Source organism: Ruminococcus sp. (assembly GCF_024684275.1).
The window spans coordinates 1-57671 of the sequence record NZ_JAIKXF010000049.1 but is presented as its reverse complement, the minus strand read 5'-3'; the positions used below and the strand labels follow the sequence as shown (position 1 = coordinate 57671).

Below are 57671 nucleotides of genomic sequence, written 5' to 3'. Positions count from 1 at the left end.
ACTGTTGCGATATATTCTGTATCCTTACCAACAGCGGTGTCAGGCTTCGCAACGCTTAAAGTACCGCCTGCAACGCTCATAAAATGATATATCGCTATCCCAAGATCGACTTTCTGAACGTCCCAGGCTGCACCGCTGTCTGCAAGAGTCTTTTTCTCATAGAAATGATATGAATTTCCGCACTTTACTATACGCCACGGCTGCTTATTGACTGCTGAGGGAGCAAACCTGACCGCTTCAAGAGCATTCTGTACTGTAACATCATCGCTGTGCAGGGGAGTGCTGAAATCATTTTCATAGAACAGCTCCTCGTTTTTTATGCGCTTATCTGCTCTTATGGCAGCTCTCATACCGATCTCTTTAATGGAGCGTTTCTTTGCAGGATAACCGAGAGGACTCACACAGGGCATTATCTCTCTGTCATTTACCCCTGCTTCCTGTTCAAACAGCTCATGCTTCATTGTACCGCCGATCCATGTTGTACCGATCCCAATTGACCATGCATACAGCACAAGTTTCTCAAAGGAATATCCGAATGCTTCTGCACAGTGATCTGTCAGCGGCACCTTTCCGGCAATATAGAGATGTTCTCCCTGAATTACAGGACTGGAAAGTCCGTGTTCATCGGCATCAAGCAGAACAAATTCCACGGGGATACCATACGGGTTTGTGATGGTACTGATATATTCCCTAAGCTTCTTTATATCGGTTTCTGTCACAGCTTTGCCGTCAAAAGTGCGGACGCTTTTTCTTGTCCTGATGATATTCATCATATCCATAGTTAGCACCTCTAATTTTATTTTTTACGTGAGACAGACCATATTCGCGGTCTTATTATGATTGACCGGAAGTAAGCTCCAGCAGTTCATAAAGCAGGTCATAGAGCAGTTTTGCTTTTTCAGGCGCAATATTAACGCATTTGCCGACCTGAAGCGGAATATACTTAGCTTTTTCCTGAAGCGCTCTGCCTTTTTCGGTCAGCGTGATGATAAATGATCGTTCATCGGCAGTGCTCTGGCTCTTTTCGATATATCCCTGCTGACGCAGCTTTTTTAAGACAGGAGATAATGTTCCGCTGTCAAGCATAAGCCTCTTGCAGATCTCCCCGACGGTCAGACCGTCTTTCTCCCACAGCACAAGAAAGAGGATATACTGGGTATAGGTGAGACCGATCGATTTAAGATACGGTGTATAAGCTGAGGTCACAGAGCGTGCAGCCGCATAGATAGGAAAACATAGCTGGTTGTCAAGCTTCATCGCCTCTTTATAGTCATACTCCAAGTGAACGCACCTCCACGCAAATGTTTGTTGCAACTATATTGTATCAAATATAAATGAGTTTGTCAAGAGGTAAATAGAATTTTTTAAGTGCAATGCATATAGGTCTGAACTTCGGGATTTAATTGACACATCAATAAAGCCTCCCGAGGGAGGCTTTAGCTATTGTTCTATCCGAAATAATTATGGTATCTTAGCCCTGAACAGCGTTAAAGTTATCGCCGTCAGCTTCATATGAATCAGGAACACCGTCGAACTTCTTGAAGGAACGCTTTACAAGATCGTCTGTATCTGTATTCTCATTTATCAGACCGATTGCTTTAAGCTCATTAGCAACGTTTACAAGTGCATCGTATCCGCCCTGAACGCTTGGTCTGAACTCATATGTTTTGAGTATCTCGGCATTATCGTCTGCATTGCCGCTGACGTATTCCTTCTCGACCTGTATCTTAGCGGCTTCCTCAGGATTAGCTGCAACCCATGCAGAGGCTTTGAGGCAGGCATCAGTAAATTTAGCAGCAACGTCAGGGTGCTTTTCTGCAAGCTCTGTAGATACGAATGTTACACAGCAGTATTCGGAAGCATATGGCTCTGTTTTAGCTGTATCCATAAGCGGAAGAAGGTCATATTCTTTTTCTGCCTGTGTAGCAACAGGATCCATAGTGCAGATAGCGTCTACAGCGCCATTCTGGAGAGCTATAGGCTGGTCTGCTGTTGAGTATACAAGGAACTCTATATCAGAGCTGTCTGCGCTGATGTCAAATCCGTTTGAGAAGAGCAGACGCTTTGCTGTTACGGCTTCCGAGCCTGCGAGAGAGGATACACCTATCTTTTTTCCCTTGAGGTCGCTCACTGACTTGATACCGGAATCCTTTTTTACAAGGAGCTTTGTACAGCCTGTATGCATTCCTGCGGTAATTACCATATTCAGACCATTGTCAATAGGCTGAATGAATTTTCCTACAAGACCGAATCCGCAGTCGATAGTGCCTGCGCCGAGAGCTGCCTGTATATCAGCCTTTCCGAAATCAACTCTTTCCCACTTTATTCCTTCATTATCAAGGAAGCCCTTTTCCATAGCGATCTGGAGAGGTGCATGACAGAGAGCGCCCTGAGCCTCACCTATTTTAAGTACATACTCACCGTTTCCGCTTTTTTCAGCTGATTGGCTTCCGCAGCCTGATGTTCCTGCTGTGAGCATTACAGCAGCTAACAGACCTGCAAAGAATTTTTTCTTCATAATAAATAACTCCATTCTATTATATATTGTACTCAACATCGCGTTCTTTTCCTGCAAAATCAAGTATCTTTAAAATTTTGCTTCTGAGTCTTATAAACTCAGGATTGTTTCTGTCACGGGGCTGTGAAAGTCTTACGTCGATGACATCTTCGATCTTGGCAGGTCTTGGTGTCATTACAACTATCTTATCTGCAAGGTATACTGCCTCATCAACATCGTGTGTGACCATTATCATCGTCATTTTCTTTTCGCTTTTTATCCTCAGCAGCTCATCCTGCATATTCATTCTTGTGAACGCATCAAGAGCACCGAGAGGTTCGTCGAGAAGCAATGCCTTCGGGTGACCGATCAAAGCTCTTGCAAGGGAAGCTCTCTGGCACATTCCGCCGGAAAGCTGATGGGGGAACGATTTTTCAAAGCCTTTAAGTCCCACAAGCTCTATAAATTCGTCAACGTCGTTTTTTCTTTCCTTAAACAGCTTTCTCACCTTTAGTCCAAAGGAAATATTATCATAGATATTCAGCCACGGGAAAAGATTGGGATCCTGGAATACCAGTCCTCTGTCATGGTCAGGGCGTGTTACTTTGCTGCCGTCTATATATATGCTTCCCTCGGTTGGGACATCAAGCCCTGCAAGCAGACGCAGCATGGTGGATTTTCCGCAGCCCGACGGACCTATCAGACATACGAAATCTCCCTTTTCAATTTCAAGATCAACGCCGTTGAGAGCATTTACGGTCTCGCCGTCGATGGTGGTGAAGGACTTCCTGACCCCTTCAAATATTATTCCGTCTACCATTTTATCACACCTTTCTGCCAGCCGAGAACTTTGTCACGTACCTTGAACAGGATAGTGATGATGAGATAAAACAGTGCTGCGATAACTATCAGACCTGCATACACGTTTGAATATGCCATCATTTCCTTCTGCCAGTTTACATACCAGCCTATGCCGTATTTTGCACCGATCATCTCTGCTGTCATCAGCGCAACGAATGAACCGCATATACCATTGAATAATCCGAGGAAAATGCTTGGCATTGCAGCAGGCACACCTATCCTGAATATCTTGTGAAGGGTGTTGGCTCCCAGTGTAGAGGATACCTCAAAATATGAATTCTTTACGTTGGATATACCGCTGGAGGTAAGCACAACAGTAGGGAACCATACCGATATGCCTATAATGAATGCACTTGCACTGCTTGCCTTTGTGAATACAACGAGGAGTATCGGTATCCACGCTGTAGATGGGATAGGTCCCAGTATCCTGATAAGTGGATTTATCCAGTATGCCGCAGCCTTGCTGAAACCAACTGCTATTCCCATAAAGAAGCCTATGATAAGTCCGCCGAATACTCCCTTGAACAGCAGCTTCATTGAAAATACTATACATTTCCATATGAGAACTCTGTCTTCAACAAGAGTGCCGAATACGCGGTCAAGGGCAGGAAAGTACAGTACAGGCAGTATAGCTGTCTTGACTGTAAATATATTAAGGATATTGAAGAAGAGTATCACGCCTGCAAGAAATAATGCACGGTAAAACACGGGATGCTCTGCTTTGGTTTTCTGCTTTTTTCTTATCATAGCCGAAATAAAAGCGCCTGCGTAGTATACTACAGTTACTATTATCAGCATATAAGCAAAATATGGGTGAGCTGATCTCTGATGCAGCGGTGAATCGGGCACCGCTAATGCAACTATCACTGCTGCCGCCGCTGAAAGCAGAGGAAGCAGCGCATTTAGTATCTTCATTGTCTGTTACTCCTTATCGTCTGTATCTGCTCCGGGGGAAAGCTTTGATCTGTCGATCTCTGCGCCTACAGGAGCGTGGAGAAGCTTCTTATAATATGCCCTTGCCTGATAAAGTGCGCCGGCAGGATTATGAGCGAGCATTCTGTCCTTTGTTATAAGTGTGGTAGTAAGTCCCTTAGCGTACTTGTAGAAAAGACTGTCATGACCTACACAAAGACCTACTACGACATTAAGGTCTACCTTTGCCTTTGCAAGGAGCTTTGCCTGCATTATGGGATTGCACATAACAGGACCTGTTATGCAGGTATATTCTTCTTTTACGCCGATGTCGGTCTTGTTTACCGAGCCCACCTTACAGCTGATGCCGTATACCTCAAATCCGTTGAGTCTGAGGATACGTGCAAATATCCTGCTCTCCTCAATAAGACCTACGCAGGTAGCGATACCGATCTTTTTTGCGCCTATGCGTCTTGCAAATTCGATTATCTCCTCTACTCTGGTATATTTTCCATAGAATTCGCCCTCGATCTCAGCTGAGACAACTGCGACCTTTTTGTTTACTCTGCTGTTTGTATAGAGTGCAACGACCTCGTTGATCTCATCTTCTGTCAGCTCTGCTGTGGGGCAGAATTCGGGATATTTTCCGTTTCTGTTAAGACAGTTCATTACTCCGCAGTCTGCGCAGCTCATACATACTTTTTCCTTTGACATGATACATTCTCCTTTATATTATAGATGTACCAACTAAATCTCCTTCGGCTGAACTTCAGGATCTAATTGTCACATCAATAGTTTATACTTTTTAGGCGGAAGCCTTGACTTATCCGACGGCGATCACTCTGTCAGCGCTGTCAAGCAGCAGCTGATCATGTGATGCAGCTAATACCGTAACGCCATTTTTATTGGCTTCCGTCAGAATATCTCTGACTATGACAGCGCTTTCTCTGTCAAGGTTTGAAGTGGGTTCATCAGCCACTATAACGGGGGTATCCAGCAGAAGTATCCTTGCCAGCATTCCCCGTCTGTACTCGCCGCCCGAAAGCTGCGACGGATAAGAGCCGAGCTGCTTTGTAAGTGAAAGCTTTTCTGCTATTTCCTCCGCGTCTTTTTCGGTGGGGTGCTTTTTTGCTATGTATGCAGGGAATATGATGTTCTGCATAACTGTCAATTCGGGCAGAAGTGCATTTTTCTGCATCATATAGCCAATGACGTTTCCTCTGAGAGCTGTCCGCTTTTTTTCAGAGAGCTTTGATATATCAACTCCGCCGATAAGTATAGTTCCGCTGTCGGGGCGAAGCATACCCGTCAGTATATTCAGCAGCGTTGACTTGCCGCAGCCAGAAGATCCCGAAAGTCCTGCCATTTCACCCTTTTTGACTTTTATATCCATGCTTTTCAGACCAGTTTCACCGAAAAGCTTTGTAATATTTCTTCCATCTATCATACCTGTTCCTCCATGAGCATAGCAGGTTCTGTTTTCAGAATACCGAAAAAAGTGAAGGAAACAGCCAGCGCAAGCATTGCAAGGTCTATGGCAAGAGTCCTTATCACAAGTCTGACCGCATCATTCAATGAAATGAGCTTATACGGCATTTCAAGGGCGTTTTTTACTTCACTGTGAAGAGGTATAAGAAAAATACATATAAGCGCCATGCCGGCAGCAGCTCCTGCGGCAAACAGAGCAAGATACTCTGCTGAGAAGTATTTCAGGACCTTTCCTCGTGGACAGCCTGCCGAGAGCATACTTCCGGCTATCCTCCGCCGCTGATGAAAGGTCAGCGTTACCATTGCGAATAACGCAACAGCAGCGATGATGACTGCACAGGCAGAAACGATCCCTACCATATTCGTCATAAGTCTTATATGGCTCCTCAGATCAGAGGAAAGCTGCTCGATAGGGTAGACCTTAGTCTCGCTTCCCTCAAGGACACTGCTGATGTTATTGTATACATCGGTTATATCAGCGCCGTGAACAGTTTTTATGAGCACCATAGAAACGAGACCTGTTTTTTGTCCGAACATGAACTTGTACTGATCTGAGCCTGTGATCTCATCAGCAGCTTCGCGCGTTATAAATATGCTGTTATCGTATCCCATGCCTGTTTCCTCAAGCACATCTGCTATGGTGAATTCACGGTCAAATATCGTTATTTTATCGCCCTTTACAAGATTCCCCCCCCGAACCTGCCAGAGCTTCATCGGCGGAAATATCGTGTGAAACATCTGTCCACTGAGATACTGCAAAATCATTTTCGGGATCAAAGGCGACGATCTGCACACCCTCATCTGAACAGCAGCTCAGCGCCAGCGTTTCAAGATAAAGCTGAGGTGATGCAGCTTCGACTCCGTTTATATCCTTTATTTTTGTCATAACATCATCTTTGAAAATGATCGAGCAGGCTTTTCCCTTGAAAAGCATATCCTTTGTGGTATCAAGGTACGAATCGGGAACAGCTATCATATCGGCATAGGTCCTGCCGTATATCTTTTGTGAACCGTTTTTCAGGTTTTCAGTAAAAAGACCTGTTCCGAAGAGACAGGCGGTCGTAACAAAAAACAGCAGGAAAATAATGGTGCTTCTGAATCGGCTCCTTGATATTACCTGTAAAACATACTTACCTGTTTTCATTGTTGTTCACTTCTTTTTTGAGGAAAACAGCGATAAGTGATACGGCAGCGATAAGGAATATAATTGCTCCGCCAATACGGATAGCAGACATTGTGTGTCTGTTGCACATCATTGATGCCGAGGGGCAGCTTCCGACGAACGGGACAAGAATAAGTACGATGCCGAGTAAAGCTGATATGATGCCGCAAGCCTTTATTGCTTTTGCTTTTTTAAATAAGCAGGTCAGCAGGCTTATCGCCAATGAAAGTGAGAATACTACCGTTGCAATGTCAGTTGTAGTACGGCATTTCATTCTCATCATGCCCGAACATGGCTTGAGAAACGAGTTTATTGCGATAATAAAAAAAGACAGACCGCTGCTGTTAATAAAGAGGTGATCTTTTTTTTCATAATGATCTCTCCTTGATGATTAGGGATAACAGGTCATTTTTAGTAAAATATATATAACCTATTTGAATAATATGATTATATCATAATAGCGTATGCCAGTCAATTGTAGAAACGAACAAAATTATTCCTACTTACTTCATAGGTTTTTATGAAAAAATTTACTGGTTTAAAGCAGTGGCTTTTGTGCAGCAGCGTCGTGAGTCACGTCGGGTTCAGATGCGGAGAACATCAGCATTGATCATATAGAATGAATAAGCTTCATGTGTGTAAAGCACATATAGATTTGTAATACGATATATATATTTATTGATTTTAGGGCAATGCTGTGGTATACTATTGATGTGACAATTAAATCTTGAAGTTCAGACGAAGGCAAAATGGGATTTGCTATGGATACTAAAAAACAAAATTTATAAAGGAGTGAAATTATGAAAAAACCAGACATTATAAAAAGCTTTATTAAGCGTTCTGCCGCAGCTGTGTGCAGTGCTGCACTGATACTGACTATCGGCAGCTTTAAAGGGAACGTAACAGACTGCACAAAAGCTGCATCGGTGACGGTATCGGATGAAATAGGACTTGTCGGAAATCTTTTCTGCATTGCTGACGAAAAAAACGCAGACCATGCAGAGCTGCAATGGGCTACTACTCTTTCTGCCGACAGTTTTGCGCTGTACCGTTCGACTGAGCCTGATAACAACTTTGTCAAGATATATGAGGGCAGCGGCAATTCCTATGAAGATGATGATATGGCTGAGGGAACGACTTACTATTATCAGCTTAAAGTCACTTCAAAGGGCAGAGAGCTGTATTCCTCTGTGAAATCCCTTACTCCATGCGCTCTGCCGTCAGGACTGAGCACCTATGATAATCAGAAGGGAAGCAATCTTGTCTATGACACCAATGGCTACAAAGTCGGAAACACCTATTACAGCTATTCGCTGAAAAAGCATAACGGTAAGGACGATATCTATCTTGAAGAGACATCATCAAGTGACGGAAGGTATTTCGGCAATGCGAAGAATGTGGCTGACAGCTCGCAGAACTCCGCACTTGCAAGCTGCAAGATAGAATCAGTTCACATCGACTATATCCCCGAAAAGAACAAGGTAGTCGTGTGGGCTCACTGGGAAAAGCCCAGCGGCTACAGTGACGGTAAGGCACTTGTTATCACTGGAACTCCAGGCGGACAGTTCACTGTACATCATGTGTACAATCCACTTGGGATACAGGTCCGTGATATGGCTATATTCTTTGATGACGACGGAACGGGCTACCTTATCGCTGCTGCAAATAAAGAGGGACAGGGCGCCAATGCTACCATGTATATCTTCAGAATGAACGATGATTACAGTGATGTTACCGAGGTAGTGACCACTCTTTTTGAGGACCAGTACCGTGAATTTCCTAATCTCATCAAGAAAGACGGGTATTATTTCCTTTTCACCTCACAGGCGGCAGGCTGGTATCCGAGCAGCGGAGCCTACAGCGTAACAAAGGACCTCGGCGGCAAATGGAGCGAGCTCAGGGATATAGGCAATACCTCCACCTTTTCGTCGCAGTCGGGCTGGATAGTGAATATGCAGGATAAAAATTACTTAATGCACGCATATCGCTGGCTGAGGGCTTCATCTACCAGCGGAACTACTCTTTGTCCGCTGTATTTCGACAATGGCTTTGCATTCTATGACTATTGCCCATACTTCAAATACAATACATCAACAGGTGACCTTTTCCCTGTTCAGCAGGGACAGCTTCTCTCACAGGACAGACCTGCTTCGTCATCGCTGGCGGCTAAGAGCGGAAATGCTCCTGAAAAAGCCTTTGACGGCTCATATCAGAGCTCATTTGCTGCAATAGGAGACTACAAAAAATGGCCGTTCTATTTGCAGGTAGACCTCGAAAGGGTATGTGAGCTTGCAAATGTTCAGACCTCATGGTATATCTGCAAGGGCTCAGAGGGCTACTACACCTATACTGTAGAGGGAAGTCTTGACGGCGTGAACTGGACAAAGCTTCTTGACCATACCGACAAGAGCAGCGATGTTGTCACCAATACCTACGGCTTCAACAGTGATATGCTCAGCGGAAAGGCACGTTATGTCAGACTTAATGTTCAGAACGCGACACTTCATAATAATCCCAATAATAACTGGTATACTCCCACGGTCTATGAGTTCAAGGTATTCGGTACGCCCATTAGCTCCGCGGAAAAACCAAAGCCGTATATAGATATTGACTTTGAGGACGGAACAGGAAATCTCAGCCTTAACGGCGGAGCTTCCGTAAAACAGGATGCTCAGAAAGGCAATGTGCTTTATCTTGACGGCAGCGATGGTTCATACGGAGAATTTCCGACGGGTATGCTGGACGGACTTCGTGACTATACTGTGAGCATGGATATAAAGTCTGAATCAGAGGGCAATTTCTTTACCTTTGCAGCAGGAAAAAATGATGAAAAGTACATATTTTACAGAGTTGCAAAGGAGCTCTTCCGCTTTGCTGCCACTACCGACTCATGGCGCGATGAGACCGAACTGAAATGTGACCTTGACGGTACACAGTGGCATAATTATACCCTTGTTGTGAACGGTGCGGATACAAGATTATACATTGACAGCAGGGAAGCTCTGCATACAACAGAAACTCACGGTCAGGTGGCTGATATGGGTTCGGGAACGAGCTGTTATATCGGAAAGTCATATTATTCCGACGACAGCTATTTCAAGGGGAGCGTCGATAATATCAGGATATACAGGTGCGCTCTGACTCAGGGAGAGATAGGCGGAAAAGCCGAAGTAAAGGGTGACGTCAACGGCGACAGTCAGCTCTCTGTGGCTGACCTTTTGGCTATGCAGAAATTCATTCTGGGAAGCGGCGAGCTTGCCGACTGGCAGAATGGTGATCTCTGTCAGGATAACAGGATAGATGTTTTTGATCTGTGCCTTATGCGAAGGCTGTTGATCAGCAGCACTGAATGAATAAATACTATGCTTTCAGCACGGCTCACTTCGGTGAGCCGTTTTTGGGGCTTTTTCCAAAAGATCATGAATGACAAAGCATGATACTCTTATCGGAAAGATAGCTGAAGCGGTGTTCAAAAGTTGCGAATATCCGTGAAAAAAGCAATAAATTGCGGATTTTTGTTATTGTTGAACAGAATTGTTCATGATTTATTGACTTTTTATTACTGTGATGATATACTTTAATCATAAATATTGTTTAATGTCTGCCGTTTTGCCCTACAGGACAGTAACTGCCTTAGGGCGTTTGCTGCGGACACATTATTTGCGGCGAAAGGAGCTTTTGTAATGAAATATAACAGAACAGTTTCAAAACTTATTGCAGGTTCTCTCGGAATGCTTCTTGCAGTAGGTATTTTTCCCGACAGCAGTGTTTTCAATTCAATGACTGCTTCTGCCGAAACTGTCAGCGCATACGGTACGATCGGCTATGATACCGACGATAAAATGTATGTGTATACTCTTTCCGACTATATTTTTGACCATTCCGATGTATACAACGGCACCCCCTGTATCACCATTCAGGACAGTGATAAAAGTCATTTTGACGGAGTGGGTGACGAACTCAATATATTCGATACTGACGAAAACACCCTCAGACAGCTGAAAAAACTCCAAAGCGGAGTACATTATGATATTACTTTTGAATCAAAGGTGTTCTACGACTTCCTGAATAGTGAAAAGAGCAGATCTTTTGATGAACTTACACAGGAGGAGCTTAATAAGATGTTCAGCGGAGAGCCGGGGACAGGAACTCCTTTAAATCCCGATCTTGGCTTTGATCCCTTTGAGGATCGTGATCCGGGCTATATAAGTGATAGCGGAAATTATAACTCATGGAATACATGGGATAGCTGGGGCGGATACAGTACAAAGTATTACTCTTTCCGCGCTGATAAGCTTATATCCATTAAACGCCATAACTTCTATTACTACGGAGATATAAACAGTGACGAGGTAGTTGATTCCTTTGACAGGCTTGAATACGGCAAATACATCAACGGCTGTCTCGGCAGAGAGCTTACAAAGGACGAGTTCCTAAATGCTGACATCAACAAGGATAAAAAGATAGATGAGGAGGATTTTCAGCAGGTAACTGATTTTATCCTCGGAAAAGCCGCTGAGTTCAACAGCGTCAAGGAAATAGGCAGTATCCGACTGGATGAAAGTATCGACGTTCAGCGCTCTGAAGGCAAAAAAACTGATGAGGAATTTGCAGAAGCTCAGATGAAGTTCGGCGTTGATCTGCTGAAGCAGTGCTATGATCCTGAGAAAAAGGAAAAAAATATCCTTATCTCACCATTTTCTGTTTCTTCAGCTCTTTCCATGATGGCTAACGGTGCTGACAATAATACTCTCAAGGAAATGGAAGATGTACTGGGCGGATCAAAGCTCTCAATAGATGACATCAACGAATATATGTCATATTTCCTCAGCAAAACGCCGGACACTGATGGAAAACGTCTTATTGTTTCCAATTCCTTATGGTGCAAGGACGCTGATTATTTCAAGCCCCTTGACAGCTTCCTCGAAACAGATAAGAAGTATTACAATGCCGAGGTTTACAAGACAAACTTCGATAACGAAACAGTAAATGATATCAACAGCTGGGTAAACAAGAACACCAACGGAATGATACCAACTGCTGTACGCAAATCTGATTTTAACGAGTTTACCCGAATGGCTCTTATCAATACCCTGTACTTCGATATGGAGTGGGAGAAGAAGTACGAAAAGACTACCGACGGAAAATTCACTGATATTGACGGAAATCTCCACAGTATCAAGGAAATGAGAAGTCAGGAATACTATTATTATGAGCTTGAAGACGCAGATGCTTTCAAGAAGCCTTATCTGAACAGCGAATATTTCTTTGTAGGTATCATGCCGAGGGATAAGGATATAGTTCAGTATGTAAATGACCTTGATGCCGAGAAGCTTTCTGACGCTCTCACAAAGCCTTATGAGTCCGCAGAGATTCCCCTTGATCTTCACGTAATGATACCAGAGTTTGAATACGACTATTCGACCAGTCTTCCCGAAACTCTCAAGGAACTGGGAATCAATGACGCTTTTAACATGGATAAAGCTGATTTTTCAAGACTTTACGATTCCGGTGTTACGGGCGCTGAACCTATATATCTTGGTGATGTTATCCACAAGACAAGAATAGAGGTCAGCAAGGAGGGTACAAAGGCAGCTGCATTCACTATGGCTTCGGCAATGGGAGGCGGTATGATTACTAAAACGAAGACTGTCAGTATCAGACTTGATAAGCCTTTCGTATACATGATAGTGGACGCGAACAATGTCCCGCTGTTTGTAGGCGCTGCTTCAAAGCTCGGAGATTGAGCGAAACAGTAATAAACTAAACAATGACCAGCAAAGCTCCGCGTAATGCGGAGCTTTCTGTTTTATGATAAATATGTTATAAGCGGCGAGCCACAGCAGCCTTTTTCACGTAAAAGTACTGCATAACAGTAAGTCTTATGCCGCGCAGCTTGCTATTCCAAAGCTTATATGTTATACTATTGATGTGACAATTAAATCCTGAAGTTCAGACGAAGTATCAGATCAAGAAGAATTATCGGAGAAAACTACAATGAATATTATTATAAGGAAGCTTATACAATTTTCCATGAGGGATTTTACAAGGCTCAGCAAGCTTGATAATCCCGAATTCAGTGAGGGACTTGCAGAGCTGAAGAAAAAACTGCCGCAGGACTCTGCGCCGCCGAAACGAGTAAAAAAAGAAATGGATATTAAAAGGTGCAGGGTAAAGGACGGGATATATTACATTGCCCGGGACAAGCACAATAGGAGCGGCAAAAAGGTACTGTTTATCCACGGAGGCGGATTCTTCCTTGAAGCAATGCCTCTGCACTGGAGACTTTGTCAGCGTCTTGCAAGAGATACAGGCTGCGAGATCATATTCCCTCAATATCCGATGGTACCCGAAAGCAGCGCAAGAGAGTGCCACATTATGCTTATGGAGGTCTACAGGGAATTCATAAAAAACAGCCGTCCCGAGGACCTGACTATTATAGGCGACTCGGCAGGCGGAACTCTCTCATTGTCGTTATCTATGTTGGCTATAGAAATTGGACTGCCTGTGGCAAATGAGATAATCCTCATTTCTCCCGGCTTTATAATAGGAAAAATGTCTGAAAAAGAGCAGAAAAGAGCTGACTTCATAAGACAGCAGGACTGAATAATAGGGCATTTCCCTGTAGAAAAGATAAGTGAGCTGTGGCTCGGGGACCTTGATGTGAACAACTACAGAGCCGACGCCACAAAGGGCAATATAGACGGACTTCCCCATATAACCATGTTTTCGGGAACTCACGACATAATGAACATTCCTGCAAGGCGATTTGCGGCAAAAATAAAAAAAGAGCATCACCCTTTCTCGTATTACGAGAAAAAAGGAGGCCCCCATGATTATGCCCTGTTAAAAAAGAGCCGAAAGGAATATAATATCATCATATCAAGGGTATCAGGCTCTGCAATGTGACTATTATAGATTTATAGCTTTGCAGGGAAAGGTGTAACGGAATATTAAAGCAGACATTAATAAAGAAAAACTAAGGAGCAGGTCATGTCAATAGAAAACGGTGAATGGATAATGCGGGGGCTTGAGTGGAACGCCCCCTACAGGATACGCAGTCCGAAAGAGCTTGTGGACTGGATAGACGAGGTAGGATTTCTGCCCTTGTTTGGCAATGGAGTCAGGGGCTTTTCAGCAGAAGAGCACGTTTCGGCAGATTTCTGGTGGACAGGGGACAGAGAGCAGGACCCCTGGGAGTGGCGTGAGATAATAGCCGCAGGTCATGAAGCAGCATACGGCAAGTTTTTCGATAAGAAAGCAGGCTTTATCAGCCTGAAATGGCTGCCCTACTTTGCTAATTGCAGACGTGACGGCTATGACTTCGATTCGGCATGGGAGGACAGTAAGATAAGTCTCCGCGAAAAGCTTATAATGGACGTCCTTACCGATAAGGACGATGAAGGTGATATTATCTGGACTGACAAGCAGATACTGTCAACTGAGCTGAAACAGCTTGCAGGCTTCGGAAAGGGCGGAGAAAAAAACTTTCCCGGAATAACAACAGAATTGATGATGAAAACGTATCTTGTTACCGCCGGCTTTCACAGGCGCAGGAATAAAAAAGGCGCAGAATACGGTATGGCGGTGTCGGTCCTGCTGCCGCCTGAGGCTGTATGGGGATATGATAGGATCACCTCAGCATACAGCGAAGCTCCGCAGGATTCGTGGCAGCGCATAATAAACAGAGTTAAAGAGCTGTATCCCGACGCGGAGGAAGCCGAGATCATAAAGCTTATCGGTAAAATGCCAAAGTAAAGCTGCCCTGATGTGAATTTAGTTTAATAAGCGCAAATTCTTTATATAATAGAGGATTTGCGCATTATATTTTTCTAAAGAAAAAATTTTCAGAATTTGTGTTACACTTATGTGAAGTGAAGCAAGTGTATTGTATGAAAGCACTTAACGGCGCGCAGGCTTTTGAAAAATAAAAAAGGGGTGGTCCTATGACAGATACTGAATACAAAAAATTATATGATAAAGATCCTGGTTCAGCACAAACGGCATTGTTTGACGAATATCTCAGCTATGTTTACGCTATAGTTTACAATAAGCTGCGGAGCTGCGGAAGCCGCGAGGATATAGAGGAATGTGTGGGAGATGTTTTTTCTGCTGTATTTATAAGCTATGACAGAAATGGCTGCTTTGACGGCGATATGAAAGGCTTTATCGGTATTATAGCAAGCCGTACCGCCATTCAGATGTACCGCAGGCTCGTCCGCCGCGGCGATACGGTATATATCGAGGAGGAAACGTCAGAGATAGCGGATACAGAGCAGGTTGAGCATATTACTGAGCGCAGCGAAATGCGCAATACGCTTCTGCGGCTCATAAAAAGTCTTGGTGAGCCAGATTCTGATATTATAATACAGAAATACTACTACAACATGAATTCTAACGAAATAGCAGCCAAACATTCGATGAGCCCGACTTCGGTGAGAATGAGATGCAGCAGAGCTCTCAAAAAGCTTAAAGAGCTCCTTACCAGAGAGGGATATGATATGAAGGAGGGAAATATATGAGCGAGAATAAAAAAATAGGCTTCGATATCCTTGAAAATTCGGATATAAACACAGTTGAAGAAATAGGAACGGAGAAAATGGATATAGATAAAAAAGCCAGAGACAGAATGATTAAAATAACAATGAAGAAATATGCAGAGGAGAAAAAGCTTCTTGGCAGCGAGAGCAATGATACTCATTCGGCAGATGAATATGCTGATTCCGTATCAGGTGTCGATAATTATAAGCAGAACAGGATAACCCATTTCATATATGCTGCGCTTTGTACGGCGGCAGCTGTGGCATTAGCCGCAGGAAGCATATTCATGCTCAAACATAACAGCAGAACACCGAGCCCCAAGGTATCTGATCCAATAATCGAAGCAACAACAGTTACAACAGACACTTCTCATACAACCGATAAAAATGTGACAACAAATACTACAGTCAGCACAACGTCAGCAAATACTGCCAAGTCATCAGTAAAAACCACGGTAAATGCTTCTGAGACATCATCAGCAAATGGAACAGCCAATTCAACAGTAAAGGCTGATAATGCTTCTTCCGCAATTACGACAGCTTCAAATGTCCACGAGCTTGAAGGCAGCGAGGCTGCTGCTCACGCAAATCCACGTACAGACCGCAAAGATATTACTCAGGAGGAGCTTGATGCAGCAGCTGTGAAAGCAGTAAAAGCAGTCGTAAGCGAACATAATGAATTTGTGAATTCTAATGGCAGTCAGCCTGACCCAGTCTTTGATTTTGTTGTTAAATATGCGTTTTATGACGTAAACGAGGATTCTGTGCCCGAGCTGTTTATCAGCAGCAGTTATATCCTCGCAAAGAAATATATGTATGTGTATGACGGAAAGGATTATGTTATAGCCCGTTTCAACGGACATGATATGGACGGCAGAGAAAAAGAACATGAGGTGATACTCGATAATATTGATGTGTTTGCAGAAAATCACACAATAGGTATGATGGGTCATCAGGGCGGAAGTCAGTCATTTATTCTTTCAATGGGAGCTGATAACAGCATTACTCCGCTGGACGAATACACATTGTACAGATACTATAAGAACGGCAGATTGACAGAAGAGTATCAGGATTCTTACAGTATGAAAAAGTTCCAGTATTTCTGCGATGAATATATGTCCCATGAGTTAAGGGAGCTGGACTGGACTGTTTATACGGAAACAAACAGCGCCGAATAAAAATGGGTTGCTTTTTGAATGAAACCGGTATAAAGCCTGAATAGTAAGATAACACCCTGTGCTTTTTCAGCGCAGGGTGTTATTGTTCTTTTTTAGGTAAAACTCATGTACCAGACTTCTGAGACCTAAGCTGCGGATCTCCTCATATCTTACATTGAAACGCGATTTGGTGCGTTTTCCGCTGACAAGAAACCGAACGCAGTCCTGAGCATAGTTGTCGATACATCTGAGGCTTATATCAGTATTAATAACCGAAAAAAACCATTTATTCCATGTAAGATCGCTGTTTTCGGAACATTCAAAGAGCTTGCTGTTGAATATGCGTATAAATGCAAGGGCAGCCTTTTCACCGCTGAGCTCATTTCGCTGCCTCCAGCGCTGTAAGGCTCTTGTCTTGCGGCGCATTTTGTTCTTCATCTTCTCCACCGAAGCAGGAGCAATATCAATTATTCCGTTTTTATACGAAAAACCGAGAAATATCCAGCCCTCACCGGGGGCGCAGAAGCTTTCCTTATTCGGGTTTATGTCCAGTCCGCGGTCAGCAATGAAGCTGCGGAGAAGCTCTGCGTATCCTCTGCATTTTTCCGCCGAATCCGCAAAGAGTATCACATCGTCTGAGTACCGTCCGTAGGGGATATTCTTTTCGGTGAAGCAGCGGTCAAGCTCCATAAGGTAAAGGTCGGCGTAAAAGGCTGAAAGGGGAGTGCCTGCCATTATGCCCTTTTCTTCGATGATGATATTGTTTTCTTCTATAACCCGAGGCTCTGAGAGCAGACTGCTGAGGAAAGCATACAGCTCCTCATCATCTGAAAGTACATTGTTCAGCATGGGCAGCAGCCTTTCAACAGGTACTGAATTGAAGTAGTTGCTTATATCCGCTTTATAGGAATACATTTCATTGATATGCGGAGCTCTGGTCAGCTGTCGGACAGCGTCCTTTGCCGTTATGTTGGGGCGGAACGAGTAAAGCCCGGTACTGAAAATACCGTCGTATTTTCTCAGGAGCAGATAGGTCAGCAGCTTCAGGACCATGTTTTCGGTTTCAGGATAGGTATAGACCACGCGCTTTTTTTGAGTGTCCTGCTTGCTTATGACGGATTTACTAGGCAGTGGGAAGGCTTCTCCGTTCATTATCCTTTGGCATACGGGGATATATTTTTCGCTGTCGATGAAACGGCGGAGCTCCTTTACAATTTGAGTTCCTCCTGTAAGAGAGGATTTGTATTTATAAAAGCTCTCCCAGCATTCACGCTGAGAAAGCTTATCCAATAATGACATGATTATCTCCTTGAAATATAGAAAAACAGAAAGAGAAATCGTTAAATCCAAGAAAATTCTTGGAAGTACAAGACCGTACACGATTCGGCTGCCTGCGAAGCTCTGTGCTGAACCGTGCCTGATCCGCCGCAGGCGCAAAGCGTTCTCTTTCTGTTTTTTTCATTTTATAGCCCGAGGGCTTTGCGTGTACGATATTTTACGTACTCTCTGGTGTTCCACCAGCCGTCATAATCGTAGTAAAAGCGAAGATATGCTATGCCCTCGGCCTTGCAGTCGGCGCGGAGCTTGTATACTGAGCTCTTTCTTGAGAGAAGCTCTGTCACCAGTACCTTTTTATCGCCGCTCCAGAAGGTAAACACAGTAGCTCTGCCGTTGTTTACATCAACTGATTCTATGTGATACTCAGGAAAATCGCTTCTGAACACATGGTCAAAGTATTCCTTGTAGGTGCCGCTGAAGTTGTACTGATTCTCCTCATGAGGCATGAAAGGTCCCCATGAAAAGCCGGAAGGACCTATTTCACGGTCAGTTTCTATGATCTCCACATTGTCATTCCCATAGGTGGTCTCGGTCTTGGTTTCTTCGTTCTCATGCAGATTTACAGACTCCTGCTTGATCGCGTTGGCAACGTCCTTGATAAGTCCTCCAAGCTCGGAATTTTCACCGAGAAGCTTTGAAAACAGTCCCATAGTATAGTCCTCCTTTGGCATTAAACTAAAGGGCATCTCTGAATATACCCTTATTTTAACATATAGGAGCAAAGCCTTCAATCTGCATTTTTACTAAAATTATTATAGGTTCATTGTGCAGCTCCTACAAATGAGAGCCGCAAAAGGGACGGCAAGGTGAGCCCCCTCCGGCGGAACGCAGGTTATATTTACGAGACTGAAATTTCAGGCTCGGTAACCCTGTTTTTCCGTTAAGGTGAGCAGACTATTGCCGTCCCTTTATATATCTTTCTTTGTCCGTGTTTATTTGTTTATTTGTCAGTGCAGAAGCTTCCGTGATATAAGCTGTTCTGCCGATGTTAAAGCAGTTTTAACACCAGTAAGCTAATATCTTGCCGTCGCAGCCGCGGATATAAAAGTACGGAACAGTACCGGGTGTACCTACACGCAATTTACCGTCTTCTGATGAGCCTTGGAATAATGTAGGATGGAAAAACCATATGTCATAATCCTCATAATAGTTTGCAATATAACAAGGATTGTCTCTTATTATCCTTGTGCCGTCAGGGCGTTCTATATATTCTCTGTCACGGTTATCGATATACTCCTGACCCATGAGCTTGAGCAGTGCCTCTCTGCCTTTTGCAATAGCATCCTCTTCATCTGCGATCGTACCGAGTACCCTGTCAAATGGAATCATCTCAGCTTTATGAAGCATATAGTTTATTTCATTCTTGTAGTCGATCCAATTTCCATTTTCATCATATCCCTCGTAAGTGCCATTGAAGGAACCGTCATTACCGTTATGCATCTCCAGGTAAAACGCTCTGACAATATCTTCATCAGTCGGCTCTTTTTCCTCGGGTTCTTCCGCGGGAGGCAGAGCCTGTTCAGCAGCTTCAGTAGTTTCAGCTGTAGTTTCAGCTGTAGTTGCAGATGTTGTTACAGATGTAGTTACAGCGGTTGTGGTTGTCTTGACCTCAGAGGAATATTTAGTATCATATTTGCCGCTTAAAATGTCATTGAGAACAGTCTCAAACTCTGCGGTATCGATATAGTAATTCCAAGTACCTGTAGGGATCTCGTCTTTATCGGTCAGATCATAGGAACAGAGGTTGACAAATCCGCTGGTGTAAATGAAGAAGCTCTCTCTGCATACAGTTGTATCGCTGGTCTTAAAGCAGCGAACCACCATATACATTAATTCATTTGCTGAATCGCTGTCTGAACCGGACTTTTTAAGCATGGTCAGGAAATCCTTTTCGAGGAATTTACTGAGAGCGTTCTTTGTTTCAGCCTTTTCCGGGATTATCTGCTCACTTCCAGTACCCATTTCATAATACAGCTCAGCTTCCTGGAATTTGCCCTCAGAAAGTCTTTTTATCTCCATCTGACTGAGAGAATTGCCTGTTTCAGGCTTATTCTGCTTCAGTATATCCTTTACGCCTTTGTCAAAGCTATCATAATCAATATTAAAGACTGCGCTGTCAGTGACAGGATACTCAAATGCTCCTCCGATAGGATTACACTTTGACTTAATATAATATGCTTTTCCGTCTTCCGTAATGTAGACATTAAAGTATAAATCTCCGTTTTTCCAGAAGATGCCGTATCCATTGCCTTCATATTCATCAAAATCAGGAATATCACTTTCAGCAATTTCAGCGCCCTCGCCCCAGTTGAAGCCGTTAAGGAAAGTGGCAAGCTTATTATATGTGACATCTGAGTACTCTTCAATATCCTGGTTAAGAATGTATAATGAGAATAGCAGCTGATTGAAATCGGCAAATGGTGCGACAGAATTATCACCTATCGGTTTTACCAGATTCGGATCTGTTGCTTCGGTCAAATAGACTTCATTCTCAGACTTATTCTTATTATTTGACTTATTTCTCTGCATCAGAAAGCCTGTTGCACCGATACCCGTCACAAGAAGGGCAGCTGCCGCTGCAGTGCTTACTATACGCAGTACTTTGTTTGCAGGTCTGACAATGTCAGTACCGCTTACAACGTCTATATATCCATCTTCATTTGTTCTGTTTTCTTCTGTTTTTATATCCGGCTTAGCTGAAAAGAATTTAATATTTTTAGAATGTTTCATTTTCTGTTCCTCCTCATATTGAGCTATGCGGCGGTGTACATTCTCGATCATCTCTTCATGCTTCAACATATTCAAAGCCCTCCGTTTCAAGCTGTGATCTGAGTGATTTTCGAGCACGGTATAGAATGGATTCAAGACTTCGGAGACTTTTTTTCATGATTTTTGCTGCTTCCTTATTGCTGAATCCTTCAAAATAAATGAGCCAGAGCACCTGCTGATATTTCGGATGAAGCTTGCGCATTGCCTTATGTATGGCTATCTGCTGTTCTTTTTTGATGTATGCTTCTTCAACAGCAGTTTCATCATCCATCATTTCAGGTGTCTCTTCAATAGAAACGCATACCTTAGCGGCAGTTTTGCGAAGATGATCTATCGCAATATTTCTGCCGATAGCATAGAGCCACGTCTTGAAAGAGCTTTTCTCCTTGAATTTCGGCTTTTTTGTACCGAGCAGGACGAAAGTATCTTCTGTCAGCTCTTCTGCGGTCTGTATATTCCCGACGATACTTGTCAGGTAAAGTATCAGACCGTCGCTGTATTCTATTATTATCTCATCTAAACCCTGTACATCACCATAGTCACGAAAACGGCGGTAGCTACTTGCACCGTTATTCATTGAACTACTCCTTCCCGAAAGCCCTTTTCCGAGCTTTTCACTTATTAGACGATATGAGAAAGGAAAACTACGCGTTTATTTTGTGATTTATTTGTAAAAAGCCAAACTTTGTGCGATCTGCTTTAATAATAGATCCTGTATTTATTAATTATGCTGTATTTTAGTCTCTTTTGAAAAGGTCACGGGTGTAGACCTTGTCTGCAACATCATCAAGAACGCTGTTATATCTGTTTGCCACTATACAGCCGCACATCTTCTTGAATTTTTTCAGGTCGTTGACGACCAGCGAGCCAAAGAAGGTACTTCCGTTTTCGAGGGTGGGCTCATAGATGACTACAGTTGCTCCCTTAGCCTTAATGCGCTTCATAACGCCCTGAATAGAGGACTGACGGAAGTTGTCGCTGTTGGATTTCATAGTCAGGCGGTAAATTCCCACGACTACGTCCTTTTCCATGCTGCTGTCGAACTGATTATTTGACATATAGCTGTAGCCGCCTGCCATTTCGAGAACTCTGTCAGCTATGAAGTCCTTTCGTGTCCTGTTGCTCTCGACGATAGCCGTCATCATGTTCTGCGGCACATTCTGATAATTGGCGAGGAGCTGTTTTGTGTCCTTTGGCAGGCAGTATCCGCCGTAGCCGAAGGAAGGGTTGTTATAGTAATCTCCCACACGGGGATCAAGGCAGACTCCCTTTATGATATGTGCGGTATTCAGCTCCTTGACCTCTGCGTATGTGTCGAGCTCGTTGAAATACGATACGCGAAGGGCAAGGTAGGTGTTTACGAAAAGCTTTGTTGCCTCTGCCTCTGTAGTAGCCATGAAAAGCACAGGTATATCAGTCTTTACAGCGCCCTGCTGAAGCATAGCCGCAAAGGTCTCGGCGGATTCCCTGTTTGCCTCATCAAAGCCGACTATTATACGGCTTGGGTACAGGTTGTCATAGAGCGCTTTTGATTCACGGAGAAATTCTGGGCTGAAAATAATATTATACATGCCCAGCTTTTTGCGCACCTGTACGGTATAGCCCACGGGAATAGTGGATTTTATGACGATAGTTGGCTTTTTGGTACTGTCAGCCGTTACTTTTCTGATAAGCTCGAGGACAGCTTCAACAGCCGAGCAGTCAAAAAAATTAGTTTTGGGATCATAGTTGGTAGGAGCAGCTACAATGATAAAATCAGCGTCCTTATATGCGGCTTCGCCGTCTGTTGAAGCTATGAGGGAGAGCTTCCGCTCCTCATGCTCTGCAAGGTATTTTTCTATATAGTCATCCTGTATGGGACTTTTCCAGCTGTTGAGCTTTTCCACCTTCTCAGGGATTATATCCACAGCCGTAACGTCGTGGTGCTGAGAGAGCAGAACAGCAAGTGAAAGCCCGACATAGCCTGTTCCTGCAACAGCCACCTTTTTTCTTGGAACAGTTTTGACATTTGCTGTGTCCTCAACAAAAAGGTCAGTGTAGTCAAAGCCGAGAACATCAGACAAGGCAAGAAGCTGGTCTACTGAGGGACTGTAATCAGCTGCCTCAAGCCTTGTGAACATGGTTCGGTTAATGCCTGTCTTTTCGGACAGGGCGGTCTGTGACAAACCAGCGGCTTTTCTTTTGGCGATGACAATTTCTGCAAGCTTTTCCAATGATAAATGTTTCATGATATATCTCCTGTTTGATGTCATCAAAAATGACATTTATTGATTGCATTTTATGCATATATTATATCAAATGTCAAAGATAAAGTCAATATTTAGCAGCAAGTTCTGATTTGTGCAAAACTGCTAAATATGTGCAGGGAATTTCTTGCATTTTTTTCGGGAATAGTGTGAGAAATCCTTCAATTTCAAGCGTCTAATAAGTAGGAACTGTAAATCTTTTGCTTTGGTTTTATTACTTAATTTTTGTGAAATATATTGCATTTTTCATGGATATGTATTATACTGATAACATGAATAGGTCAATATTCGGAAGAGAGGTGGTAATTCTGGATTATACAATCAGCATAACAAATAAATGCAATCTGAAATGCAGCTATTGCTATGAACGCCGCCTTAACACGGAATATGGCTGTATAAATGATGAAACGCGTGACAAGATAGCTGATTATATTAAAAGTCAGGGCGATGCAGGGACGGTCTATCTTTTCGGAGGCGAACCGCTTCTCTATAAGGACACTGTAAAATTCTACTGCGAGAGCCTTACAGCTAAAGAGTTTGTCATTACCACCAACGGTACTCTCCTTGACGAGGATTTTATCAAATGGTGCGCAGAGAGAAAGATAATCATCAATATGTCTCATGACGGCAAAAAATGTACCGACAGAGGCGCTGATACGGCGGTTCTTGATGCAAATCTTGAATTGCTGCTGAAATATCAGCCCGAGACACTTGTTCAGCTGGTCTATACAGAGCAGACTCTTCCTGAATTATACGACAATATACTCTATCTTAAAAATATGGGCGTTAAAAAGGTCTCTGCGGCTATGGACGCATTCCTTGTTCCAGAGGATACAGACAGCTTCGGCGATATGATGAGGGAGCAATGGCGCAGGATCTCCGAAATCCCTGACCTTTTCGTATATGAGCTTGCTGTAAAAAAGAAAAATATCAGGGAAAAAAAGCGAAATCTCTGCGAAATATGCAAAAAAAAGATATTTATAAACTGGGACGGAAGCTTTTATCCATGTGTTCAGTTCCAGAATATACCCGAATATCGCTGCGGTGATGTTTTTGTTGGTATACAGGCTGAAAAAGCAAGAAAAGAGCACCCCGACTATTCAATGGTGTCTGAGAGGTGCAGAGGCTGTGAGATAGCAGAATACTGCCGCAACTCATGTGCCTGCCGGAAAATGGCTACAACAGGTACGGTAAGAGATATTTCCGAAGCCGCCTGCATGGAGGAACAGGTACATATCCTGACCGCACTGGAAATGATCAATAAGGAAAACGGAGGTAAGTAATTATGAGGAAGTTTACTAAAGAAATATCGACACTTTTAGCAGCTGTGACAGTCAGTGCTTCTGTCAATGCGGTTTCGGTATCCTCGGAGGAGAGCATGCGTCTGTCAGGTCAGAGAACAAGTTCTGATACCGAAATAGCAGATATTACATATCCGACCGATGAAGATATGGTCTCGACAGCAGGTGTGGATATTGCACCTGTTACAACAGCTCCGAGGGAAATAACTACCATAAATGTCGGTGATCCTATAACTGCGACGACAACTACTGTATATGATGAGGAGATTCCGCCGCTTATGGGTGATGTTGCTCCGCCTGCTGTCACAACAACTACCATTCCGCCTGTTGCAGGAGGAATGATGGGACCTTCTACAACAACTGCTGAGGAAATACCGCCGTTCATGGGAACGATGACTGCCGCGACCACTACTACTGTTGTAACCACAACAACCACATCTGAGGAGGAGATCCCGCCGCTTATGGGCGAGGTAGCCTATATCCCGGGTGACGCAAACGGTGACTTCGAGTTCAATGTTGCGGATATCATCACACTTCAGAGGTATATCCTGCATATGCCAGATGCAAAGATATATGACTGGTATCAGGCTGATATGTGTAAGGACGGAGAGATAAACATCTTCGACCTTGTAGTTATGAGACGTGAGCTCTTAAAGCAGATGAGATATGACGCTGAAAGAGTATTTGACAAATAATAAAGGCAATAGAACAAGCTCCGACTGTATTTGCGAGGTACAGTCGGAGCGTTTTTTTGAAAAAAGCACAAAATATGTCTTGAAATTACTATTATACAATGATATAATGAGTAAAAGCCATATGGCTGAAAAAAATATAAACGGCAGGTGATCACAATGAAACTTAATAAACTTACGGCGGCTGTTATAGCGGCTGTAACAGCTTTTGTTCCATTTTCTCCAACATTTTCAGTATCGTCTGAGCCCTCAGCTGTGTATGCGGCGGACTATACCTCTAATCTCAAGCCCGTTAAGGTCAATTCAACGACTTTTCCTGACGCGAATTTCAGAGCGTATATATCTGAAGCCTTTGATAAGGACAAAAACGGCACCTTAGATGCAGATGAGCTTTTAGTTGCACGAAATATCTGGTGCAACGGAAGAAATATCAAGTCCTTGCAGGGTATCGAGTATATCACGGAGCTTCGCGGACTTTACTGCATGGATAACCAGATATCCACTATGGACCTCAGTAAGAATCAGCAGATAACAGGTATATGGTGTTCTGGAAATCTCTTTACCTCTCTGGATTTTTCGTCAACGCCGACGCTGCAGTGGGTATACTGCTATGACTGCAAGCTGACCTCGCTGAATGTTTCGCAGAATCCCGAGATGTCATATATCGAGTGCAATTCCAATCCGCTGAAAAAGATAGACGTGAGCCATAATCCTGTACTTGAGCACCTAATGTGCGGAGACTGTGAGCTTACTGAGCTTGACCTCAGCCATAATCCGCGAATGCAGCACCTTGACGCATTCAGAAATAAATTCAAGACACTGGACGTTACCTGCTGCCCACTGATGAAGAGGCTTGACGTCTGGGATAACCCGGAACTGGGAAGCATCGACGTAAGCAAGTGCCCGGGACTGCAATACTATAACTGCTCAAACAATAATGCCACAAGCGTAGATGTAAGCCGCAATCCCGAGCTCAATAAGCTCATATGCTCATATAATAAGCTGAAAACCCTTGATGTATCACACAATCCTAAGCTTGCTTATCTTGACTGTATGCAGAATGAACTGACAGGGCTTGACCTCAGTCACAATCCTAATCTTCGCTTTCTGCAGGCGTTCATAAATGAGTTTACCGAGTTGGATATAGGCTATAATCCTTACCTTATAAAGACTCACAATGAGGGAGAGGACGAGGACATCTGGAATTACGGAAAATTCCACGCTTGGAAGATAGATTACGGCGGAGATACCTCAACAGGCGGAGATAATATCTTCTTTATCGCCTTTGATAACAAGGTAAAGCTTGATAAAACTCCAAAGGCAGCTTTTATTGAAGATGTTTCCGACGATGACGATATAACCGATACCAGTCAGCTCATTACACGTGAGGCAGCGGTGCAGACTCTGTATGAAATGGCAGGAAAGCCAAGTGTAAGCGGTCTTAAATCAAGATTCAAGGACGTAGAGCACGGCGCATGGTACGAAAATGCCCTTCTCTGGGGCGAGAAAAATTCCATGTTCCTCGGTTATCCCAATGTCCTTTCAGATACCTTCGGCGTTGGCAAATGGGTGACAAGAGAGGATATAGCACTTATGCTCATGAGATACTCAGAGTATAAGAACTATGAGCGAGCTATCGACTTCGGCAGAAGCGACGATTTCATGGACTATTTTGAGGTGGATTTTGACCATTGGGAGGCTATATGCTGGGCTTGTACATGGCATATCATGGAAGGAAAGGGCGAGGAGGGCGCTCCAAAGGAGGAACGCCGGCTTGATCCTAAGGGAAAGGCTACACGTACTGAATATACTGAGATGATAAACAGAATGCTGGAGGTAAACAAGACCTCGGCTGAGTTTACTATCCCCGAAAATCCCGATACTCCTGCAAGACCTGAAAAGCCTGAGATAACCGAGGATTATTCACTTGGTGATGTCGATAACGACAAGGCAGTAAATGCAGTTGACGCTTCAACGGTACTGATATATTATGCAATGACATCTATCAATAAAAACGGTGAGTTCAGCGATAAGCAGAAGACTGCGGCTGATGTGGACCGCAACAGCGTAATAAATGCTGTGGACGCTTCGCATATTCTTTCATACTATGCTTATGTTTCTACTCCAAAAGCAAAGATCGAAACAATGGAAAACTATATGAAGCAGCAATAAAAAATAAGCGATACACTTGAATGACAGTGTATCGCTGTTTTTTTTATCTCTTAGACTTATTGCCGCCTGTATTTCTGTTTCTGCTCTGTATCTGAGCGTCTGTCAGCCTCGGAACAGCTGAAATGCTTCTGTTCGGAGTAACGAACTTGTTATACTTTCTTCTGGTCTTTATATCATTTATAATGAAGCCAAGCATATTTGCCTCGAAGAATTCGATCCTGCTCATTGCAGAGTCAATATCGGCAGATGATGTCTCTTTGTATCGTACTACCATTACCATGCCCGATACCTTCTTAGCGATCTCAACCGCGTCGGTGAAGAAGTTTACAGCAGGTGTATCTATGATGATGTAGGTGTACTTTTCCTCAAGCTTTTCGAGAAGCTTATCCATATTCTCAGATGCTACCAGCTCTGAAGGATTAGCTACAGCGTCGCCTGCGGAGAGAATATCAAGCTTGTCCATAAATGTCTTTTTTATGCATCTGTCAAGGTCAGAAATATTTGTGAGGGCATTTGCAAGACCTTTCTTCTCGCTGATGCGGAATATCTCGTGCTGGACAGGATTTCTCAGGTCAGCGTCTATAAGGAGGACCTTGTTGCCGCCCTGTGCAAGAGTAATAGCGATATTGGCAGCGGTAATGGATTTTCCCTCGAATGGCTCTGCTGATGAAACCGAGATGACCTTTTTGTCATAAGATGTGAGAGAGTAGATTATACTTGTACGGATAGCCTTGTAATTTTCAACTACGGTAAACGGAACGTATTTATTGAAAAGACTGACGAAGCGGTTCTTTTTATCGCCGCTTTTCAACTTGGTCTTAAAGTGTCCGACTTCACCGATAACGGCTGTGTTATATCTGTTGCTGAGAGTATTTACGTTTCTTACGGAATCGTCAAAGAAGTCCATTATGAATATAAGGAGCAGAGAAAGGAGTATTCCTGCTACCATACCGAGAGCAGAATTCTTTATCTTGTTTGGCGATACCGGAACACCGTTGTACTTTGCCCATGACATATACTTTGCAACGCTCTCGTTTCCGATAGCCTTATGGAGATACTGGTCGGAATACAGTGCAAAATAGTTGCATATAGCAACCGAGATCTCAGGATCCTTGGTTATTACCTTCAGTTTGAGAACAAGAGTATCCGGAACGCTTTCGATAAAGATAGTGTCACGGAGCTCATTTGCCGGGATACTGTTTTCGCTGTCGATAGTGAAAACAGTTCTTATCTTGTCCTCACCGAATCTTTTTATAAGCTCATCGCTCATATCCTGCATAACGAGGTCGTCATTGAGTACCTCGATATATGTATTTGTGAGCTGTTTCAGGTTGTTTACATCGTTTCCTTTTTCGCTTGTTGAGTTGTTTCCGTTCTTGATAATACTTGAATTGCTCTGAACATAAAGGTTAAGGTGTGATTCGTACTTTGGTGTGATGAAATACTTGGATACGCAGAAAGCAATTATACCGCCGCATACGGCGAAAAGGATTATAAGCCATAATCTTCTGAAGATCAGAGAAAAAATCTCCCTGAAATCAATTACGTTTTTTTCATCATTCCTCATGGTTTCAGCCTTTCTAATAAGTGGATTTTTGCAGCCTTAAAAATGATATTTCTCAGCTTTTTCTCAAGCTCAGGATTATATCACATATCTTTTCGACGATCTCCTCGCTGAGGTCGGCATACAGCGGAAGTGTGAGCACACGCTTGCTGACGTGGAGCGCAACAGGAGTCTCGTTTACGTCGTACTTTCCGTGGAAGCACTCAAAGGTATTGGAAATAGGGTAGAAATACTTTCTTGCATTTATGCCGTTTTCAGCAAGAGCCTTGAATACTTCATTTCTTGTTGCACCGAAGAGCTTTTCATCGAATACAACAGGGAAATATCCGTAATTTGGCTTAACGTCCTTCTGCGGCTTGCAAAGCCTGATACCGTTGACGTTTTCGAGGCGGCTTCTGTAAAGCTCGGTGACCTTGCGTCTCTTTTCGATCTCGTCGTCGATATGTCTGAGGTTGCATATGCCCATAGCAGCCTGAAATTCGTTCATTTTAGCATTTCCGCCAATGTAGGCAACGTCCTCAGGACCGTGTATGCCGAAGTTCTTCATATCGTTGAGCTTCTGAACGAGACTGTCGTCCTTGAAGCAGAGCGCGCCGCCCTCGATAGTATTGAACACCTTTGTGGCATGGAAGCTGAACATAGAAGCGTTTCCGAAGCGGGCAGCACTTTCGCCCTTATAGGTCACACCGAAAGCATGAGCAGCATCGTAAATTACCTTGAGGTCATATTTATCAGCTATCTTCTGTATCATTTCAACGTCACATAGATTACCGTATACGTGAACAGGCACTATAGCGCAGGTATTGTCTGTGATAAGCCTTTCGATAAGCTCTGTATTTATCGTATAGTCAGTATCGTTTATATCGCAGAATACGGGAGTAAGCCCGTTCCTTACGATAGCGTGGGTTGTCGAAGCGAATGTAAAGGGTGTAGTTATTACCTCGCCGCCCTTTGGAAGGTTCATAGCAGCGATTATATTTTCCAGGGCAAGGTGTCCGTTAGTATAAAGTGTAACGTGAGGAACGTCAAATCTTTCCTCGAGCTCTTTCTGGAGCTGCATATGCTTTTCGCCCATATTTGTAAGCCAGTGGCTGTCCCACATACCCTTGATCTCGTTGCAGTATTCCTCAAAATCAGGCATAGAGGACCTGGTAACTAAAATATTATCATTCATTTCCTTTTATCTCCATATATTCCTCTCTAAGGATAGCATATCTATGCATATCGATATATTTTCCGTTTTTGAATACAGCCTTTCGCTGAAAGCCTTCATGTTTGAAGCCGCAGTTTTCATAAAGCTTAGCTGAAACTGTATTTTCAGCCAGACAAGAAAGCTCGATCCTGTGCAGATTAAGATTCATAAATGCGTGGTGAAGCATTTCCTTTACAGCAAATGTGCCGATACCCTTGCCGCGGTGTTCGATATTGCCGATCATCAGATGAAGCTCTGCACACTGATTGAACTGGTCTAAATTAGTAAGACTGACAAGACCGTACAGAACATCGTCATTTTCGTCAACGATAGAGCATCTCACGTTCCTTGCCCGTGATCTCATATAATTCTCGAACCATTCCTCGTCAACTCTGAGATTTATATATCTGTAGGGTGCGCCGAGATGTCCTATCAGCTCAGGATCATTTCTCCATGAGTTTATAACTGTAAGGTCCCTGCTTTCCAATTCGCGGAGTTTATACATTATTTATCGCCTCGATTACATATTGGATTTCGTTGTATGAATACCTCTGATCGCAAGGCAGAGGGAGTATGTTTTCTGCCATATCATATTCCGCATCGCATTCAGTGCAGTTGTCAAGCACATTAGGCCATAATGTCGGTATATAGATCTTAATATCCTTGAGTTTGTTTCTTATTTTTTTGCCGTTATCAATATACAGCGGATACATGAAAGCGCCAGCCGGGATATTGAGCCTGAGCTTATTTACAGCCGAGAGCGCTTCATGGTAGGTTCGGAAGTTTTCTGTTCTTTTCTTTTCAATGAGATCATAGTCTATGCCGTGAAGGATATTCTCGGTAAGACGCGACATTTTCTTGATAGGCTCATCGAAGAACATATCATTGTTTGCGGCATATTCGCCGTAAAACTCTGAAGCTGTTCTCTCAAATCGTCCCAGAAGGAAATTCATTCTTCCGAAGGATTCATCAGCAGGGAACTGTCTGTCAAGTTTTGCGTCGGTAAAAAGTATTGCTCCGTCGGCAACTCCGAAAAATTTCCGGCAGGTATAGATAGTATCTATGCCCTTTATAGGTCTGTGGAAATATGCCTGTGCATTGTCAATAATTATCCTGTCGTATTTTTTCTTCAGTGAAAGGATATATTCATCTGTAAGCTGACCGTAGTAATTAACCACGTACAGCCATTCATCCTCATCTAAGGTTATATCCTCCATTTTTAGGTCACTGCCTATGGAGTAATATCTCACATTAAGATCATAGCTGCTGAGGACCTTATCATTTGAATCGCACATCATTTTCGGGAAGCGAACTTTTTTGATATTTCTGCTCTCGATAAGATATGCAAAGCCGTTTCTGCCGCAGTTAAGCTTTATGCCGTCATCATACAGCATATCCGAATGAAAGGTCTCAAACTCGATGTATCCGCCTATCTCTCTCATATATTTTTCCTGCTCAGTCCTGATACTCGATCCTGAGCCACTTAGACGGATCTGACATTGCTTTGTCAAGCTCCTCACGGGTGTCAAATCTCATGAACAGATCGCCAAGGGTCATATTAGCGCCTGTAAACGGCTTTACAACGTCGCCTGCCTTTGCAGTTATCATAGTGTATTTAACGTTGTTTTTCTCGACCTCGGGATCAATGGTGATAGAATTGAGGATACGGTCGCGGTCTGTATCCGAATGGATATCGAACTGTACCCAGTGACCATCGCATTTGCCCTGTTCTATCTTTGTAAGAGGAAGTCCTACAGCTTTTCTTACCTCGTTTTCGATAAGGTCTGCATTTTCGCCGTATGCCATATTCTGTATCTCAGCGATGCGGCAGCCGCCTCCGCGGGGGGATACCTCCATGATGTAGGGCTTGCCGTTTGAGCCTACGCAGGCTTCGATGTTATAGATACCTGTTTTCATATTGAGCAGGTCCATAAGTCTCTGGAGGTCATCATGGAGCGCCTTGTCGTCATCGGCTGACATTGTAGCAGGCCATATCAGCATAGCAGGTGTGTATGGATTAACAGCCTGCTTGTCGAAGAGCTGATCTGCAAATGGACCGAATACTATTTTTCCGTCCACTGTGAAGAAGTCTCCGTCGCTGTGGAAGCCCTTGAATGTAATGAAGTCCTCGATGATGAACTGTCCGTTATGACCGCAGTCCAGAGCAATTTCGATAGCCTCTGAGAGCTTTGCAGGATCGTCAACTCTTGTAACGCCCTTGCTGCCTGCTGAGTCAACAGGCTTTACGATAACAGGCCAGTCAAAGAAGTCGATATCATTGAAAGGCGCATTCTTGTCGCTGTAGCTCTTTGAGTGGGGACAGTTGAAGCCGTTGTCGGTAAGAAATTTACGGAAAAGTCCCTTATCCTGAAGTATCTTTACGGACTCATAAGGTCCCTGGAAAGGAAGTCCCATTTTTTCTGCTGCATAGGCTGCCGAAGCAACGCCCGGATCGCAGGCAAATGAGATAATACCGTCTACATTATGCTTTTTAGCTGCCTCAAGAACGGCATCCTTGTCGATAACGCTTACATTGCAGTATTCATCGGAATACTTATGAGCGATATTGTCGGGTAGATAATCGCAGGTAATTACGTAGCAGCCCAGCTCGTGAGCTTTTTCGATTACGGGGAGTATGAAAGCCGATCCGCCCAGTATCATAAGTTTTTTCATATATTTTTTTCCTTCTTTCGGTTTAAAAGACTTTTTATAACATCAAGCAGGTAATCAAAGCTGTCGATATGCATTAGTTTTGAACAGATGATGTATACTATAACGCCTAATGGCACCTGAATAATGAGCATGAGTATATAGTGGATATCCACCAGGTTTATGAGGCATATAACAGCGCCCATTATAGCTGATGCAATTATTTGTGGTATCATATCCGCTACCTGTTCAAGATAGCTGTAATTCAGCAGCTTCTTGTTTGGCCATGCATTTATGACCTGGCTGATGACAGACGCTGCAAGCACACCATAGACCATAGCCTTTACAGATATGAACATTGTTGCAAGTATCGAAGCGAAATCCACGAATTTCTTGATAATTTCAAGCTTGAGGTATGTATCGCTTCTGCCGATAGCCTTTATAGCGTTGAGATTTGCGGTATGTATTGGCATGAAAGCATAGGAGATACACAGTATCCTGAGGTAAGGTATTACAGGCAGCCAATCCTCTGTCAGAACTATCCTTACTACAGGTCCTGCACAAACCATGATACCCACCATGAAAGGCATGAGTATATAGGTACCTATCTTGATAGCGCGTCTTGTCATATTTTTTACATTTTCACGCGAATCCTGAACGCTTGCCATAGACGGCAGAAGTACGCTGTCTATTGAGGAATTGAGAATACTTGTTATAAACTGAGGGAAGTACTCGCCGTAGGTATAATATGCAAGGTCCTCCTTGGAGTATTTTCTTCCTATTATAAGACCTCTCAGTTTAAGGTAGATGACCTCCATGAGAGATGAAGCGAAGAGCTTCCAGCCGAAGGAGTAGAGCTGCTTCAGACGCTGAAACGAAAACATTTTTTTGGGGCGCCATTTTACCGTTATCCAGAGAATACAGGTATCAATGGTGACATTTACGAGATTCTGAGCTATGATAGCCCATAATCCGAAGCCTAAATATGCCATTACGATTCCGACAACAGCCGCAGTTATGGTACCGATAAGCGTTGCAAAGAAGAAACGCTTGAACAGCATATTTTTGCTGACATAAGCCTGCTGAACATTTTTCAGTCCCGAAACAACAAGTACCAGACTCATTACTCTTATAGCAGGCGTCAGCTCAGGGGATTTATAAAACCATGCTATGAGAGGAGCGGCAAAGAACATCAGCAGATATGCTCCTCCGCATACCACGCAGTTGAAGTAGAATACGGTGGAAAAATCAAGGTCGTCAGCGTCTTTTTTCTGAATGAGAGCATTTCCCAGACCGCTTTCGATAAATACCTGTAAAATCTCGATGAATATGAGGATAAGACCGATAGTTCCCCATATCTCAGGCACAAGCATTTTAGCAAGGATCATTTGTACAATGAATTGTACCATTTTTGCGCCGAAGCGTTCACCAAGTCTCCAGATGAGGTTAGTAACTACTGTATCTCTTTTCATTTGCCGCGCACCGCCTGTATCTTATCGTTCAGCTTTCTGATCGTCTTATGAGTTATAGTTCTGCAGAATGCAGCGAAACAGCGCGGTGAGCTGATCAGGGACGCATATTTGTTCTCAAGCACCATTATCTTGGCTTCCTCGCGGTTTATAGCCTTTTTGATAACAGGTGAATACTTATGCTTTGTATATTCATCAATAGACTTGAAACCCTTGATGATGTTTTTATGCTGGGTGACCTTTTTGCTGTTGTCTGAATCCATCATAGATGACCATGAACCGATTGAATTCAGTCTGTAGCATGACATTGTTTTGGGTATATAGTGGATATAGCCTATAGAAGCAAAATACAGCGCCATAGGATAATCGCCGATACCATTCATTTCAAAGGCGGGATTTTTCTCCCTGAAGGTATCATTTCTCCACATGAGCGAGCTGAAATGGAAATATGCTGACGGCTCTGAAAGAGCTATATCTCTGAAGGTGTAATCCTGCTCTTTACGGGAGGGATTAAAGGTTTTTCCTGTAGATTTGCCGTTTTCAAATATTTTCTCTGTGTTGTGTACACAAAGAGAGCATTCGGGGTGCTTTTCCATGTATTCAACCTGCATTTGCAGCTTATACGGATCAGTCCAGTAGTCGTCACATTCGCAGGCAGCAACATATTTTGTATCGATTTTAGGCAAAAGATACTTATCCTCAATGTCTATGCCCTGCTGATATTTGTTCTCGTCCTGTAGTATTGCCTCAAACATATCGGGATATTTTTCCATATACTCCTTTATTATATCGGGAGTACTGTCTGTTGAAGCGTCATCATGTACGAGGACCTTGAATTTAAATGAAGTTTTTTGTTTAACAAAGCCTTCAAAGGTAGATCTGATATATTTCTCATGATTGTAGGCGAGGCATATTACTGTTACTAAACAATTACTCACTTTTTCTCTCCTCAATTTCTGATTCATTGATATATGTGATGCTGTCCTGACAGCATACGTTTGCAAGCAGGATTATCATCCAGAATGAAGCCTGTCGGTGGTTTGCAAGGGTGAAAGCTTCAAGGAATATGGCAATGTATACAGGCAGCACCTCAAGCTTGATATGCTTTACATTGGAGTATATCCACGCAAGGAGTATAAAGAAGGGGAGAACTCCGTAATAATAGCAAAGGGATATCCATGTGGAATGCAGCTCCTCGCTGTGTCCGTATCTCGGGAATGAGAAGCCCTCACCGTATCCGAACAGAAAGTACTCGGGGTGCTCCTGAGCTACATTCAGGGCTCTGTCGTTGATAAAGCTCTGGAGCACAGAATCGTTGCTGTGGAGCTTATCTGAAATACGAAAATGATCCCAGTCAATATGAATGACATCTGCCATAATGAGAATGATAACTGCTCCGATACCAAGTATTATAATAAATAATAATGTATAAGAGATACCGCCGTTATCCATAGCTTTTTTCAGTGCTATCAAAGCGTCGAGACCGACGAGCAGGCAGAGGGTGATGAGCATACCGCCTGACGAGGTCTGTACGATAAGCAGTGCAGCCACAAGGACGTAAAGGTATTTCCATTTATCCTTTAGCAGAAAGAGTATCGCCAGTGTGGAAACGACCGCAAATCCCATCTGATTAGGATCGGTATAGGTTCCCATGTATCTGTATGTGCCCTCCCAGTAGCCGCCCTTGTGGAGCAGGAATATCGCAAGCTGCACCAGAAGGTTGATCTTGCAGACTGTGGCCAGAGCCGTCAGCCATTTCTTGTCATACATAAAGTGTCTGAAGCACAGTATGACGATGAAATTGAATACATAATACAGACATGATTTTAAAAACTCGCTGCCGTGATATATGAAAAAATAGATAAAATTAATGATAAAAACACAGATGAGGAACAGCTCGAATATCTGATCCTCGTTTCTGAGTCCTTTTTTCCTTTCATAAACCAGAAAGGCAAAGGAAAACAGCAGGAAGAAATCGCCCAGCTGCAATGTGCCGCTGTCAAAAAGATAAAACGGCTTTAACAGAAAATATATCAGAAAGCATACCGAAGATAAGCTGAATGATACCTTGTTATCTGTTCTGGTCATAACAATAATTCCTTATAAAACATCTTTATAGATCTTTTCCCACTCAGCAATTACAATGCTGAGGTCATAATTTTTTACGGACTGCATATTCAGGGCTCCCATAGCCTTTCTGTCCGATGTAAGGCATTCCCTTAAACCCTCGGCGAATTCTGCTGAGGAGGACGGTGAGCACAGATGACCGCCGCCCTTTGGTACAAGGTCGGTATTGCCGCGTATTTTCGAGACAACGCAGGGCAGACCGCAAGCCATAGCTTCCATAAGTGAGCGTGAAAGCCCTTCTCTGAATGAAGGCATTACGAAGATGTCACAGGCTGACAGAAGCTCCTTGACGTCGTTCCTATAGCCGAGAAAATGGATATTCTCCGACAGACCGTGCTCTGAGGCGAAGCCTCTTATAGCTGACTCCTCCTGACCTGTTCCGCACAGGAAATAATGCAGTTTTTTGTTGTTTATCTCTGCCATAGCCTGAGCGATGACGATATTGTTCTTGTTTTTATTGAGCTCGCCCACTGATATAACAGCTATATCATCGTTTCCGAGCCCGAGCTCACTGCGTTTTTGCGCTCTGCAGCCTGCTATGCCGTCATAAACGGAAAGGTCGATACCCACGCCGTGAACATAGCGGACCTCGCCGCAGTTCCTCAGTTTGAAGGTCTTGGCTGCTCCGAAGTCCTCTTTATTTATAGTAACGAGGGTGTCGGTATACTTTGCAAAGTACTTTTCTATGGGATAGTACAGAGCACGGTTAACGAAGGGGGCACCCTTATAGAAGTGGAATCCGTGAGCCTGATAAATAACATTTCCGATACCGCATTTTTTTGCGGCTAATCTTCCGATTATGCCGCCGATAGGTGTATTACAGTGTATCAGGTCGAATTTTTCACTCTCCATAATGGCTTTTATCTGACGATAAGCCTTATAGTTACGAGGATCGTAGGGAGTGCGAATAAAATCGACCTGATAGATCTTTATACCATATTTTTTTTCATCGGCTTCTCTTGCTGCGTTATTTGGATATCCCCAGTTTCCTGCGATAGAGAACTCGATACCCAGCCTTTGCGCAGCTATCATTGCGGAATACGAGAAATTATTCACCTTTTCCGCAAGATTAAGGATATAAAGCATTTTCACTGACATATCAGCCTCCGAATCTGTATTCGTTCATTTTTCTGCCCTCGGGAGAAAAATAACTTCCTGCCAGCTTGAAGCCGTTCTTTACATAGAATCTGTTTACAGCGTCGTTGTTTACGGCGTCTGTTTCAAGGTTGATATAGGCGTATTTATTGAAATCCACCATGCCCTTGAGGTGATCTATGAGCTTTGAGCCTATGCCCCTCTTGCCCATTTGAGGTTCAACGCATATAGAAGCCAGCTCAACGTATTTTTCGTCTTTGACTACGGAATCGCTCTTTTTAAAAGCGCCCAGCAGCCTTTTTACAAATGAAGGGTGTCTGATGGCTGCTCCCAGAGAGCAGAAAGCAAATTTAACCAGATGATGCTTTATCAGTCCCTTGTAGAAATTCGGATAATCATATGAATAGGCGATAAAGCCAGCAAGTCTGCCGTTGTCCTCGGCAACTATTATGCCGGACCTTTCGTCATTCAGATATCCATTATACAGAGCGTCAAGAAATCCCACACCGAGCTGTGTGAGGAAGAAATCAGGAAATGCATGAGTATGGAGCCGCGACAGATTCCTGATATTCTTTTCTTCTGACGCAGTCATTTTTCTGACGGTGATCATCTGACAACTCCTCAATCATATTCTTTTCCTAAAACAGCAAGAACAGTTCTGACCATAGTCAGCAGCTCGCGGAAAAATGAAAAACGTTCAATGGAATTAAGATTCCAAACCATTTTGCCCGGAAGCACCTGTTCTATATAAGTTTTGTCAACGTCCTCAGAAGCGCTTAAAAGCTTGTATTCGTCCTTATATCTGATAGAAGCCTCGCTTGTTATGCCAGCCGGCATAAGCAGAGTAGCATAAAACTCAGGACGGTACATTTTTACATATTTTGATGCCTCCGGACGTGTTCCTACGAAGCTCATAGTACCCTGAAGCACATCGATGAGCTGGGGAAGCTCGTCAAGACGAAGTCCGCGGAGCATAGAACCTACACGGGTGATCCTGCTGTCATTGCTAACAGTGACAGCAGAGCCCACTCTGTCGGCATCCTGTACCATAGTACGGAATTTATGTATGCGGAATCGCTTTCCGTATGTTGTTACTCTTTCCTGACGATAAAGGACAGGTCCCTTTGAATCCAGCTTTATCATAACAGCGAGAATGATCATCGGGATCGCTGTGATCAGCAGCAGCAAAAGAGCGGTTATTATATCAAATGTGCGCTTTACTGCCAGATGTCCGCGTTTTTTCCATAGTATCTCCCAATACGGTCTTACCTCTTCCGTTTTCATGAATGAAGGGAGATCTTCCCAGCGGCGCAGTATCAAAGGTAATCCTTTACTATCTTTACGTAATTGCTTACTACATAGTTTTCCATTTCACCGGTAAGACAGGTGTGAAGCGGAAGTGTGATCTCGTTCTTGAAGTGCTCGTAAGCGTTAGGATAGTCAGCAATATCGAAGCCGAGGTTCTTATATGCTGTGTGCATAGGAAGGGGCTTATAGTGAACATTGGTCGCAATGCCCTGCTCAGCCATGCGTGTGATTATCTCGTTTCTTTCCTCTGATGAGATGCCGGGGATCCTTGTGATATAGAGATGTCCCGAAGATGAGTACTCATTTGTGTAGTGGGGGAGAGTCTCGATACCGATATCGTGGAGAGCCTCATCGTAGTAATTGATTATCTGATGTCTGAGCTCAAGCATACGAGGGTATCTCTCAAGCTGTTTAAGTCCGATAGCAGCAGCTACATCAGTCATATTGCACTTGTACCATGTTCCGATAACGTCATACTCCCAAGCGCCCAGCTGAGTTTTAGCCAGAGCGTCCTTGCTCTGACCGTGAAGGCTGAAGAGCTGGAGCTGATGGTATATCTCCTCATCTGAGATGCCCTCGATAGGACGCCATGTAAGAGCACCGCCCTCTGCGGTGGTGAGGTTCTTTACAGCGTGGAAGCTGAAGCTTGAAAAGTCAGCGATATTACCCACGTTCATATTGCGCCATTTAGCGCCGAAGGCGTGAGCAGTATCAGCGCTGATAACAACACGTCCGATAGCCTCCTGGATCTTGTTCTTAGGTCTGAACAGAGACTTTTTGCTGTCTACGATCTGGAAAAGTCTTGCATAGTTGCAAGGTACGCCGCCGAGGTCAACAGGAATAATGACCTTAGTCTTTTCTGTGATAGCCTTTTCTACCTGATCGTAATTGATCTCAAAGCTGTTAGGCATAGTGTCTACGAGTACGAGCTTAGCCCCTACGTGACAAACAACAGCAGCAGTAGCAGTGTATGTATAAGCGGTCGTGATGACCTCGTCGCCCTCTCCGACTCCGAGAAGCCTCAATGCCATTTCAGCACAGGCGGTCTGTGAATTAAGGCAGCAAGCCTTATTAACGCCGATCATATCGGCGATGTTCTTTTCAAATCGTTTTGTCATTGGCCCTGTGGTTATCCATCCTGATTTCAATGCTTCACATACCTCATGTATTTCGAGTACAGAAATATCGGGTGGTGAAAATGAAACTTTCATAATTTTCCCTCCAAAAAAATAAGAATACGGTCACTTGTTTAATCTGATCCCAAAGCGAAAAAGCGATAACTTTTAGTATAATCTAAACGATTAGTTACGATACGTATTTTTCGAGTTATTATATCATATTTATATGGGTATGTCAAGTCTAAAATCGTCTATTTGTAATATTACATAAAAATAACACTAAAGGTATAGCTGACAGTATTCAAATTATCGAATCGCCTTGTTTTCATATGACCAAATATTGCTTCTTGCCATAGAATTACCGCCAATAATTGTTGCAGCAGTAAAACGGTTATGAATTGATTATTATCCGCCATGTAATTTTAACTATTGGCAGGCTCAATGTAACTTTTTTTAATTATTATTCTTTGAATGACATATATTATTTTTATATGATTTTTTGTGAGGTTATGTTATCAATTTGATGAGCAGCGTGAACATGGGGAATAATACAAAAAATAATGACAAAGATCGATATTACGCATTGTAATAATTTTGGCTTCGCCCCATTATTCAATTTCTACAATTAGTGGAGGCGATTCTTGTGAAAAAGCTGATTTTTTATTTAATTGATATAGAATTTGTTGATTTTTTAGAAATGCAGTGGTATAATATCAATATAAAATTCGAACACGGTTTTATACGAAAAATTCTCCTGATTGTAATTTTTAATACAGTTTTTACACTTTATTCTATTTTATATCACATTATATATTTTTATAATGCGGTTAATAGAAAGTATCAAATTTTATATTGAGGTGATATTTATGAACGATCATATCAAGGTAAGGACTTTTCTGGCGGAGCTTCGCAAATTTTTGCCCGAAAGGACTATTTATTCGGCTCTTTCCTCTCTTCCCGAGGATATTTTTGATAAGGACGAAAATGTAAAAGTACCGTGCTTTGAAAATGATGATGAAGTTCAGGAATTCATAAAGAAAAACGGATTTGAGGAGTACGAAAATCTTGCGAATTTCTTCCTTGAGCCTTATTATGACAGCCTCGAAGATGAAATAAATGCTATTCTAAAAGATCTTGAAGGCTCTGAAAATGTTAAGTCAGAGATCGAAAGCATTACTTATGATCTTGAATATATGAGTATTTACGGCTAAAAAAACACAGCTTCCCCTGCGCATTTTCGCATGAGGAAGCTGTGTTTATTTTTTACTGCGGTTTTTGTTTTCTGAGTTGAGCCATTTTGCGAGAGAACAGCCGATAAGTGCTCCCATAGAAGCTCCGATGGTATTATGCAGCAGGTCGTCTGTTTCAAAATAGCCCCGTGTGGTGATAAGCTGTGTTATCTCTATTGCAATTGATACGCAAAAGCATATCAGGATAACTTTTTTCGGTCTGTCAGCCTTTCTGAACCATATGGGAAGAAAGAAACCCAATGGAAAGAGAAGCAGTATATTTCCGATAATATCGAAAAGCAGGCGGCCGTTTCCCTTGATAAGCTGGGCTATCTCCCAGAACGGCGGCTTGAAGTTATGTGTGTAGGTAGGTTTTCTCCAGATCAGTGTTATGAGCAGAACACCATATACATAGGGAAGCGACAGAAGCCTCAGTAAAATTAGCAGTATTTTCTTGATTATACCTATTCCTCCCGAATAAAGACATTTTTTGCCAAACAAGGTCTATTATACACTTAATCGCTGTTAATGTCAAGGAAAACAGGCTGTGCCTTAAATTCGGGCGTGACATTGTTTTGATCGGTCAGCGGCAGATTTACTACCGATGATTTATACATTTTGGGTTCATCACTTTTACCAAGCGAAAGTGTATTTTGTTGTAAATTGTTACAAATATCATACCTCAATGCAACTGTTTACAAAATAAACATTATCTTTGATATATTTATATGTTATCATATTTTATGAGAGAATATATTTACGTGATTTCTGAACTGTATAGGGGGTGTACGTATGAATGGTTCTGCGATCTATATTTCATATGTGATAACCGAGATCTTTTGCATATTCTTTTCTGTCGGGATCATCATAAAGGCTAACAAAAACGTTGGTACAGACCTGCAAATGCGCCATTTCAGGGGAATGGCACTGTTTTTCATTATCTATCTCATGAGCGATATTTTCTGGGCGTTGGGACAGGGCGGACTTGTGCCCTTTAATTCATTTCTGAATAAGCTTACAAATGCTGTCGGACTTGTTGCGGTAGCCCTGCTTACATTAGGCTGGTGTATATTTGTCATCTATCGTATCGATCAGAATAAATCGAAGAATATGAAGCTTCTTATGGGAATGCATTACGTTATAGCAGGAGTGGACTGCATATTGACAATATCTTCTGTTTTTACGGGATTTTACTTTTATATCGACGAAAATGAGATCTTCCAGTTTGCAAAAGGATATAATATACATCTTATATTTATTTTTATACAGCTTTTCGGAAGCGGAATATACTCATTTGCGCAAAGCTTTTCCAATAAGCAGGTAAAACTGAAAAAAGAATACCGTCTGCCGCTGTTGTTTATAATAATACCCTCGGCAACTGCGGTATTGGAGGGACTCCTGCCAATTTCTCCTATTGTACCGCTGGGGATCTTCCTGCCGATACACTTTGCGTTCCTTGAGATACAGAACAGCGAGATATACTCAGATGCCCTCACAGGGCTCAACAACCGCAGACGCATGGAGATATTCCTGCAGGATATGATACACAACGCCTCAGATGAAAAGCCGTTCAGCATACATATGATAGATGTCAATGACTTCAAGCAGGTCAATGATAAATTCGGGCATATAGTAGGAGACAGGACTCTCCAGCTGGTTGCGGACGCTCTCCATAATGTATCAGATAAGCTCCACGGCTTCTGCGCAAGATACGGCGGCGATGAATTTGTGCTTATAATCAGCGAGGAAGCTGAGGTACAGGAGTCTATACAGAACGAGGTGAATACCCTTCGTGAGAAATGCGCTGACCTTATCCCTACTATATCGGTATGTACAGGCTGTGCGACCTGCCGCTCAGGAGCTATCACAGCTACACAGCTTATTGCGCAGGCAGATGAACAGCTGTATATCCGTAAGGAGATATTCCACGGCAGAATGAAACCTGATGCAGAGAACAAATGAAAATAAAAAAGTCCAATACCGTATGGTGTTGGACTTTTTTCAGCGCTATTCAATAATCCTTTGGATTCTTGCATACAGAGCAGACCTTTTCAAAGAGACCTTTGAACTCTCCGCCGCAGTATCTGCATCTGCCGTTTTCGATATTTTCGGGCTCCTTAGACTTGGTATACGCAGGAAATGCCCAGTAATTCGGCTGCAGCTTACTGTAGCTGATGTTAATGAGCTTCGGGCAGTTATAGAAGGTAGCGGCATTTTTTTCGTACTTATAGGGATTGCTGCCCTTGTAAAGCTCTGTTTCTCCCTCAAATGTGACGTGCTCAAGAGCCGTACAGTCGGCAAAAGCCAGGGGATAAATAGCCTTGATACTCTTTGGGATAATCAGCTTTTTCAGACTTGAACAGCCTCTGAAAGCCTGATTTCCGATGAATTTGACTGTTTCGGGTATGTTGATGCTGACAAGCTCCTTACAGTTTTTGAAAGCATTCATACCTATCCTGAAAATTCCCTCATCAGAGTCGTCATCAGAGTGAAGGCTCTCAAACTTTACTTCTTCAAGACTTGTACACTCTGCAAAGGCATAATCCTCTATAGTCTTGACCTTTTTCTGGATAAATACGTATTTAAGGCTTGTACAGCCCTCGAATATCCTCCATGGAAGTATCTCCAGCTCCTTAGGGAGAGTAACTGCTTCGAGGCTTGTACAGCCTATAAAAGAGCCTGCCTCGATATTTTTGATACTATCGGGGAATGTTATGTTTTTTAAGCCGATACAGCCGTTGAACGCTTCTCTGTCAATAGTTATGATACTATCGGGAATGTGGATAGCCTGCAGGTTTTTACAGCCTGAAAACGCACCCTCACTGATAAGCTCAGTACCCTCGGGGATATAGACGGATTCGATGTTGTTCATGCCCTGAAATGCGGATTCTCCGACAACTGTGATACCGTCGGGTATCCTTACGTCCTTTTTTGTATAGCCGTTGTAGCGGATAAGCACACTTCTCTCTACAACGAAGTCGCTGTCATAATCATAAGATGCCTTTTCTACGCCGATGTCCTGCGGTGCAGTTTCATTGAAGTTTTTGATAGCCTTTTCGACGATGAAGGGCTTGTTGCAGAACGGGCACACAGAAGCGTCCTCTGTACCGTCTACAGCCATAAATCCGCCGCATTTGTAGCATCTGCCCTGCACATACATTATTCTCCACCTTCTTTCTGTATATTCTTTTACGAACACTTCTCATTATATGTATTATATCATATTGTTTCTCAATAGTCAATATATTTTGTTGATTATAGCTGAATAAGACGAAAAGCTCCCGAAAGCTGATACTTTCGGGAGCTTTTTGCGTTATAATGTCAGAATTTGTAATCTGCTATCTTCCATTTTCCGTCTATGAGATAAAGTTCTATATACAGTGGAGTTTCTTCGCCGTTTAAAATAAAGGAGGTCTCAACAGTCATTGACGAGTCTGTTTTGTCGGCTATCTTAGTCTTTGAGGTGAAGTCAAAGGGTTTAATGTCGTCGATAGGGCCGTTTTGCAGACAGTAGAGCTTATCTGCTTTCTGCATGAATCCGCCCTTTATGTCATTGATTAGAGCCTCTCTGAAGTCTCCGCATACACGTTCTGAGACATAGTCAACTACATCGTCTATTGAAGTGAATCGTGGATCTGTAACTCTGTAATAATCAACGAAGTATGTTTTCCACTCATCAGTGAACTCCTGAGCGCTTTCATCATCGACCATACAGTCGTTTTTGTCAACTTCTATGTCAATGCGATTGCAAGCCTTAAACACATCATTAAGAGCTATCTTTGCCTGATATGCAATAGCCATAGGATCAGCATTTTCATTAAGATTATCCTCTGTAGCCGCATAGCCGAAGGACGATGAATAATTGTTTATCTTGTATTTTCCGTCGATATTGACTGCCTTGAAGTTTATCTGACCGCTGCCTGAATTGCTCTTGGTATTGACTGTCATAGAAAAACCGCTGCCGTCGTCGTTTCTTGTTATCTCCGGCTCTCCCTCAAAATAGAAGCGGTGACCTGTTACCTTATCGGTGAAAAGTATATTTCCGTCTCTTTCGATAAAGGCAGGAGTTTCACCATCGAACAGTTTGTATTCAAACTCCAGTATAATGGGCTCTGCAAAGGTATCATTCAGTAAAGTGCGTATCTCGTCAAGTGAATCTATCCCTTCGATCTGCTTATAGCTGACTCCCTTTATATCGTCTATCAATACAGCTTTTGGATCGGAACTCTTGAACTCAAATCCCACAGGTATACCGCCTGCAAGAGTGTCCAGTGTTTCTGCATTTTCGAGAAGCTGCTTTGCGATATTACTGAGCTCCTCGTCGCTGACCTCGGTAACTGTTTCGGTGGTGAGCAGGTCATGCTCGGTCTCGGGCTCTGTCTCATCGACTTCGGCAAACTGCTGTGAGGGAGCGCCGCCTTTCCGGTTCATGGCATATGTCGTGCCGACAATCCCTCCCACAAGGAGCAGACAAGCCGCCGCAGAAGTGAAAATCTGCCATTTCGGGCGCTTGTAGCGTTCAACACCGCTTACTTCAAATTCGTCATTGCTTATGTTTATATTGCTTTCTCTGTTCATTTTATCCAGCTTTTTCTTACTCATAGCCAGCATCCTCTCTTTTTCTTCCTTTGTGAGAACAGGTACCTCCGAAAGGCGGTCAACTGTCCTGTCGTCTGCATTATCCAGCATATCAAAACCACGCATTTCTTTCATATTACTCAGCTCCTTTTTACAGTGTGATCCCCGTGTTTGCCAGTTTTTTTCTCAGCTTTTCCAGAGCTCTTGCGGCTCGCATTCGTACAGCCGAAGCTTTCATTGACAGCATTTCCGCTATTTCTGCCGAGGAGCGTTCATAATAGTATTTCTGGAGTATGATCGTAGAATCAGGCTCGCCAAGCTCGTTTATCTTGCTCAGAAGTATGCTGCGCGTCTCGGCGCTGTCTGAATCGGCTTCAATATTCTTATCGGAGCTTATAGTAACAAGCTCCTCGGCAGAGCTTCCCGAGAAATGCTTCTGCCTTGAGGTAAGATTGTGAAAAGCGTTTATGGCGCGCCGCTTTGCAACTGTGCCGATATAGCCTCTCATATCCTCTTTGACTGCCAGCTCGGGTGAATATCCGAAGAAAACATCTGCGAAAACGTCGCTGACGCATTCCTCAATGTCCTCGCGTGAAGCGATGCCTCTCAGTCTGTTGTAAACGATAGCGTAAACGTAATTGCAGTATTCTTCAAATAGTGCGTCGTATGCTTTATCACGTGATTTTTTGTATAGTACGGAGTATTCTTTGCCTGTCATAGATCTCCTCCTTTCTGAAAGTGCTCCATGGAAAACGTGCTTTCAATAATAACATTCAAGAGAGAGTGCCGTAGTGTCACATAAAATATATAATAAGCTCCTTTGCTTTTGCAGAGGAGCTTTCAGTCAATAATATAGAGTACCATACCCAAAACAAGCCTTCCCATTTATAATATTGTATCATATAAGCCTGAAAATTGCAATAAATACGTTTAGAGCTCTGTATTATGACAGCCATTGGCGTTTATTGATGTTGCATGATAAATAAATCACTGGGGGATTTTTTATATTAAATATGACGTTTTTTATTTTTCTATCAAAATTATTGACTTTTCGGAAATGGTATGGTATAATAAATATATCAAATTTCATACGTTATATTTGATATAACAAGCAGGCGGCCTTTTTTTGCCTGCATATCCATCAACCAACAAAACGTTTTTGTTTTGAATGGATCATATTAAACATCTAAATAAATATAGAAAACAGGATCGTGATATATCTTTATATCTCATTAATTCCATGAAAGGGTGAGAGTATGGTATATGGCTATTGTTGTATAAGCACCAAAAAACAGTCGATGGATCGACAGATTAAAAATATTAAAGAGGCTTTTCCAAAAGCCGAGATCATTAAAGAAACGTGTTCGGGAACAGCTGTGAAACGTAATGAATGGGAAAACCTTTTCCGCAGGCTTGACAAAAACGATGTTGTCGTATTTGACAGCATAAGTAAAATTGGAAGCAATGCAGCTGAGGCGTTTGATATGTACAAAAAGCTTGTATGTAAAAAAATAAAGCTTGTGTTTATCGGGGAACGTCATCTGGATACTGAGTCCTACAGAGAGGCACTGAACGGGATCATCTCCCTTTCATTATCTCCTGAGGAGCAGGCTGCAAATACCCTTTTAAAGGGAGTGATGTCTGCTGTTGATCATTTCATAATGAATAAGATCGAACAGGATATATACAAAGCTTATGCTCAGTCGGAAAAGAAAATAAAGGAACTGAGCAGGCGTACCAGTGAGGGGATCGAAGCTGCACGCAGCAGCGGCAAGCAGATCGGTACTATTAAGGGCGCTGTTCATGAAACAAAGAAAAGCAAGGCTGTTAAGCCTCTTATAATCAAGCTAAGCAAGGATTTTGAGGGCAAGCTTTCCGATAAGGAGTGTATCAAACAGATCGGGCTTTCTAATAATACGTACTATAAGTACAAAAGGGAACTGAAAAGGGACCACATCGAACGGGGGGCTTAATAATGATTCTTTCAACAGTCGCACTTTACGATTCAGCATTAAAATCAATGAGATATTTCCAAAAGCCGTTTTCAAACGCTAAATAAAAAAGGAAAATGAGAGGGAAGATGTTTTATGCTGAAAATCGAAGACTACTACACCGACGCACTGTCAGCGGGCATTATCACAATGCTTGAAAAGCCCGAGGTCGTAAACAGGCTTTTGAATACGCTTATATGCAATTTCAGAGGCTTTGACTTTATGAAGCTGAAGATAGCTATGCACCCCGTTAGGGAGGAGCTTGAAGAATACAAAAATATGAACAAGGAGTTCCTTGATCAGATACGCAAGGTCCACGCTTATTATGACGGTCATCAGCTGGCTCTCAAGCGTATCCTTAGGGATATAAACTATGATACAAACCTGAATACCAAGGTTTATTCTCCTGTTGTTGGCTGTCCTGTTGACTGCAAGTACTGCTATACCAAAAATGTCGTGAAGCATTTTGAGATCACTGATAATTACAAAAAGCCTGTATTCCGCGGATTTTATAAGATGACAAAGGACGAGGACGGCAACGATGTTCCCGAGCTTTTCAACGTAGAGAACGAGAGCCCCATTGACTGGTTCCTCACTTATATGTCAGATTTCGGCTGCTGGAAGCCTGAGTGGCAGCAAAATGTCATTGAGCAGATAATCGCTGCTAACAATATAAAGCGCAGAAAAAATAAGTGCGTTGATACATTCCAGCTTGTAACAAAGTGCCCCGGCGGTATTGACCTCAAAAATATCTCAAAGGACGAAGATATACGCAATGTCGTTATTTCCTGTACAGTGGACAAGAATGAGTATACAAGCCGTATTCCTCAGCTTATCGAAAAGACTAAGGATCATCAGGTAACAGCCTGCGTTGTATATCAGCCTGTGCTTGAATACATAGAGCCTGTTCATCTTGACGAGCTGGTAAAGAACTTCGGCAAGGAGCATTCATGGGTAATAATCGGCGGTCTGGTAGGTACAGGCTATCCTCCGCTCAAGTATGAGTGGATCAAGGACATAGTTGACAAGTGTGCTGAGCTTGGCATACCTGTAAAAATGCAGCCCGATATCAGAATGATAGTAACTGAAAGTGGTCATGAGTTCCTTGAGGACGGACCTAAATCCATCGTTGAATCAAAGGAGATCCGTAAGAGGAATCTCGCTAAAAAGGAACAGGAAAAAATAAAAGCTTGTTCGTGATATGCATTAATAAAGGCAGCCCCGGGGCTGCTTTTATGTTTGTTGAATGGGAGAGACAGATATGAGGATATTTATTGACGCTGACGGCTGTCCGGTAGTGGATATAGCAGTCCGCACGGCGAAAAAGTATGGTGTGAAGTGTACGATTATCTGCGATACGGCTCATTCCATACAGCGTGACGGAGCCGATACCATAATCGTTGACAAGGGCGCAGACAGTGCGGATTTCCGCCTTGTGAACCTTGTAAGTACAGGAGACATCGCAATAACTCAGGACTACGGTCTGGCTGCGATGTGCCTCAGCAGGAGAGCTGTTGTCCTTGATCAGAACGGCAGGCAGTATACCGAGGAGAATATCCCGGGACTGCTTGAATTCCGCGCAGTCTCGGCAAAAATACGCCGCAGCGGCGGACGCACAAAAGGACAGCATAAGAGAATTGCTCAGCAGGATATTGACTTTGAGAGGGCGCTTGCCGAATTACTTGAGCATACGGAATAAACAAAGAAACAGAGCCATGACATATTGTCATGGCTCTGTTTCGGTAAATGGTAAATTATGTCTTATAAGCTTTTTATCATGCCGAGAAGGAACTTCTGGATAGTTAATGCGTCGCTTGGTGTAAGTCCCTCGGAAGCCTTGTCGACGTCTGCGTTGACCTCGCCCTGTGGGGTGATAGCCTTTGCGTCAGAGCCGCCTATGGCATATTTATTCGGGTTAGCAAGAGCCTGCATTACAAGAACCACATCGGACATATCTACTTCGCCGTCGCAGTTTGCGTCGCCTGCCTTTGTTGCCTTGAGTGCAGGAGCTGTAATAGTTGTTGTAGCTGTTGTAGTAGTTGTTGCTTTGGTAGTTGTAGTTGTTGCTTTAGTAGTTGTGGTGGTGGTTGTGGTTACTGCCGGTGCAGAAGCCTTTTCGTACTCGTCGATAAGACCTGAGAAGAGATTGCCTATCTTTTCATAGCCCTCAGCGTTAGGGTGGATTCCGTCGCCGAGGTCAGCTGTACCGTTGAGGCAGCCGTGAACGTCTGCAAAGGTAACGTGCTTGCCGCTGCTCTTGTATTCTTCGGCTACCTTCTTGATAGCTGCGTTGTAGCTTGCTATCTGAGGGGACTTGTCACCGCCGCCGAACATACCGCCGCTGAGCTCAGGGATAGTGCCGAGGAAGAGCATACCGCCTGATGGCATATCAGCGAGGATATAATCCAGAAGATCGCGGAGATCCTTTTCACAGTCGCTTGTGGAGCGGTTAGCGTTCATATCGTTTGTGCCGATGATAAGGAGAACTATATCAGGCTGAGCCTGCTTGACCGCATTCTTTTCCTTAAGCTTTTCGTATAAGCTGCTGTCGTTGCCCCAGCTTGCACGCTGCTTTATCTGGAATCCGCTGTAGCCTGCGTGGTTGTCATCGTAGGTCAGACCGTTTGTGGTGGTGCTGTTAGTGCCCTCAGGACCTACCATATCTACGCTGTAGCCCTTCTTTTTAAGGCTGTTGTAGAGGAACTTTCTGTATCCGCCTGTATCGCCCATACCAAATGTTATGGAGTCACCTATAGGCATGATTTTTATAGTACCTGTACTCTGTGTAGTAGTGTTGGTATTTGTATTAGTATTAGTGTTGGGCTGCTGAGTATTAGTATTGTTGCCGCCCTGCTGCTGACCGCCGCCGAACTGGCTCCAATCGAAGTTGCCCATATCAAAGCCGCCCTGCTGCTGGCCGCCTCCCATGTCGAAGCCGCCTTGCTGCTGACCGCCGCCGAACTGGCTCCAATCGAAGTTGCCCATATCAAAGCCGCCCTGCTGTTGACCGCCTCCCATATCGAAGCCGCCTTGCTGCTGACCGACGTTTCCGCCTGTATTGGTGTTGGTGTTTGACTGTGGATTTGGTGATGAATCGAATGAAATGCTCTTTACATTAGCGGAACCGTTTGAACGATAGCCCTCAATATTAAGGGAAACCTCATAAAGAGTACCGCTCATATCGAGACCTGCCTGTGACCACGCATCAAAGTGCTTTGATACGCTTATTGTGCCCTTCATGTAGTTGGTCTGGTTGTTAGCTGAGCCGCTCTGCTGACGAATGCTCCAGTACTGTGGGAAAGTGGCGGTTCCGTCGAGAGAGGGCTGATTGTATCGCATTGTCTTTGCAATGTCATAGGTGTGACCGTCGAGAGTTACGGTACCCTTTCTCTCACCGTCATTTCCCGGTGGACGCCAGTCACCCCAGCCTTCAACAATGTAGTACTCCATGAGCGGATTCCTCGTCCAGCCGTAAACGCACATATACGAGTTGCCTCTTGGTGTGTACTCAACATCATATGAAAGTGTGATGTCGCCGAAAGCCTTGTAATTCTTCTTCTGACTGTCGTAGTTTTTACCCATACGTGCAAGGAAGTTTTCAATGTTGCTCCATGAGCAGGAGAAAGAACCTGCGCCCGGATTCATTGAGACCTGTCCCTGTCCGTTCTGATTCCACATCTCGTAGTCATAGCCGCCTATATTGCCTCTTGTCTGCTGGTCGGCAGCAGATACGACTGTCGGGACGCTGGCTGCGATCATCACAGCTGAAACAGCGCCGCTGATGATCCTTTTGATTTCGGACTTTTTCACTAAAATCACTCCTTTGTTTTTGTCTGCAAAAATTTTTGTTGCAGCAATTAAGAACGTAAATTTAGTAGTCCCCCAAAATATATCTTTATGCTTTTATTATAACATTATAATAGGCATTAACAAGTATTTTCTTGCTATCATGTTATACATTTTTGTCAACTTTTGCTTTTTTGTACTATTTGTAAATTGCGATGGCAGCTTTTTATGGCTTATGTATACGTGAAGTTTATGTTTTTTCGTGTTTAAATAATTATCTGCACCACTTTTTTGCCGCGATCATTGCTATTTTTAGATTTATATGTTATTATTAATAAATGTTTCTTCAATAACTGCCGTTAGGCGGTTATTGCCCAGAACGACCTTCGGGGAGCGCAAATTCTCTATAATATGGGAAATTTAGCCCCATTCCCTTGCGCGTCAAATTCCCTTGTGTCAAGCTCATTTTTAGTTGTTGAGCAGATATTAATGAATACATTCATGATAAAAATCGAAAAGGAGAGCTTATATGAACCCAAAAGAATACCTTGAAATACTTCATGTGGCTGAGCGCTTGAAGGATACGCCGCGGCACTGCACAACGTCAAAGAGACGAACAGAGAGCGTTGCGGAGCACAGCTGGCGAATGGCTGTTATGGCTGTTCTGCTGAGAAATGAGTTTCCCGACACGGATACAGACAAGGTCATGGAAATGTGCGTGATCCATGATTTAGGAGAGTGCTTCACAGGTGATATTCCCACCTTTGTGAAAACAGATTCTGACCGCACAAAGGAAGATCAGCTCCTTGATGAGTGGGTGAGGTCACTTCCTGCTGATGTTTCCGAGAGGTTCACAGCACTTTTCAAGGAGATGAATGAGCAGAAAACTGCGGAAGCAAAGCTCTTTAAGGCTATTGATAAATTAGAGGCGCTTATTCAGCATAATGAGTCTCCGCTGGATACGTGGTCTGAAAATGAGCGTGAGCTGAACAAGGTCTATGCATTTGATGCGGCGGCTTTTTCAGGGTGGCTCACCGACCTTAGAAAAGAGATACTTTCAGATACTCTGAAAAAGCTTGGCGAAGCCTGAAATACAGCAATAAATGAATTGACTTGTGTTGAAATAGATGATATTATTTACACAGGATATGTAATATCCGCTTTTTATATGTTTGGTTTTATTTTAGGCAGTTATTCTGCCAATATGAGGTTTCAGTGAGGAGGAATCATTATGCGCAAATGGATCACAAAAACATTATCAGCTCTGACAGCAGGACTTTGTATGCTTAGTGCAGTAAGTCTTCCGTCAGTGATACCGTCAGCTCAGGTGTATGCGGCTGATTTTATGGAGAGTAATACTGTAGACGGATATTACTATGAATTATGGAATCAGAACTATGCGGGAGATTTCGATTACGAAAACACTGAAAACAATGGCTTTACCTTTAGCTGGGACCGCATTGAGGATGCATTTGCGCTGAAAGGCGAATTATTTGAAAGAAGATCCGTCTATGCTTCTCAGTTAAAGGAATATACAGTTACGTATGACGAGGATATTGACTATAATGATCAAAATGCCTTTTCGGGCATTTATGGCTGGATGGAAGATGACAATTCTACTTATGAATATTACATTGTAGACAGCTGGGGCAGCTGGCGTCCTAATACAGATGATTTCCTCGGTTCATACGAATCCAACGGCATGACCTATGATATCTATAAGGGCATCAGATATCAGATGAGCTGTTTTGGTAATAATCCTACTACATATATTTATTATAGCGTTGCGCGTGAAAATCTTGCGGAAAAGATTGACGGCGTCTGCAATATAAAGAATACTATCAACTTGGCAGATCACTTGAAGGCATGGCAGGACGCAGGTTTAAAGCTTGGATTGATGTACGATGCAGGCTTCAGTGTACAGTGCTATAGAAGCTCCGGCAGTGCTAAAGTAAACTCGATTGAGATAAATAAAAATATAACAGAAACGAACAATTTCGGACCACAGTTTGCACATACAAGGCATGAGCCGCTCCCCACAGATGAGGAAGGCAGAAAAGAGTACATAGACTTTGAGACCGAAAACGAGAAGGTCAGAGCGCCGTTTACAAAGACCGAGGCTTCATATGATACGGATCATTACTTCGGCGGCCAGCGCTCTTTGCTGGTATCCGGCGAAAAAAATGCTGAACGCGCCTTTGAGTATAATATTGATCCTTATGATTTCAGCAGTAAGGAGCTCCTTGCAGGCATGAAGCTCTATCATAACGGCGGCAAAAACGTCAGGTTTACTTTTCAGATAGCAAACAATGGCGAAAATGGAAGCTTTAGAAAAGATTTATATTCCAGAACGATACCCTCGGGAATATGGACAGATATAGATGATCTGCGGTTCTTGCTAAGCAATAATCTGTTTGCAAACGAGGTGATTCGCATAATCCCCTCAGAGCCTGTTGACTTCTTCGTTGATGATCTTTATATAGGCGACGCCTGTGATATCAAGGATAAACTTGCAAAGAAGGAACACGCTGTTATCGGTGACATAAACAGAGACAATAAAGTCGATATATACGATGTTGTCGCAGTAAGAAGATTGCTCCTCAATACCGAGGATTACAATGTGAACTTCTATCAGGACGTGAACGGCGACTGCAAGCTGAATATCAGCGATCTTGTTGCACTTACGAAGTTTGTTCTGGGAAAGACAAAACAGATTCCTGAGCCCGAGAAGGAGCGAGTATATTTTGCAGATGACTTCTCTGAGATCATAGGCGGAGCAGAATTCAATGCGGTCAGCAGAGATGATACAGCAGGAGAGATAAAGTCGGCAGTATGCAGTGACGGAACATTCAGTACTCAGTGGAACGATAAAAACTATTACGAGCTGTCAAGCTTTCAGAATGTGGAGAATCTTGATGAGCTCAGCCTGAAGTATTCGGGAACTGTCAAAGCAGATTCATGCTCAGAATACGTAACAAAAGGAAGCGTAAAAACAACTATTGATGCAGAGTTCAGAAACGGCAGCGATTCGGTAAGATTCATTATCGAGGACGGAGCAGACGAAGATGAAAGATTAAGGTGGCTCTCCGGTCCTGATGAAATGAAGCTGGTCGAAATAGGCGGCAAGGAGTATTACATTGATAAAAATGAGGACCTCCCCGAAGAGATAGAGACTGACAGGTTTATATGGCTTTATCCGAAGGAGAACGCCGTTAAGACCGATGAGGTCTGCAACTTTGACAGTGAGATAGATTTCTCAGAGATACTGAAATACTTCGGCAAGGAGGAGTACAAGCCGTATTCTCTTGAATGCTCGGTCGTGACCTATAATACCAATGGATTTGCCGAGTTCAAGGAAATTTCCTGTACCGACAAGAGCAAGTCAGAATAAAAACAGAAACAGGCATAAAGCTTAGCTTTATGCCTGTTTCTGTTTTTATTCCGTTTCACCGCGTTCTATACGTTCTGCAAGATCATTGAGGTACACCCAGCGCTCCATTTTTTCGGCAAGCTCGGTTTCGAGTGCGCTCTTTTGGTCCGAGAGCTCCTGAAGCTTTACATAGTCAGAGGAATTGGCAGCAATATCCTTTTCGGCAGCAGCTATCTGCGATTCAAGAGAAGCTATATCGTCATCTATAGTCTCGAATTCACGCTGTTCCTTGAATGAGAATCGGAGCTTCTTTTTACCGACGAAAACACGCTCCTTTTTTGCGTTTTCCTTTTTGGGCTTTGGAGCTTCATCAGTATACATTTCCTTGACTTTTTCTGCGTAATCCGAGTAATTTCCGTTGAATCTGGTGCAGATACCGTTTTTGAATTCAAATATCTCATTTGCCGTTTTATCAAGGAAGTATCTGTCGTGTGACACCGCAATAACAGCTCCGCTGAAGCTTTCCAGATAGTCCTCCAATATAGTAAGGGTTGCTATGTCAAGGTCGTTGGTAGGCTCGTCTAAAAGCAGGATATTTGGCGCAGTCATAAGTATTTTCAAGAGATAAAGCCGCTTTCGCTCACCGCCTGAGAGCTTTTCGATACGGTTCCACTGGAGTTCCGGGGTGAACAGGAATCTCTCCAGCATCTGCGATGCGGTAACTGTTCCGTCGGGAGTGCGGACGATGTCAGCGGTTTCCCTTATGTACTCGATAACTCGCATTGAGGGATCCATAGATTCACATTCCTGAGAGAAGTATCCGATATTGACGGTATCTCCGAGTATGATGCTTCCCGAGTCGGGAGCGATGTCCCCGTGGAGCATTTTCAGAAAGGTACTCTTGCCCTCGCCGTTTCGTCCGACGATCCCTATTCTTGCGTCACGGGAAACTATATAGGAAAAGTCGGTGATAAGGGGCTTTCCGTTGATATTCTTGCTGATATTTTCAATTTCGATGGTCTTTCTGCCAAGTCTTGACGATACTGACTGGAGCTGCACCTTTTCCGCTGCCACAGGGACTTCGCGGTTTTTCAGCGCCTCAAAGCGCTCTATCCTGTCCTTTGATTTGGTGCCTCTTGCCCTTGCACCGCAGCTTATCCATTCGAGCTCTCTGCGGTATAGGCTGCGGTTCTTGCGCTCGGCAGCCTCTGCGTCAGCCTCGCGCTGAGCCTTTTGCATAAGGTAGTCGCTGTAGCTGCCCTCGCATACATAGAGCTTTCCGCGGTCTATCTCAACTATTTTGCTGCATATCTTATTGAGGAAGTAACGATCGTGAGTGACCATGACAATAGCACCGCGGTATTTCATAAGCAGTTCCTCAAGAAGCTGCGCTGTTTCGTTATCGATATGGTTGGTAGGCTCGTCAAGGAGGAGAACATCGCTGGGCTGTATCAGTGCGGCAGCAATGCCTGCACGGCGTTTTTCGCCGCCCGAAAGGGTGCTTATATCACGCTGCTGGTCTGAGATGCCAAGCTTTTCGAGTATTGATTTTGCCTCGTATTCCTTAGCCTGACGCAGGTCGTTTGGAAGGTGCAGCAGTACTTGTTCAAGAACGCTGCCGCTGTCGCCGAATTCGGGTATCTGCGGAAGATAGGATATTCTTATGCCGTTTGTTCTGATTATGTCGCCGCCGTCGGCTTCCTCTGCACCTGCAAGTATTTTCAGCAGGGTGGACTTGCCCGTGCCGTTTATGCCGATGATACCGACCTTGTCGCCCTCGTTCAGAAAGAATGATACATCATCAAGGACCTTTCGTTCCATGTAGGTTTTTGATATATTCTGAGCAGTTAATAATATCACTGGAAATTCTCCTTTAACTTAGATCAACAGTATAATCTTATCATATTCTCTCATGGCTGTCAACTCCGGAGATTTGCAGCTGAGCAAATATTTTTTTGATAAGGCTATTGACATTGGCTGAAAAAGATGCTATTATAAAAGTACCATAAAGAGTACGTGAGGGACAAGCCCTGAGACCGTACAGCAACCTGCATATATGTAAGGTGCTAAAGCTTGAACGATGGGATAGTGTAATGTAAAACAGCGATCCTGTCGTGACGATGGGATCGCTTTTGTACTCTTGTGGAATATTTTCAAAGGAGTGCATATCTATGCGTACTATCAGGGAAATTTTATCAGAAGAGGAAAAGGTATGGCTGTATTTCGACTCTGAGGAGCTTTGCAGACAGTTTTATGAGGAAACTGAGTTCCGTTTCGGCGATCTGCCGAAAGAAAAGTGGAAAACAGGCTATGTTATCGGAGTTCACAGTGACGGCAGCATGGGACACGTTCCGCTGTTCGTATGGTGTATGTCGTTTTCGTCAGACTCTCCGAGTATACCGAAAAGAATAGACTACAGGAAATTTATCAGTGGTGAAGGTGACTATTACTGCAAAGAATCACATATCAAAGGTGTTGTTTCAGCAAAATGACTTCATCTTCGGTCAGCTGACGGTATTCGCCCTGCCTGAGAGAGTTGTCAAGCGGCAGTGCTCCTATTTTGTCACGGCGAAGGTAGAATATCCGGCAGCCAACAGCTTCAAGCATACGCTTTACCTGATGCTTTTTGCCCTCACATATGGTAATAAAAGCAGAAAATGCCGCACCATTCGGATTTTTCATATAGCGTTCACGGCGATGTGCGGGCATGAAGCCTTCAAGCTCGCTGATACGGTACTTCCTGCCGAAAGAGAATAAAGCTTCTTTAGTTGTAAAACCTGCCATTGGTATGCCGTTTTCGAGAAGTGAAATCTTCTCATCGGTCATAGTACCGACAGCGTAGAAAAAATAGGTCTTGCTGATATGGCGGTCAGGCTGCATTATTTTAAAGTCAAGATCGCCGTCGTCGGTGAGTATCAGCAGTCCGCAGGTGTCCTTGTCGAGTCTGCCTACTGGGTGAAGCTTTTCTGCAAGCTCAGGGGGAAAGCAGTCCATGACTGTCTTATGTACAGCGTCTGACCGCGCAGTCACGCAGCCCTGCGGCTTGTTGAACATATAGTA

Annotated in this window: 52 protein-coding genes and 1 riboswitch (1 of these 53 running past the window's edge); of the genes, 18 read left to right on the top strand and 34 right to left on the bottom strand. The window is 43.4% G+C overall.

Annotation, left to right across the window (positions count from 1 at the left end; translation table 11 throughout):
* The 10 genes from K5677_RS05255 to K5677_RS05210 form a co-directional block, all read right to left on the bottom strand.
* Positions 1–779: the 5' portion of a nitroreductase family protein gene (locus tag K5677_RS05255; protein ID WP_296725518.1), read on the bottom strand. Its footprint begins 10 nt before the window's first position; 779 of the gene's 789 nt are visible here — the first part of the coding sequence; its start codon is at positions 777–779; its stop codon lies beyond the left edge, outside the window.
* A gap of 55 nt (positions 780–834) precedes the next feature.
* Positions 835–1281, bottom strand: coding sequence for a MarR family transcriptional regulator (locus K5677_RS05250; protein WP_296725516.1), 447 nt, complete (start codon positions 1279–1281; stop codon positions 835–837).
* Between the two features lie 190 nt (positions 1282–1471).
* Positions 1472–2518 (bottom strand): ABC transporter substrate-binding protein, encoded by a 1047-nt coding sequence (locus K5677_RS05245; protein WP_296725513.1) that lies wholly within the window; start codon positions 2516–2518, stop codon positions 1472–1474.
* A 19-nt stretch (positions 2519–2537) separates the two neighbouring features.
* A complete protein-coding gene (locus K5677_RS05240) occupies positions 2538–3317 on the bottom strand; it encodes an ABC transporter ATP-binding protein (protein ID WP_296725510.1) in 780 nt (259 codons plus the stop codon).
* Positions 3311–4273 (bottom strand): ABC transporter permease subunit, encoded by a 963-nt coding sequence (locus K5677_RS05235; protein WP_296725509.1) that lies wholly within the window; start codon positions 4271–4273, stop codon positions 3311–3313. Before K5677_RS05235 ends, K5677_RS05240 begins: the two co-directional genes overlap by 7 nt.
* Positions 4274–4279: 6 nt before the next feature.
* Complete coding sequence (locus K5677_RS05230) at positions 4280–4984, bottom strand: DUF1847 domain-containing protein (protein ID WP_296725507.1); 705 nt, start codon at positions 4982–4984, stop codon at positions 4280–4282.
* A gap of 109 nt (positions 4985–5093) precedes the next feature.
* Positions 5094–5717 carry an ABC transporter ATP-binding protein gene (locus tag K5677_RS05225; RefSeq protein WP_296725505.1) on the bottom strand — a complete coding sequence of 208 codons (624 nt, stop codon included), beginning with the start codon at positions 5715–5717 and terminating at the stop codon, positions 5094–5096.
* Positions 5714–6472, bottom strand: a complete 759-nt coding sequence (locus K5677_RS05220; protein ID WP_296725503.1) for an FtsX-like permease family protein — start codon at positions 6470–6472, stop codon at positions 5714–5716. Before K5677_RS05220 ends, K5677_RS05225 begins: the two co-directional genes overlap by 4 nt.
* Entirely contained in the window at positions 6426–6902 is a 477-nt protein-coding gene (locus K5677_RS05215) for a hypothetical protein (protein ID WP_296725501.1), read from the bottom strand. The genes K5677_RS05220 and K5677_RS05215 overlap by 47 nt, the downstream gene beginning before the upstream one ends.
* Positions 6889–7233, bottom strand: a complete 345-nt coding sequence (locus K5677_RS05210; protein ID WP_296725549.1) for a DUF4418 family protein — start codon at positions 7231–7233, stop codon at positions 6889–6891. Before K5677_RS05210 ends, K5677_RS05215 begins: the two co-directional genes overlap by 14 nt.
* A 487-nt stretch (positions 7234–7720) precedes the next feature.
* Between K5677_RS05210 and K5677_RS05205 the strand changes: the two genes are divergently transcribed.
* The 7 genes from K5677_RS05205 to K5677_RS05180 all read left to right on the top strand — a co-directional run bounded on the left by K5677_RS05205 (position 7721) and on the right by K5677_RS05180 (position 16638).
* Positions 7721–10273: a LamG-like jellyroll fold domain-containing protein gene (locus K5677_RS05205; RefSeq protein ID WP_296725499.1), complete on the top strand. Its 2553-nt coding sequence runs from the start codon at positions 7721–7723 to the stop codon at positions 10271–10273.
* Between the two features lie 330 nt (positions 10274–10603).
* Positions 10604–12667 (top strand): serpin family protein, encoded by a 2064-nt coding sequence (locus tag K5677_RS05200; protein ID WP_296725497.1) that lies wholly within the window; start codon positions 10604–10606, stop codon positions 12665–12667.
* Positions 12668–12917: 250 nt separating this feature from the next.
* Positions 12918–13526 (top strand): alpha/beta hydrolase fold domain-containing protein, encoded by a 609-nt coding sequence (locus tag K5677_RS14435; protein WP_366848959.1) that lies wholly within the window; start codon positions 12918–12920, stop codon positions 13524–13526.
* Between the two features lie 57 nt (positions 13527–13583).
* Positions 13584–13829 (top strand): hypothetical protein, encoded by a 246-nt coding sequence (locus tag K5677_RS14430; protein WP_366848957.1) that lies wholly within the window; start codon positions 13584–13586, stop codon positions 13827–13829.
* Positions 13830–13913: 84 nt separating this feature from the next.
* On the top strand, positions 13914–14678 hold the full coding sequence (locus K5677_RS05190; RefSeq protein WP_296725495.1) for a hypothetical protein: 765 nt from the start codon (positions 13914–13916) through the stop codon (positions 14676–14678).
* Positions 14679–14866: 188 nt separating this feature from the next.
* On the top strand, positions 14867–15442 hold the full coding sequence (locus K5677_RS05185; protein WP_296725493.1) for a sigma-70 family RNA polymerase sigma factor: 576 nt from the start codon (positions 14867–14869) through the stop codon (positions 15440–15442).
* Positions 15439–16638 (top strand): hypothetical protein, encoded by a 1200-nt coding sequence (locus K5677_RS05180; RefSeq protein ID WP_296725490.1) that lies wholly within the window; start codon positions 15439–15441, stop codon positions 16636–16638. Before K5677_RS05185 ends, K5677_RS05180 begins: the two co-directional genes overlap by 4 nt.
* Before the next feature lie 66 nt (positions 16639–16704).
* Here K5677_RS05180 and K5677_RS05175 read toward each other — a convergent pair whose 3' ends face one another.
* From K5677_RS05175 to K5677_RS05155, 5 genes are all read right to left on the bottom strand, one after another.
* Positions 16705–17916, bottom strand: coding sequence for a reverse transcriptase domain-containing protein (locus K5677_RS05175; RefSeq protein ID WP_296725489.1), 1212 nt, complete (start codon positions 17914–17916; stop codon positions 16705–16707).
* A 164-nt stretch (positions 17917–18080) separates the two neighbouring features.
* Positions 18081–18605, bottom strand: coding sequence for a hypothetical protein (locus K5677_RS05170; RefSeq protein ID WP_296725486.1), 525 nt, complete (start codon positions 18603–18605; stop codon positions 18081–18083).
* A gap of 349 nt (positions 18606–18954) precedes the next feature.
* Positions 18955–20754, bottom strand: a complete 1800-nt coding sequence (locus tag K5677_RS05165; protein WP_296725484.1) for a hypothetical protein — start codon at positions 20752–20754, stop codon at positions 18955–18957.
* Positions 20741–21301: an RNA polymerase sigma factor gene (locus K5677_RS05160; protein ID WP_296725482.1), complete on the bottom strand. Its 561-nt coding sequence runs from the start codon at positions 21299–21301 to the stop codon at positions 20741–20743. Before K5677_RS05160 ends, K5677_RS05165 begins: the two co-directional genes overlap by 14 nt.
* 160 nt (positions 21302–21461) lie before the next feature.
* On the bottom strand, positions 21462–22952 hold the full coding sequence (locus tag K5677_RS05155) for a nucleotide sugar dehydrogenase (RefSeq protein ID WP_296725479.1): 1491 nt from the start codon (positions 22950–22952) through the stop codon (positions 21462–21464).
* A gap of 290 nt (positions 22953–23242) precedes the next feature.
* Between K5677_RS05155 and K5677_RS05150 the strand changes: the two genes are divergently transcribed.
* The 3 genes from K5677_RS05150 to K5677_RS05140 all read left to right on the top strand — a co-directional run bounded on the left by K5677_RS05150 (position 23243) and on the right by K5677_RS05140 (position 27135).
* Positions 23243–24253: a radical SAM protein gene (locus K5677_RS05150; protein WP_296725476.1), complete on the top strand. Its 1011-nt coding sequence runs from the start codon at positions 23243–23245 to the stop codon at positions 24251–24253.
* A gap of 2 nt (positions 24254–24255) precedes the next feature.
* Positions 24256–24966: a dockerin type I repeat-containing protein gene (locus tag K5677_RS05145; RefSeq protein ID WP_296725474.1), complete on the top strand. Its 711-nt coding sequence runs from the start codon at positions 24256–24258 to the stop codon at positions 24964–24966.
* A gap of 156 nt (positions 24967–25122) precedes the next feature.
* Positions 25123–27135 (top strand): dockerin type I domain-containing protein, encoded by a 2013-nt coding sequence (locus tag K5677_RS05140; protein ID WP_296725471.1) that lies wholly within the window; start codon positions 25123–25125, stop codon positions 27133–27135.
* A gap of 43 nt (positions 27136–27178) precedes the next feature.
* Here the strand turns inward: K5677_RS05140 and K5677_RS05135 are convergent, their stop codons facing one another.
* Genes K5677_RS05135 through K5677_RS05080 form a run of 12 tightly spaced genes read right to left on the bottom strand, consistent with a single transcriptional unit; the run spans position 27179 to position 39750 of the window.
* A complete protein-coding gene (locus tag K5677_RS05135) occupies positions 27179–28702 on the bottom strand; it encodes a polysaccharide biosynthesis tyrosine autokinase (RefSeq protein WP_296725468.1) in 1524 nt (507 codons plus the stop codon).
* A gap of 52 nt (positions 28703–28754) precedes the next feature.
* Positions 28755–29873, bottom strand: a complete 1119-nt coding sequence (locus tag K5677_RS05130) for a DegT/DnrJ/EryC1/StrS family aminotransferase (RefSeq protein ID WP_296725465.1) — start codon at positions 29871–29873, stop codon at positions 28755–28757.
* Complete coding sequence (locus K5677_RS05125; protein ID WP_296725463.1) at positions 29866–30396, bottom strand: GNAT family protein; 531 nt, start codon at positions 30394–30396, stop codon at positions 29866–29868. The genes K5677_RS05130 and K5677_RS05125 overlap by 8 nt, the downstream gene beginning before the upstream one ends.
* Positions 30389–31333 (bottom strand): hypothetical protein, encoded by a 945-nt coding sequence (locus tag K5677_RS05120; protein WP_296725461.1) that lies wholly within the window; start codon positions 31331–31333, stop codon positions 30389–30391. Before K5677_RS05120 ends, K5677_RS05125 begins: the two co-directional genes overlap by 8 nt.
* A gap of 13 nt (positions 31334–31346) precedes the next feature.
* Positions 31347–32564, bottom strand: a complete 1218-nt coding sequence (locus tag K5677_RS05115; protein WP_296725459.1) for an ATP-grasp domain-containing protein — start codon at positions 32562–32564, stop codon at positions 31347–31349.
* Entirely contained in the window at positions 32561–34012 is a 1452-nt protein-coding gene (locus tag K5677_RS05110) for a lipopolysaccharide biosynthesis protein (protein WP_296725457.1), read from the bottom strand. Before K5677_RS05110 ends, K5677_RS05115 begins: the two co-directional genes overlap by 4 nt.
* Positions 34009–34947: a glycosyltransferase gene (locus K5677_RS05105; RefSeq protein ID WP_296725453.1), complete on the bottom strand. Its 939-nt coding sequence runs from the start codon at positions 34945–34947 to the stop codon at positions 34009–34011. Before K5677_RS05105 ends, K5677_RS05110 begins: the two co-directional genes overlap by 4 nt.
* Positions 34940–36097 (bottom strand): hypothetical protein, encoded by a 1158-nt coding sequence (locus K5677_RS05100; protein WP_296725451.1) that lies wholly within the window; start codon positions 36095–36097, stop codon positions 34940–34942. The genes K5677_RS05105 and K5677_RS05100 overlap by 8 nt, the downstream gene beginning before the upstream one ends.
* Before the next feature lie 12 nt (positions 36098–36109).
* Entirely contained in the window at positions 36110–37234 is a 1125-nt protein-coding gene (locus tag K5677_RS05095) for a glycosyltransferase (RefSeq protein ID WP_296725450.1), read from the bottom strand.
* Position 37235: 1 nt separating this feature from the next.
* Complete coding sequence (locus tag K5677_RS05090) at positions 37236–37841, bottom strand: GNAT family N-acetyltransferase (RefSeq protein ID WP_296725448.1); 606 nt, start codon at positions 37839–37841, stop codon at positions 37236–37238.
* A gap of 11 nt (positions 37842–37852) precedes the next feature.
* Positions 37853–38545, bottom strand: a complete 693-nt coding sequence (locus K5677_RS05085) for a sugar transferase (protein ID WP_366848969.1) — start codon at positions 38543–38545, stop codon at positions 37853–37855.
* A 2-nt stretch (positions 38546–38547) separates the two neighbouring features.
* Positions 38548–39750, bottom strand: coding sequence for a DegT/DnrJ/EryC1/StrS family aminotransferase (locus K5677_RS05080; protein ID WP_296725444.1), 1203 nt, complete (start codon positions 39748–39750; stop codon positions 38548–38550).
* Positions 39751–40523: 773 nt separating this feature from the next.
* Here K5677_RS05080 and K5677_RS05075 point away from each other — a divergent pair.
* Positions 40524–40868, top strand: a complete 345-nt coding sequence (locus tag K5677_RS05075) for a hypothetical protein (RefSeq protein WP_296725442.1) — start codon at positions 40524–40526, stop codon at positions 40866–40868.
* 45 nt (positions 40869–40913) lie between these two features.
* Here K5677_RS05075 and K5677_RS05070 read toward each other — a convergent pair whose 3' ends face one another.
* Entirely contained in the window at positions 40914–41387 is a 474-nt protein-coding gene (locus tag K5677_RS05070; protein ID WP_296725440.1) for a VanZ family protein, read from the bottom strand.
* A 291-nt stretch (positions 41388–41678) separates the two neighbouring features.
* On the opposite strand from K5677_RS05070, the gene K5677_RS05065 reads away from it, so the two are divergent.
* On the top strand, positions 41679–42848 hold the full coding sequence (locus K5677_RS05065) for a GGDEF domain-containing protein (RefSeq protein ID WP_296725437.1): 1170 nt from the start codon (positions 41679–41681) through the stop codon (positions 42846–42848).
* Positions 42849–42897: 49 nt separating this feature from the next.
* Here the strand turns inward: K5677_RS05065 and K5677_RS05060 are convergent, their stop codons facing one another.
* The 3 genes from K5677_RS05060 to K5677_RS05050 form a co-directional block, all read right to left on the bottom strand.
* A complete protein-coding gene (locus K5677_RS05060; protein WP_296725435.1) occupies positions 42898–44046 on the bottom strand; it encodes a leucine-rich repeat domain-containing protein in 1149 nt (382 codons plus the stop codon).
* A gap of 161 nt (positions 44047–44207) precedes the next feature.
* Complete coding sequence (locus K5677_RS05055) at positions 44208–45599, bottom strand: hypothetical protein (RefSeq protein WP_296725433.1); 1392 nt, start codon at positions 45597–45599, stop codon at positions 44208–44210.
* Positions 45600–45615: 16 nt separating this feature from the next.
* Positions 45616–46182, bottom strand: a complete 567-nt coding sequence (locus K5677_RS05050; protein WP_296725430.1) for a sigma-70 family RNA polymerase sigma factor — start codon at positions 46180–46182, stop codon at positions 45616–45618.
* A 538-nt stretch (positions 46183–46720) separates the two neighbouring features.
* Between K5677_RS05050 and K5677_RS05045 the strand changes: the two genes are divergently transcribed.
* From K5677_RS05045 to K5677_RS05035, 3 genes are all read left to right on the top strand, one after another.
* A complete protein-coding gene (locus tag K5677_RS05045) occupies positions 46721–47437 on the top strand; it encodes a recombinase family protein (RefSeq protein ID WP_296725428.1) in 717 nt (238 codons plus the stop codon).
* 114 nt (positions 47438–47551) lie between these two features.
* Entirely contained in the window at positions 47552–48655 is a 1104-nt protein-coding gene (locus K5677_RS05040) for a DUF5131 family protein (protein WP_296725427.1), read from the top strand.
* 61 nt (positions 48656–48716) lie between these two features.
* Positions 48717–49154, top strand: a complete 438-nt coding sequence (locus K5677_RS05035; RefSeq protein WP_296725424.1) for a YaiI/YqxD family protein — start codon at positions 48717–48719, stop codon at positions 49152–49154.
* A gap of 62 nt (positions 49155–49216) precedes the next feature.
* Here the strand turns inward: K5677_RS05035 and K5677_RS05030 are convergent, their stop codons facing one another.
* Positions 49217–51265, bottom strand: coding sequence for a glycoside hydrolase family 11 protein (locus tag K5677_RS05030; protein WP_296725421.1), 2049 nt, complete (start codon positions 51263–51265; stop codon positions 49217–49219).
* Between the two features lie 505 nt (positions 51266–51770).
* Here K5677_RS05030 and K5677_RS05025 point away from each other — a divergent pair.
* Both K5677_RS05025 and K5677_RS05020 read left to right on the top strand, forming a co-directional pair.
* Positions 51771–52331 carry an HD domain-containing protein gene (locus K5677_RS05025; protein WP_296725419.1) on the top strand — a complete coding sequence of 187 codons (561 nt, stop codon included), beginning with the start codon at positions 51771–51773 and terminating at the stop codon, positions 52329–52331.
* Between the two features lie 141 nt (positions 52332–52472).
* Entirely contained in the window at positions 52473–54632 is a 2160-nt protein-coding gene (locus K5677_RS05020; RefSeq protein WP_296725417.1) for a glycoside hydrolase family 11 protein, read from the top strand.
* Between the two features lie 45 nt (positions 54633–54677).
* Here the strand turns inward: K5677_RS05020 and K5677_RS05015 are convergent, their stop codons facing one another.
* Positions 54678–56471: an ABC-F family ATP-binding cassette domain-containing protein gene (locus K5677_RS05015; RefSeq protein WP_296725414.1), complete on the bottom strand. Its 1794-nt coding sequence runs from the start codon at positions 56469–56471 to the stop codon at positions 54678–54680.
* A 140-nt stretch (positions 56472–56611) separates the two neighbouring features.
* Positions 56612–56698, top strand: a riboswitch (SAM riboswitch).
* Positions 56699–56782: 84 nt separating this feature from the next.
* Here K5677_RS05015 and K5677_RS05010 point away from each other — a divergent pair.
* Positions 56783–57103: a hypothetical protein gene (locus K5677_RS05010; RefSeq protein WP_296725411.1), complete on the top strand. Its 321-nt coding sequence runs from the start codon at positions 56783–56785 to the stop codon at positions 57101–57103.
* Here the strand turns inward: K5677_RS05010 and K5677_RS05005 are convergent.
* Positions 57078–57671, bottom strand: a 594-nt coding sequence (locus K5677_RS05005; RefSeq protein ID WP_296725408.1) for a pseudouridine synthase, incomplete at its 5' end; no start/stop codon positions are given. The two genes, K5677_RS05010 and K5677_RS05005, sit on opposite strands and share 26 nt — an antisense overlap.

Excerpts from the sequence above, each read along its gene's own strand:
- K5677_RS05045 (WP_296725428.1), top strand. The coding sequence starts at position 46,721 with ATGGTATATGGCTATTGTTGTATAAGCACCAAAAAACAGTCGATGGAT.
- K5677_RS05025 (WP_296725419.1), top strand. The coding sequence starts at position 51,771 with ATGAACCCAAAAGAATACCTTGAAATACTTCATGTGGCTGAGCGCTTG.
- K5677_RS05075 (WP_296725442.1), top strand. The coding sequence starts at position 40,524 with ATGAACGATCATATCAAGGTAAGGACTTTTCTGGCGGAGCTTCGCAAA.
- K5677_RS05110 (WP_296725457.1), bottom strand. The coding sequence starts at position 34,012 with ATGAAAAGAGATACAGTAGTTACTAACCTCATCTGGAGACTTGGTGAA.
- K5677_RS05130 (WP_296725465.1), bottom strand. The coding sequence starts at position 29,873 with ATGAATGATAATATTTTAGTTACCAGGTCCTCTATGCCTGATTTTGAG.
- K5677_RS05120 (WP_296725461.1), bottom strand. The coding sequence starts at position 31,333 with ATGAGAGAGATAGGCGGATACATCGAGTTTGAGACCTTTCATTCGGAT.
- K5677_RS05180 (WP_296725490.1), top strand. The coding sequence starts at position 15,439 with ATGAGCGAGAATAAAAAAATAGGCTTCGATATCCTTGAAAATTCGGAT.
- K5677_RS05160 (WP_296725482.1), bottom strand. The coding sequence starts at position 21,301 with ATGAATAACGGTGCAAGTAGCTACCGCCGTTTTCGTGACTATGGTGAT.
- K5677_RS05065 (WP_296725437.1), top strand. The coding sequence starts at position 41,679 with ATGAATGGTTCTGCGATCTATATTTCATATGTGATAACCGAGATCTTT.
- K5677_RS05050 (WP_296725430.1), bottom strand. The coding sequence starts at position 46,182 with ATGACAGGCAAAGAATACTCCGTACTATACAAAAAATCACGTGATAAA.
- K5677_RS05060 (WP_296725435.1), bottom strand. The coding sequence starts at position 44,046 with ATGTATGTGCAGGGCAGATGCTACAAATGCGGCGGATTTATGGCTGTA.
- K5677_RS05055 (WP_296725433.1), bottom strand. The coding sequence starts at position 45,599 with ATGAAAGAAATGCGTGGTTTTGATATGCTGGATAATGCAGACGACAGG.
- K5677_RS05245 (WP_296725513.1), bottom strand. The coding sequence starts at position 2,518 with ATGAAGAAAAAATTCTTTGCAGGTCTGTTAGCTGCTGTAATGCTCACA.
- K5677_RS05125 (WP_296725463.1), bottom strand. The coding sequence starts at position 30,396 with ATGTATAAACTCCGCGAATTGGAAAGCAGGGACCTTACAGTTATAAAC.
- K5677_RS05080 (WP_296725444.1), bottom strand. The coding sequence starts at position 39,750 with ATGAAAGTTTCATTTTCACCACCCGATATTTCTGTACTCGAAATACAT.
- K5677_RS05115 (WP_296725459.1), bottom strand. The coding sequence starts at position 32,564 with ATGAAAAAACTTATGATACTGGGCGGATCGGCTTTCATACTCCCCGTA.
- K5677_RS05220 (WP_296725503.1), bottom strand. The coding sequence starts at position 6,472 with ATGAAGCTCTGGCAGGTTCGGGGGGGGAATCTTGTAAAGGGCGATAAA.
- K5677_RS05150 (WP_296725476.1), top strand. The coding sequence starts at position 23,243 with ATGAATAGGTCAATATTCGGAAGAGAGGTGGTAATTCTGGATTATACA.
- K5677_RS05165 (WP_296725484.1), bottom strand. The coding sequence starts at position 20,754 with ATGTTGAAGCATGAAGAGATGATCGAGAATGTACACCGCCGCATAGCT.
- K5677_RS14435 (WP_366848959.1), top strand. The coding sequence starts at position 12,918 with ATGAATATTATTATAAGGAAGCTTATACAATTTTCCATGAGGGATTTT.
- K5677_RS05140 (WP_296725471.1), top strand. The coding sequence starts at position 25,123 with ATGAAACTTAATAAACTTACGGCGGCTGTTATAGCGGCTGTAACAGCT.
- K5677_RS05230 (WP_296725507.1), bottom strand. The coding sequence starts at position 4,984 with ATGTCAAAGGAAAAAGTATGTATGAGCTGCGCAGACTGCGGAGTAATG.
- K5677_RS05010 (WP_296725411.1), top strand. The coding sequence starts at position 56,783 with ATGCGTACTATCAGGGAAATTTTATCAGAAGAGGAAAAGGTATGGCTG.
- K5677_RS05190 (WP_296725495.1), top strand. The coding sequence starts at position 13,914 with ATGTCAATAGAAAACGGTGAATGGATAATGCGGGGGCTTGAGTGGAAC.
- K5677_RS05090 (WP_296725448.1), bottom strand. The coding sequence starts at position 37,841 with ATGATCACCGTCAGAAAAATGACTGCGTCAGAAGAAAAGAATATCAGG.
- K5677_RS05175 (WP_296725489.1), bottom strand. The coding sequence starts at position 17,916 with ATGTCATTATTGGATAAGCTTTCTCAGCGTGAATGCTGGGAGAGCTTT.
- K5677_RS05235 (WP_296725509.1), bottom strand. The coding sequence starts at position 4,273 with ATGAAGATACTAAATGCGCTGCTTCCTCTGCTTTCAGCGGCGGCAGCA.
- K5677_RS05035 (WP_296725424.1), top strand. The coding sequence starts at position 48,717 with ATGAGGATATTTATTGACGCTGACGGCTGTCCGGTAGTGGATATAGCA.
- K5677_RS05205 (WP_296725499.1), top strand. The coding sequence starts at position 7,721 with ATGAAAAAACCAGACATTATAAAAAGCTTTATTAAGCGTTCTGCCGCA.
- K5677_RS05170 (WP_296725486.1), bottom strand. The coding sequence starts at position 18,605 with ATGGGACTGTTTTCAAAGCTTCTCGGTGAAAATTCCGAGCTTGGAGGA.
- K5677_RS05200 (WP_296725497.1), top strand. The coding sequence starts at position 10,604 with ATGAAATATAACAGAACAGTTTCAAAACTTATTGCAGGTTCTCTCGGA.
- K5677_RS05135 (WP_296725468.1), bottom strand. The coding sequence starts at position 28,702 with ATGAGGAATGATGAAAAAAACGTAATTGATTTCAGGGAGATTTTTTCT.
- K5677_RS05145 (WP_296725474.1), top strand. The coding sequence starts at position 24,256 with ATGAGGAAGTTTACTAAAGAAATATCGACACTTTTAGCAGCTGTGACA.
- K5677_RS05185 (WP_296725493.1), top strand. The coding sequence starts at position 14,867 with ATGACAGATACTGAATACAAAAAATTATATGATAAAGATCCTGGTTCA.
- K5677_RS05225 (WP_296725505.1), bottom strand. The coding sequence starts at position 5,717 with ATGATAGATGGAAGAAATATTACAAAGCTTTTCGGTGAAACTGGTCTG.
- K5677_RS05040 (WP_296725427.1), top strand. The coding sequence starts at position 47,552 with ATGCTGAAAATCGAAGACTACTACACCGACGCACTGTCAGCGGGCATT.
- K5677_RS05095 (WP_296725450.1), bottom strand. The coding sequence starts at position 37,234 with ATGTCAGTGAAAATGCTTTATATCCTTAATCTTGCGGAAAAGGTGAAT.
- K5677_RS05240 (WP_296725510.1), bottom strand. The coding sequence starts at position 3,317 with ATGGTAGACGGAATAATATTTGAAGGGGTCAGGAAGTCCTTCACCACC.
- K5677_RS05155 (WP_296725479.1), bottom strand. The coding sequence starts at position 22,952 with ATGAAACATTTATCATTGGAAAAGCTTGCAGAAATTGTCATCGCCAAA.
- K5677_RS05215 (WP_296725501.1), bottom strand. The coding sequence starts at position 6,902 with ATGAAAACAGGTAAGTATGTTTTACAGGTAATATCAAGGAGCCGATTC.
- K5677_RS05020 (WP_296725417.1), top strand. The coding sequence starts at position 52,473 with ATGCGCAAATGGATCACAAAAACATTATCAGCTCTGACAGCAGGACTT.
- K5677_RS05100 (WP_296725451.1), bottom strand. The coding sequence starts at position 36,097 with ATGACCAGAACAGATAACAAGGTATCATTCAGCTTATCTTCGGTATGC.